Origin of the sequence: Lysobacter sp. CFH 32150 (assembly GCF_022758295.1) — a bacterium.
Classification (GTDB): domain Bacteria; phylum Pseudomonadota; class Gammaproteobacteria; order Xanthomonadales; family Xanthomonadaceae; genus CFH-32150.
This window is the reverse complement of record NZ_JALDWJ010000001.1, coordinates 512,369-570,039: the sequence shown is the minus strand read 5'-3', so window position 1 is coordinate 570,039 and position 57,671 is coordinate 512,369. Positions and strand designations below refer to the sequence as shown.

The window sequence follows — 57,671 nt, the reverse complement described above, 5'->3', positions numbered from 1 at the left end:
GCGCCGTCGGTCCCGACTTCGTGAAGCCGACCGTGTCCACGCCCGAGCGCTTCGCGCAGGCCGGGCCCAGCGCCGACACCGCGACAGCCGCTCCGGACGTGGAGTTCTGGCGCAGCTTCAACGACCCGATGCTGACGCAACTGGTCGATGAGGCGCTGAACGCGAACCACGACCTGCGCATCGCGCTGGCGCGTTACGACCGCTCGAATGCGCTGCTGCGCGGCGCGAAGTTCGATTACCTGCCCACCATCACGGCCAGCGGTGAAGCCGCCGACACACGCGCCAGCGCCGACCAGGCGCCGGGCGTGGCCCGTGCCGATCGCGACGGCGAAAGTTACAGCGCCGGAATCAATGCGAGCTGGGAACTCGACCTGTTCGGTCGTGTCCGCCGCGGTGTCGAAGCACAGCGCGCCGACACCGCAGCCAGTGCCGCCGACCTCGCGGCGCTGCAGGTGGCGATCGTTGGCGAGGTGGCGCGCAGCTACGTCGAGCTGCGCGGCCTGCAGGAGCGTCTGCGCGTCGCGCAGGAAAACGCCGACAACCAGCGCGAAACCCTGCGCCTGGTCGACGCGCGTTTCGACGCCGGCCGCGGCACCGAATTCGACACGTCGCGGGCCCGCGCACAACACGAAGCGACTTTGTCGCGTGTTCCGGCACTGGAAGCGCAGGTCGCAGTCACCATGCATCGCCTCGCGGTGCTCACCGGACGCACGCCGGAAGCCCTGATCGCCGAACTGCAAACGCCGGCACCGCTTCCCGCATTACCGGCTCGTCTCGATGCCGGCACGCCTGGTGAGTTGCTACGTCGTCGGCCGGATGTCGCGGCGGCTGAGCATCGCCTGCATTCGGCCACCGCTCGCATCGGCGTCGCGACCGCGGACCTGTTCCCACGCTTCACCCTTGGCGGGTTGATCGGCAGCCAGGCGATCGACAGCAGCGCCTTGTTCGAACGCGACAGCGAAACCCGCCTGGTCGCACTCGGCATCGACTGGTCGTTCCTCGACATCGGCCGCGTGCGCGCGCGCATCGCCGCGTCCGATGCCGATGCCGAGGGTGAGCTCGCGCGTTACCAGCAATCGGTCCTGCTGGCGCTGGAAGACACCGAGAACGCCCTGGTGCGCTATGCCCGGGCACGTACGGAAGACCAGCATTTGGAGCGGGCTGCAATCGACAGCGCGAAGGCGGCACAACTTGCGCGTCTGCGTTTCGAAGCCGGCGCCGCCGACCTGTTCGAGGTGCTCGATGCCGAGCGCACGCGACTGCAGGCACAGGATGCCTTCGCCGACGTCCGCACGCGCAGCGCGACCAGCATGATCGCGCTCTACAAGGCGATGGCCGGCGGTTGGCCCACGCGCCTGCCGCTGCGCGAACGCATCAGCAAGCGCTGAAGCATCTTGGCGCGCGTCACTCCCGCAAGCGTACGGACACGCTTGCGGGGCGGCGACCTTCGACGAACATGCCGATGCGTTCGCCGAAGCGCCGGAACAGGAGATCGACGTGATCGCCACCGATTCCGATGTCATGTAGACGGACTTCGTCGATCCCAGGCGGAAGTCGCGGATGATCGACGATGATTTCGCGGCGCCATCCGTCGATGTCGACGCCAAGTGAGGCCTGCAGCAGCATGAAGGATGAACCAGCCGCCCAGGCTTGTGGCAGGCAGGCGACTGGATAGGCAATCGGCGGCGCGCCTTGTACGCGGGCGAAGCCGCAGAACAGTTCGGGCAGACGCATGTCGAAGTTCACTGCCGCTTCGAATGCGCTCCGCAGCAGGCGCACGGCCGCTTCGCGATGGCCGTAACGCGCGATGCCGGCAGCGCACAGCGCGGTGTCGTGCGGCCATACCGAACCGTTGTGGTAGGACATCGGGTTGTAGTGCGGTTCGCCTTTCGACAGCGTGCGCAGCCCCCAGCCAGTATGGAAGAGGGGTGTCAGCAACTGTGTCGCCACGGCATGCGCGCGCGAGTCCTGCGGCAGGCCGACGTAGAGGAGGTGGCCGGGATTGCTGGCGCAGACTTCGCACAGCGCGCCTTCGCCGTCGATCGCGATGCCGTAGTAGCCGCGTTCGTGCATCCAGAATTTTTCTTCGACCGCACTGCGCAGTTTCTCGGCGCGTTGTTGCCAGTGGTCGGCGGCAGCTTCGTCGCCGCGGAGTGCTGCCAGTCCGGACATCGCTCGGAGCGCGGCGAACGCGTAGCCCTGGACCTCGACCAGCGCGATCGGTCCGGTCGGGAAGCGGCCATCGGCGTGGAAGACCGAGTCCTCGCTGTCTTTCCAGCCCTGATTCGCGAGTCCCGATGCGGCGCCGCGCGCGTAGTCCAGGAACCCGAGCGGGTTGGCGTCGCATACCCGCTCGATCCATGACGTGGCGGCGAACAACGCCGGCCATAGCGTGTCGACGAACGCCAGGTCCCCGGTGCGTCGAGCGTAAGCGCCGGCCAACATGACGAACAAAGGCGTGGTATCGACGCCGCCGTAGTACAGGCCAAAAGGAAGTTCGCGCAGCGACGCCATCTCGCCTTTGCGCGTCTCGTGCATGATCTTGCCGGGCGCGGCGTCGAGAAACGCCGACTCTTCCTGTGCCTGGTGACGCGCGAGGAAACTGAGTACGCCGCGGGCGATGCCGGGATCGAGCCACAGCGTCTGCAACGCGGTCACCACCGCATCGCGTCCGAAGGGTGTCGAAAACCATGGGATACCGGCAAAAGGATACGGTCCGGTTTCCAGCTCGCTGGTCAGCAGCGCGAGGTCTGCGCGCGAACGCTGCATCCACGCGTCGAACAACGGCCCGTTGCTGCGCACGCGTGCACCGCGCCGCTGCCTTGCACGCATGCGCAGACGTGCCTGCGCGGCTGCGGTGCGATAGCGCTCGCGCGAAGGAGTCTGGCCTGCTTCGGTGCCCGCTTCGACATACAACTCGTCGCTTCCGCCTGGCGGCAGTTCCAGCAGGAATTCGACTGTATTTCCGTCGATGCGCGTCGGCGCGCGTGAGAACGTGATCGCCGAAGCGCGCGTCACGTGGTCCAGGCCGCGATAGCGGAACATCACGCCGGTTGCCAGTGTTTCCTCGGTGAGCAATTCGCCGCGCGCGGCACGTACGCTGCCCCGCACTTCGAACATGTCGCGGAAGTCAGCGGCGAGTTCGATGCGCAGCGGCGAGACGATCGCGCGATCGCCGTAGTTCATGCAGGCGATGCGCTCGAACAGGCGTTCCTGGTGGATGAAGCGGGAGCGGCAAAGATGCAGTAGCCCCTGCGGCGCTGCTGGCCCGCCGAGCGGCGGCAACTGGCGATTGGTGAGGTGGGCGACGAAGAACACGTTGTCCTCGGTCACCGCTGCGCTCAGCAATGCAGGTTGGGTTTCGCCCAGGCGCAGCCGATAGACCGACAACAGGCGTGTGTCGTCCCGAAACAGTCCATTGCTGCCACCGTCGACGTCGCCGTAGCCGTTGGCGACCAGGAACGTGTCGCCATCCTTGAGCACGTGGCTGGCATAGAGCGCGGCGGTGGCCGCCGGATCCATGCTCATGACAACGGACTCATGCGTGTACGGCGCGGACGCCGCTCAGGGGCGTTTCGCATAGGCGACGGTAAAGCTCGATATAGGAACGCGCCATCGTCTGTGCAGTGAAGCGGCGTTCGAACACGTCGCGGACTGCGCGCCGGTCGAGCGCGATGACGTCCACCACGGCGGCGACTGCCGCATCCATGGATTCGACGATGCGACCGGCCGCCGGATCGTCGAGCACTTCCGGCACTGAACCGCAGCGCCAGCCGACGACGGGCGTGCCGCAGGACATCGCTTCGATCATCACCAGACCAAAAGGCTCGGGCCAATCGATCGGGAACAGCAACGCCAGTGCGTTGCCGAGGAACGCTCCTTTGTCGGCATCCCCGATTTCGCCGATGTACTCGATCCCGGGCGCGGCGAGCAGCGGCTCGATGACGTCGTGGAAATAGGCGCGATCTACCGGATCGACTTTCGCGGCGATCCTCAATGGCAAGCCGGCGCGCTGCGCGATTTCGATGGCGCGGTCCACCCGCTTCTCCGGCGAAATGCGGCCAAGGAAAGCAAGATAACCGCCGCGTCCCTCCGGTGAAAACGGGCACAGCGACGATGGCAAGCCGTGGTGGACGGTCCCGATCCAGCTCGCATTGCGCAGCGGTTCGCGCTGGCGGTCTGAAATCGAAACCAGCGGGAATCGGGGCCAACGCCGGTACGCGCCGGCGAGATCCTTCAGATCGAGCCTGCCATGCAACGTGGTGAGCGTCTGTGCGGCGCGATCGGCGAACAGCGGGAAATGCACCATATCGACATGGAAGTGGACCACGTCGAAGTCATCGATGCGTTGGCGCACCTCGTGCAGCATGCTCAGGTGCGCGGCGAGATCGGACTTCAGTTCAGCCGGATCGAGACGGATGGCCTGGTCACGTACGGGCACGAGGCGCGCGCGCGTGCACGCCTCGGCCGATGCGAACAGAGTCACGTCGTGTCCCGCCTCGACCAGCGCGTCGGTGAGATAGGCCACCACGCGTTCGGTGCCGCCGTAAAACTGCGGAGGAACGGACTCGTATAGTGGTGAGACCTGCGCGATCCTCATCCCGCCAACGTAGGCGCAACGCCGTGTAGGCCGCGTGGTCAGAGCAGGGAAGGCTTGACGCGTCGACTCCACACTAACGTACGCCCCGCCAGAATGGTTCGATGGAGCTGCCCAGCGAAGCCCCGCGCCCGCGTCCGCCTGCCTTGGCCGACGATTGGGCGCTATTTCTCGATGTCGATGGATGTCTGCTGGATTTTGCGGCCACGCCCGAAGGGGTGGTGGTGCCAGTGGGTCTGACGGAGACAGTCGAGGCCATGGCGGAGAAATTGCACGGCGCGGTGGCGCTGGTGAGCGGTCGCGCGCTCTCTATGCTCGATCGACTGTTCCCGACATTGCGGCAGATGCCGGCTGCGGGGTTGCATGGGTTGGAGTTGCGCGGCCCGGGAGGCTTCACCAGGGCTGCGCCACATGCACCGCCGGCATTGGAACGCATACGCGCCGAGGCAGAAGCCCTCGCTCAGGCCTGGCCCGGCGCACTGGTCGAATCGAAGGGGCCGAACCTGGCATTGCATTGGCGCAGCGCGCCGGCGGCGGCCCGGGCCTTCCATGCGTTCGTGTCGGCGGCGCTGCCGCGCTTGCCGGGATACCGCGTGCAAGCTGGAGACCACGTGCTTGAATTCCGGCCTGGCGTAAATATCGACAAGGGCACAGCGATCCTCGCGTTGATGACGGTGTTGCCGTTCCGCGACCGCGTACCGGTGTTTGTCGGCGATGATCAAACCGACGAACACGGCTTCGCTGTCGTCAATGCGCACGGTGGTCACAGCGTGCTGGTCGGGGAGCGTGACAGCGCGGCGCGTTATGCGTTGCCAGACCCGGCATCGGTGCGCGAATGGCTGCGTGCGATGGTGGCCGAAACGACGGTGCAGGCCTGATGCGCACGGCCGATCTCAACCTGGGTCTGGTCGGCAATGGCACCTTCGGTGCGCTGGTCGATGCCCGTGGCAGCGTGGTGTGGAGCTGTTTCCCCGCCTTCGACGGCGATCCTGCGTTTTGCGCATTGCTCTCGCCGCGACAGGGTGGCGGCGAATGGGCGGTAGAGGTCGAAGACCTGGTGTCATCGCAACAGCACTATCTGCCCAACACCGCAGTGCTGCGCACGCGGTTGCAGGATAGCCGCGGCGGCATCGTGGAAATTACCGATTTCGCCCCGCGCTGGCGCCATTTCGGCCGGTTCTACAAGCCCGTGACCCTGGTGCGACGGATCCGTCCCGTTGCGGGCACACCCCGCATCCGCGTGCGACTGCGTCCGCTGATGGAGTGGGGCGCGCGCGAGCCCGAACGGACCTGGGGCAGCAACCACATGCGCTGGTTGTTGACGGGCCATGTCATGCGCCTCACCACCGATGCGCCGTTGCGGTTGCTGCGCGATGAGCTGCCGTTCGTGCTGGATCGCGAACTCCGTTTCGTACTCGGCCCGGATGAAACCCTCACCCAGCCCATCTTCAACTTCGTCAACGATGCCGAGGAACGGACCATCGACTACTGGCGCGAATGGGCGCGGTACCTGTCGATTCCACTGGAGTGGCAGGAAGCGGTGATCCGCAGCGCGATCACGCTGAAGCTGTGCCAGTACGAAGACACCGGCGGCATCGTTGCCGCGCTGACGACCTCCATTCCGGAAGCCCCGCATAGCACGCGTAACTGGGACTACCGCTACTGCTGGTTGCGTGACGCGGCGTTCGTTGTACGTGCGCTCAACCGCCTCGGCGCTACGCGCACCATGGAGGAGTACATCCGCTATATCTTCAACCTCGCCGTCAGCGAGGACACGGAACTGCAACCTGTGTACGGCATCGACTACGACACGGCGCTGCACGAAGAAGAGGTGCCTGCACTCGCCGGATACCGCGGCATGGGCCCGGTGCGCCGCGGCAACCTGGCCTGGAAGCAGCGGCAGCACGATGTGTACGGCAGCGTCGTCCTCGCGTCGACGCAACTCTTCTTCGACCAGCGCCTGGAACGGCCTGGCGACGTTGCGATGTTCATGCGCCTCGAGCCGCTGGGCGAGCGCGCCTATGCACTCCATAACCAGCCCGATGCAGGCTTGTGGGAATTCCGCGGCCGCAGCGCGGTGCATACGTATTCGGCCGTGATGTGCTGGGCGGCCTGCGATCGGTTGTCGAAGATCGCTTCGAGTTTCGCGCTCCACGATCGCGCCCAGTACTGGCGTCTGCGCGCCGATGAAATCCGCGAACGTGTGCTCGAAGAAGCATGGAATCCGCAACTCGGCCATTTCGTCGACGCATTCGGCGGCGAACGCCTGGATGCGAGCCTCTTGTTGCTGGCCGATCTCGGCTTCCTGTCTCCGCAAGACCCGCGTTACATCGCGACCGTGGAAGCTGCCGGGCGCGACCTGCGGCGCGGGAGCGGTTTGTTCCGCTACGTCGCACCCGACGATTTCGGTGCGCCGGAAACCAGCTTCACCATCTGCACCTTCTGGTACGTGGAGGCGCTGGCGGCGATCGGACGCCGCGACGAGGCCCGCGAATTGTTCGAGTCCGTACTCGCACGCCGCAACCCACTGGGCTTGTTGTCGGAGGACCTGGCCTTCGACGACGGCGAGGCCTGGGGCAATTTCCCGCAAACCTACTCGCATGTAGGTTTGATCAGCGCCGCGATGCAGTTGTCTCGCCCGTGGCAGGACGCCACGTGAGTGTTGTTCCGGGGCCCGCATGAGCCGCCTCGTCGTCGTTTCCAATCGCGTCGCGCTCCCGAGCACGCCGCGCGCCGGCGGCCTGGCCGTCGCGATGCGCGCCGCACTCAAGGAGGGCGGTGGCATGTGGTTCGGCTGGAGTGGCAAGCGAAGCGATGAGCCATCGGGTCGGTTGAATGTGCAGCAGGATGGCAATGTCACTTACTGCACGGTCGACCTGTCGCACGACGACTTCGACGCGTACTACAACGGCTTCGCAAACCGCACCTTGTGGCCGTTGCTGCATTTCCGGCTCGACCTGGTCGACTACAGCCGCGAAACGTATGCCAGTTATCGGCAGGTCAATGCCATGTTCGCCGACACGCTGGTGCAGCAGTTGCGCGACGACGATGTGATCTGGGTGCACGACTACCACATGATTCCGCTGGGCGAACGCCTGCGCGAACTGGGCGTGGCCAACCGGATTGGGTTTTTCCTGCACGTGCCGATGCCGTCGGCGGACCTGCTCTCGGCGTTGCCCAGCCATGAGGTGTTGTTTGCGGCGCTGTCGTCGTATGACCTCGTCGGCTTCCAGACCTCGCGCGACCTCGAGCGCTTCCAGAGCTACGTGCGTCTGTACGGGGGAGGGCGCATCGTCGCCAGCGGTTTGATGGAAACCGCGGCCGGTCGCCAGTTCCGCGCCGGTGCTTTCCCGATCAGCATCGATACTGCGACCATCGCGAAGCAGGCAGCGTCCGCAGCCTCCAGACAATCGGTACAACGACTCAAGGCCAGCCTCGGCGCACGCGCTTTGATGATCGGCGTCGATCGTCTCGATTATTCGAAAGGCCTGCCGGATCGCTTCCGGGCATTCGAGCGTTATCTGGAGCGCCACGAAGAACAACGTGGCCAGATGACATTCCTGCAGATCGCACCACCTTCGCGCAGCGAAGTGCCCGAATACCAGGCGCTGCGACGCGAGTTGGAAGGACTGGCCGGCCACATCAATGGCCGGCATGCGGCGCCGGAATGGACGCCGGTGCGCTACGTCAATCGCGACTTCTCGCACGGCGTACTGACCGGGTTCTATCGTCTCGCCAACATCGGCCTGGTCACGCCGCTGCGCGATGGCATGAACCTGGTGGCGAAGGAGTACGTCGCTTCGCAGGATGCCGAGGACCCCGGCGTTCTGCTCCTGTCGCGTTTCGCCGGTGCGGCCATGGAGTTGGGCGAAGCCCTGATCGTGAACCCTTACGACCTGGATGGTGTCGCCGACGCGATCGCTGCCGCACATGCCATGCCGCTATCCGAGCGTCGCGAACGCTGGCACGCGATGATGAAGCGGCTGCGGCACGACGACATCACTGCGTGGCGGCGCAAATATCTCGATGTGCTGGAATCGCTGTAGTTGCAGCCAACAAAAAACCCGCGATCGCTCGCGGGTTTTTCGTGGTTGCGCTTGAGCAGACGATCAGACCTGCATCGCCTTCGCAACTTCGGCAGCGTAATCTTCCTTCACCTTCTCGATGCCTTCGCCGACGGCGAGGCGCTGGAAGCCGATCACGTCGGCGCCAGCGGTCTTCAGCGTGGCTTCGACGGTCTGGTCGGTGTTCAGCACGTAGGGCTGGCCGTAGAGGGTGACTTCGTTGACGATCTTGGCGATCTTGCCGCTGATGATCTTCTCGAGGATCTCGGCCGGCTTGGCCTTGTCCTTGTCGGACATCTTGGCCAGCTCGATTTCCTTTTCCTTGGCGACGAAGTCGGCCGGCACGTTGGCGGCCTTGTTGTACGGCGGGTTCATCGCAGCGACGTGCATCGCGATGCCGCGGACGAGGTCGGCGTCGCCGCCCTTGACCTCGGCCAGCACGCCGATGCGGCCGCCGTGCACGTAGGCGGCAACGTTGTTGGCGCTGTCGATGCGCGCGAGGCGACGCACCTGCACGTTCTCGCCGACCTTGGCGATGACGGCAGCGCGGGCTTCCTCGACGGTTTCGCCGGAAGGCAGCTTGGCAGTTTTCAGCGCTTCGGCATCCGCGGCGCCGGAAGCCAGCGCGGCCTGGGCAACGGCGTTGGCGAAGGCGAGGAAGTTTTCGTCCTTGGCGACGAAGTCGGTCTCGGAGTTGATCTCGACCAGCACGGCCTTGCCGCCGTCCTGCGCGACCGCAATGCGGCCTTCGGCAGCGACGCGACCGGCCTTCTTGTCGGCCTTGGCCAGGCCCTGCTTGCGCAGCCACTCAGCGGAGGCGTCGATGTCGCCGTTGTTCTCGGTGAGCGCCTTCTTGCACTCCATCATGCCGGCGCCGGTGCGCTCGCGCAGTTCCTTGACGAGGGAAGCGGTGATTTCAGCCATGGGGGTTACCTCAAAATTCAAATGATCTGTAGGAGCGGCTTATAGCCGCGAGCTCTTCACGAACTGCCGCATGAGGCAAGAAGCTCGCGGCTATAAGCCGCCCCTACAACGGGAATAGGAGCGGCCGCGCAGCATGGCGCGGCCGCATGACGCAGGTTTTACTCGGCGGCCGGCGCGTCGGTCTTGGCGGCAGGCTTGCGGGCCGGGGCGGGCGGGCCCTTCTTGGCCGGGGCGCGACCACGCGGGGCGGCCTTGCGGTCTTCCTTGGCGACCGGGTTGCCTTCGGCGTCGAGCTCGACGAACTCGTCTTCGCGCACGCTAGCGACGGACGGCGCGGCGGCCTTGCCTTCCAGCACGGCGTCGGCGGCGGCACTGGCGTACAGCTGCACGGCGCGGATGGCGTCGTCGTTGCCGGGGATGGCGTAGTCGACCAGGTTGGGGTCGTAGTTGGTGTCGACGACCGCGATCACCGGGATGCCGAGCTTCTTGGCTTCCTTGACCGCGATGTCTTCATGGCCGATGTCGATGACGAACAGCGCATCGGGCAGACGGTTCATTTCCTTGATGCCGCCGAGCGAAGCGTCGAGCTTGTCGCGCTCGCGGCGCAGGCGGAGCACTTCGTGCTTGACCAGCTTCTGGAAGGTGCCATCGGTTTCGCCGGCTTCCAGTTCCTTCAGGCGCGAGACCGAAGCCTTGACGGTGCGGAAGTTGGTCAGCGTGCCGCCCAGCCAGCGCTGGGTCATATACGGCATGTTGCAGCGGGTGGCTTCTTCCTTGATCGCTTCGCGCGCCGAACGCTTGGTGCCGACGAACAGGATCGTGCCGCGCTTCTGCGCGATCGCGGAGATGAAGTTCATCGCGTCCGAGAAGAGCGGCATCGTCTTCTCGAGATTGATGATGTGGATCTTGCCGCGGGCGCCGAAGATGTACGGACCCATCTTCGGGTTCCAGTAACGGGTCTGGTGGCCGAAATGCACGCCGGCTTCCAGCATCTGGCGCATGGTGATCTGGGGCATTGCTTGTACTCCAATGACATGGAACCAGCCGCCGGTCGTTGAGGCGGGCATCGGTTCCGGGGTTAGGCGTCCCTGCTGCTTCTGTATCCAGATCCCTCGCCTGAAACTACTGGAGCCTTGGCTCCAGACTGGCAAGCAGACACCCCGGTACAGGCTGTGGCAGCAGGTGTGAATTTGCCGGTGACGCCCGGCATGGGCGGATCTGGAAGGCGGAGGCCCTACAGAGCCGCGGAATTGTAGCCGGGCGGCTGGTTACGGGCAACTCACGGGCGAGCGGGCCGTGAAGGCGCGGCGACTTACTCGCCGGCGAGGACGATGTCCCAGTTGAACAGGCGCACGCCCTCGCGCTCGCCATTGACGCGGGCGGTCACAGCGGACTGCAACTTCGCGCTTTGCAGCGTGGGGTATAGGGTGTCGCGCTCGTTGGGCTCGCCGGGGAAGAACATTTGCGTCATCAGGCGTCGCCGCTTGCCGCGCACGTCGAAATGGATGTGGCGCTGCCGCCGCCCGTAGGGCATGGGGATGACGGTGCGAATCCAGTAGCCGCCCTCGGCATCCGTGTGGATCACGGCCGCGCCCTGGAAATTGGGGTCGAGCGGCAGCCCAGACTCGTCGCCGGGGTGGTGGTAGCGCCCGAGCCCGTTGGTCTGCCAGATGTCGAGCAGGGCGCCGGCCACCGGCGCGCCTGCCTCGGTGAGCACGCGGCCAGTCAGTTCCATGATCGTGCCCTGCGCTTGTCCTGGGCGGCCGGCAATGTGGGTCAGGTCTGCGTCCTCCTCCGGGCGATCCAAGGGGTAGAACGGGCCCAGTGTCAGTTGCGGCGTACCGCGGCGGATCAGGGACTCCTTCTGGGCGAGGGCAAACCCCGGAAGCAGCAGGCCCACGCCCGCCGCGAGGCCACCCAGCACTTGCCTTCGCGAGGTGCGGAACGGCGAGGCTTCATTCCCGAGCGAAGGCGTTGCGCAAGTCATGGCCCTGTCTCCAGGCGAATTCGGAAACACTCATTGCCCTACGCAAGACGCATGGATGTCCGGTCAAGCAGCGTTGGGAGTCGGTCTGCGACGAGATGGGCGATAATCCCTGAATGTCCATCACCATCAAAACCCCAGACGAGATCGAGAAGATGCGCGTCGCCGGCCGCCTGGCCGCCGAAGTCCTGCAGGTGGTCGCCCCATACGTGAAGCCCGGGGTGACCACGGAGGAGCTGGATCGCATCTGTCACGACCATATCGTCAACGTACAGCAGGCAATTCCGGCTAACGTCGGCTATCGTGGCTTTCCTGCCACCGTCTGCACTTCGGTCAACAACGTGATCTGCCACGGCATCCCCAGCGCGGCCAAGGTGTTGAAGGAAGGGGACATCGTGAATATCGATGTCACTGTCATCAAGGACGGTTGGCACGGCGACACCAGCCGCATGTACTACGTCGGTACGCCGTCGGTCATGGCCAAGCGGCTGGTAGACGTGACCCGTGAGGCGATGTTCCGTGGCATCCGCATGGTCAAGCCCGGCGCGACCCTGGGCGACATCGGCCATGCCATCCAGACCCTGGCTGAAGGCGAACGCTTCAGCGTGGTGCGCGAGTACTGCGGCCACGGCATCGGCCGCATCTACCACGAGGACCCGCAGGTGCTGCATTACGGTCGTCCGGGCGAGGGCACGGTGCTGAAGACCGGCATGACCTTCACCATCGAGCCGATGATCAACGAAGGCGCGCGTCACACCAAGCTGCTGCCCGACGGCTGGACCGTGGTCACCAAGGACCGCAAGTTGTCCGCGCAGTGGGAGCACACCGTCGCTGTGACCGAGGACGGCGTGGAGATCCTGACGCGGCTTCCTGGCGACGATAACGACCTATGAGCGAATCGGCCGCCGCCGTGACTGTGCCGGCGGCATCCAACGACGCCGCCTGGGCCGCCACGGCCCGGGCAGCGCTGGCCGAAGCCGATGTCGCATTGGCGGCACGCTTCGACAAGAACGAAGACATCAGCAGGCTGTTGAGCGCCCGCGCGCAAAAGGTGGATGCGCTTGTGGGCGAGGCATGGGCGCGTTGCCTCCCTGCCGATGCCCCCTTGGCGTTGTTCGCGGTCGGCGGTTATGGCCGCGGCGAGTTGTATCCGCAATCCGACATCGACCTGCTGGTCCTGGCCGAAGCCGACGCACAGCAGACCAGCCACGATGCGCTCGCACGGTTCTTCGCGTTGCTGTGGGACGCCGGTCTGCCGGTCGGCCATGCGGTCCGATCGGCAGCCGAATGCACGCAGGCCGCTGCCGACGACATCACGGTGTTGACCGCGTTGTCAGAGGCGCGACCATTGCGGGCGGATGCTGCGGCGATCGCGCGATTGGCGGATGCGATCTCCCCACAACGCGTGTGGCCGCCGCGCGACTACTTCATTGCCAAGCGCGAGGAGCAACGCGCGCGCCACGAACGTTTCGGCGACACCGCCAACAACCTCGAGCCCAACCTCAAGGAAGGACCCGGCGGCCTGCGCGACGTGCAGACATTGCGCTGGATGGCACTGCGCGTGCTCGGTGCGCGCGACCTGCAGCCGCTGATTGCGCTCGGCCAACTCGGCGCCGACGAATACGCCACGCTCAAGCGCGAGCACGACGCGCTGGCGCGGTTGCGCTGGGGCCTGCACCTGGTCGCGCGCCGGCGCGAAGAACGCCTGCGTTTCGACCATCAGAAAACACTGGCGGCCCGGCTCGGCCACGTCGACACCGCCGACAACCTTGCCGTCGAGCAGATGATGCAGGGCCTGTACCGCAGTGCGGCGCTGGTATGGCGCATCAACGACCGCCTGCTGCAGCGCTTCGAGGAACAACTCGAAGGCGAAGCGGTGCCGCAGCCGCTGGATGCCGAGTTCGAACTCCGTCGCGGCTACCTCGCCGCGCGCGATCCGGCATGGCCGCATGGCGATGCCGCGCACGTGTTCGCGCTGTTCGCGGCGTGGGCCGCGCGTGCCGACATCCGCGGGCTGCATTCGCATACCGCGCGTGCATTGGCCGAAGCCTTGTCGAAAATCCCGGCGTACACCGACGTCGATGCTCCGTTGCGCGCAGCGTTCATGGCACTGCTGCGCGGACCGCAACCGGTCAGGACCCTTGCGCGCATGGCGCGCCTGGGCGTGCTCGGACGCTGGCTGCCGGCATTCGCGCAGGTGTCCGGGCGCATGCAGTTCGATCTGTTCCACGTCTATACGGTCGATCAACACACGCTCGCGGTACTGAAGAACATTGCCGGCTTTGCTTCTGGCGTGGCCGACGAGCGTTTCGCCATCGCGCATGAAGTGTGGCCGCGCCTGCGCAAGCCGGAGTTGCTGCTGCTGGCCGGCCTGTTCCACGACATCGGCAAAGGCCGCGGCGGCGATCATTCCGAGCTCGGCGCCGTCGACGCACGCGATTTCTGCACCGCCCACGGTTTGTCGGAAAGCGACACGGAGCTGGTCGCGTGGCTCGTGCAGAAGCACCTGCTGATGTCGGTCACGTCGCAGAAGCAGGACATCAGCGATCCCGACGTCATCCATCGTTTCGCCACGCTGGTCGCCGATCGCGAGCGCCTCGACCTGCTGTACCTACTGACATGCGCCGACATCGCCGGCACATCGCCAAAACTTTGGAATGCATGGAAGGATCGTCTGCTCGCCGACCTCTACACCGCGACGCGGCTGGCGTTGCGGCGCGGCCTCGAACATCCGGTGGCCGCTGCCGAGCGCATCGAGGAAACACGCACCGCGGCCCGCGCGCTGCTGGTGGGTTTCAGCGTGGACGCACCGGACACCGACCGCTTGTTCGCCGCCATGCCGGATGAAAGCTTCCTGCGCGGCCGTCCGGATCAAGTGGCGTGGCAGGCGGCCGTGCTGCGCAGTACGCAACCCGGTGGAACCCGGGTCAGTGCACGTACGCTCGGCGCGCAGGCCGGCGCGCTGGAAGTGTTCGTGTATTCGCCCGATCGCGATGGCCTGTTCGCTGCGATCGTCGCCACGCTCGACCGTGCCGGCCTGGCGATCCAGCAGGCGCGCCTGCTCGACGGTCCCGATGGCAATGTGTTCGACACCTTCGAAGTGCTGCCCGTCGACGGCCAGCGCTTCGTGACTGCCGAGGACATCGAACGACGCGTCGCTGCTGCGTTGTCGGCGACGGACCTCGACACGATCAAGCCCTCGCGACGCGCCCAACCACGGCACCTGCGGCACTTCCGCATCGCACCGCAGATCGAGTTCACCACGACGGACGATGGCCGCCGCACCATGCTCAGCCTGGTCTGCAACGACCGGCCGGGCTTGCTGACCGACGTCACCCAATCGTTGCGCGCGCACCGGTTGCGCGTGCATGACGCGCGCATCGCCACCTTTGGCGAACGCGCAGAAGACGTCTTCCAGATCACCGATGAGCGCGACACCGCGCTCGACGAAACGCAACAGCAGGCGCTGCGTGCAGCGCTGCTGGCCCAACTCGATGGAGAGAGTCGATGACCCCACGCAAGACCACCGCGAAGAAGAGCAAGGCACCAGAAGGACCGGGCGTCGACGAGCTCAAGTTCCATATCGAGAGCGCCTGGGAACGACGCACCATGCTCACGCCGGAGGAAATCGAGTGGGCGACGAAGCCGTCGGTCCAGCGCGTGATCGAAGGCCTGGAGAGCGGCGAATTCCGTGTCGCCGAGCCGGACGGCAAGGGCGGCTGGAAGGTCAACGAGTGGTTGAAGAAGGCGGTGCTGCTGTATTTCCGCACGCAGGAGATGCAGTTGATCGAGGCCGATCCGGCGCCGTACTGGGACAAGATCCCGCTGCGCTTCGCGGACTTCGATGAATCGAAGTTCCGCAAACTCGGCGTGCGCGTGCTGCCGGGGACTGTGGTGCGACGCGGTACTTATCTCGGCAAGGACGTCGTGCTGACGCCGAGCTTCATCAACATCGGTGCCTACGTCGGCGCCGGCACCATGGTCGACACCTGGGCGACGGTCGGTTCCTGCGCGCAGGTCGGCAAGCACTGCCATATCTCCGGTGGCGCCGGCATCGGTGGCGTACTGGAACCACTGCAGGCTTCGCCGACGATCATCGAAGACCATTGCTTCATCGGCGCGCGTTCCGAAGTCGTTGAAGGCGTCATCGTCGGCCACCACAGCGTGATCGGCATGGGTGTGTTCATCGGACAGAGCACGCGCATCTACAACCGCATGACCGGCGAGATCAGTTATGGCGTCGTGCCGCCTGGCAGCGTCGTGGTGTCCGGCTCGCTGCCGGCGAAGGATGGCAGTCATTCGCTGTACTGTGCGGTGATCGTCAAGCAGGTGGATGCCAAGACCCGTGCGAAGACTTCGATCAACGACCTGTTGCGGGGACACGCGGAATAATCTTTGGTTGCTTTGATCAGCATGGATTCCAGCTTCGCTGGATGACGCATCGGGGAAGCTTGCGGCATGACCACGCTCTACGGATTGAACAACTGCGATACCTGCAAGAAAGCGCGCAAGTGGCTCGAACGCTTCGGCGTCGCCCACACTTTCGTCGACTACCGCGACCAGCGGCAATCGCCAGAGACGCTTGCCGGCTGGGCGAAGCAGGTGGGCGACTGGGACGCGCTGATCAACAAGTCATCGACCACCTGGCGCACGCTGCCCCCCAATCGCAAGGCGCCGGGTTCGGACGCCGAATGGAAGTTGCTGCTGAAGGAATATCCACAGCTGATTCGTCGCCCAGTAGTGGTCACGGACGACGGTGTGGTCACGCAAGGTTTCAGCGACAACAGCTTCAAGCTGCGCTTCGCCATACGCGCCCAGGACGAGCGGGGATCGAAATGAGCGACGTGCTTGTACTCACGCAGCAGTTGATTGCCCGCGCGTCGGTGACGCCCGACGACGCCGGTTGCCAGGAAATGATCGCGGAACGTTTGGAGCGCGCAGGTTTCCGTTGCGAGCATCTGCGCTTTGACGATGTCGATAACCTGTGGGCCACCCACGGCAGTGATGGTCCGGTGCTGGTGCTGCTCGGCCATACCGACGTGGTACCGCCCGGTCCGCGCGAGGCTTGGGCCAGCGAGCCATTCGCGCCGGAGATACGCAGCGGCAAGCTGTATGGACGTGGTGCGGCGGATATGAAGGGCAGTGTTGCCGCCTTTGTGGTCGCCCTTGAACAATTTGTTGCGTCACATCCGGAACATCACGGCACGATCGCCTTGCTGCTGACCTCGGATGAGGAGGGCGACGGGATCGATGGCGTGCGCCGGGTTGCCGAACTGTTCCGCGAGCGCGGCCAGCACATCGACTGGTGCATCACCGGCGAGCCGTCGTCGAAGGAAACGCTGGGTGACCTGTTGCGAATCGGTCGCCGCGGCACCTTGTCGGCGACGCTGACAGTCCAGGGCGTGCAAGGCCACGTCGCCTATCCCGAGAAAGCGCGCAATCCGATCCACCTGGCCATGCCGGCGCTGTCCGAACTCGCCGCTCGGCAATGGGACGACGGTTACGAATCGTTCCCACCGACCAGCCTGCAGATCAGCAACGTACACGCCGGCACCGGGGCCAACAATGTGATTCCGGGCGAACTGGAGGTCTTGTTCAACCTGCGCTACAACCCGAACTGGCGCCCTGAACAGCTCAAGCAGGAATGCGAAGCCGTGCTCCGTGCGCATGGGCTCGACTATGCAATCCATTGGCACCGCGGCGGCGAACCGTTCTATACGCCGGAAGGCCCACTGCGCGCCGCCGCGCGCGAGGTGTTGGCGCAGTTCGCCGGCAGTCCGCCGGAAGAAAGTACTGGCGGCGGTACATCGGATGCGCGCTTCATCGCCCCGCTGGGCGCGCATTGCATCGAGGTCGGCCCGGTCAACGCCAGCATCCACAAGGTCAACGAACATGTCGCCGTGGCCGATCTGGAAGCACTGCCGGGGCTGTACCTGGCCCTGATCGAACGGCTACTGGCCTGATCCGGCCGGGCAGTTCGTTGCAAATGAAAACAATGCTTGCAGAAGCACGAACCCTCCAGCACTATCGACCCATGTCCTTCACTCCCGCCCGCCGCCGCATCGCCAACGCCGCTATCAGCGGCCGTGGCCGCGCGTCCGTGGTCGTGAATAACAATCGCAATAACGCCAGCCTTCCGCAGGCCGGCGATTAGCGCGCAAGACAAACGCTCATCGCTCACCAAGGCCTGCACTGCGAAGTGCGGGCCTTTTTGTTTTCAGGGTTTTTTCATTCAATCGGAGTCCCCGTCATGTGTTCGATCCTCGGCATCTACGACCTGCGCCCCGGCGCCGACCTCACGCCGCTCAGGCCGCTGGCCTTGTCCTTGTCGGCGCGCCAGCGCCATCGCGGCCCCGACTGGTCCGGCGTGCATGCCGAGCCGCGCGCGCTGCTGGTGCATGAGCGCCTCGCCATCGTCGATCCCGCCGGCGGCGCGCAGCCGCTGCGCTCGTCCGATGGCGATCTGGTGCTGGCAGTGAATGGCGAGATCTACAACCACCGTGAACTCGAGCGCGAACTACAGCAGCCCTACGAGTTCCTGACCGGCTCGGATTGCGAAGTGATCAACGCGCTGTATCGCGAGCACGGCCCCGCCGGCGTGGCGAAACTCAACGGCATCTTCGCTTTCGCGTTGTGGGATGCCGCGAAGGGTCGCTACCTGATCGCGCGCGACCCCATTGGCGTCTGTCCGCTGTACTGGGGCCATGACGCGGATGGCCGGTTGTGGGTCGCATCGGAGATGAAGGCGCTGGTGCGCGTTTGCGACGACATCGCGCCGTTCCCACCGGGGCATTACTTCGACAGCGAGATCGGCGAACCGGTGCGCTATTACGAAAAACCTTGGCGCGATTACGCGGCGACACAGGGCGTCACCATCGCACCGGAACAGCTGCGTGACGCGCTCGAAAGCGCCGTGCACCGGCAACTGATGAGCGACGTACCCTATGGCGTCCTGTTATCGGGCGGACTCGATTCCTCGCTGGTCGCCGCCTGCGCCGCGCGCTTCGCCCGTCGCCGGGTGGAAGACGACGACCATTCCGAAGCCTGGTGGCCACGCCTGCACTCGTTCGCGATTGGGCTGCATGGTTCGCCCGATCTCGCCGCCGCGGAAATCGCTGCAAAAGCGCTCGGCACCGTGCACCACGGTTTCCACTACACCTTCGAGGAAGGCCTCGATGCATTGCCGGAGGTAATTCGCCACATCGAAACGTACGACGTGACGACGATCCGCGCATCGACGCCGATGTTCCTGCTGGCGCGGCGGATCAAGGCCATGGGCGTGAAGATGGTGTTGTCGGGCGAGGGCGCCGACGAGATCTTCGGTGGCTACCTGTACTTCCACAAGGCACCGAACGCGCGTGAGTTCCACGACGAGACCATCCGCAAGATCGATGCGCTGCACAGCTACGACTGCCTGCGCGCGAACAAGGCGATGATGGCTTGGGGCGTGGAGCCGCGTGTCCCGTTCCTCGACGTCGAATTCCTCGACGTGGCGATGGCGATGGACGCGCAGGCGAAGATGGCGGGTACTGCCCCTGATGGATCGCGTCGCATTGAAAAAGCGGTATTGCGCGAGGCGTTCGTCGGCTATCTGCCGGACTCGATCCTATGGCGACAGAAGGAGCAATTCAGCGATGGCGTCGGCTACGGGTGGATCGACGGGCTGAAGGCGCACGCCGAAGCGCACGTCAGCGACCACGATTTCGCCGCCGCGGCCGAACGCTTCCCGATCAACCCGCCGCAGACCAAGGAGGCGTACTACTACCGCCGCATCTTCGAACAGTTCTTCCCGGGCGATGCCTGCGCGCACACGGTGCCGGGCGGCAAGTCGATCGCGTGTTCGACGCCCGCGGCGATCGCGTGGGATGCGGCGTTTGCGAATGCGGCCGATCCTTCGGGGCGCGCGGTGGCGGGTGTGCACAACGCGGCGTTGGCGTGACCTGCTTTCCCTTCTTCCTCCGGGAGAAGGTGCCCGAAGGGCGGATGAGGGGCGGTAAAGCGAGGAGTTGGAGTTCCGTCGCTCCGTCGCCCCTCACCCCAACCCCTCTCCCGGTGGGAGAGGGGCTAAGGCGCAAGCGGCGTAATCCGCAATGTGTGTTCGGCCTTCCCTGGTAGAAACGGTGTCGGCCGACCATGCACCCAGTCGTCATGCCCTGCACCCCAGAACGGCGACAACGGATGCCCGCTCTGGCCGCCAGGCATATGGATGATGCCGTCGGCTTCGTGTCCAGGCGAAACCACCATGCGTTCGGACGCGCCCATGTCCGGCGCCTGCACGCGCGGCATGGCGACATCACCCGGCAGGGGCTCGAATGGCATGCACAACGCGCGTTTGGCGAATGCCGGCAATGCGCCGGCGAGTGGGTGACAGATGCGGGCGGTGTTCTGTTCACCCCAGGTGCGCTCGGAGAGCGGGCCTTTTTCTGCGAGTTCGCCGCGGACTTCGCGTGCGGCATCCTCGAACAGCGCATTCCACGAGTCGTAGTGACGCGATAGCAGATGCATGGGTCGCTGCGTTACCAGCGGCCATGCGACGCCTTCCAGTTGCGGCAACGCCGGCATCAGGAAGTCCTTGCCGAGCGCGACCTGCGCTGGTGCGGTGAGACCGTCGCCGATGCGCTTGTGCACGGCAAGCCGCCAGTTGCGCACGATGCGGTAACTAACCGAATCGATGCTGGCGCGGCCTTGCCAGGTCTCTGCTGCCGCGGCCAATTCGCTCAGTGCAGGTGTCTTCGCACGTACCGCCTCATCGCGTAGTAATTGCCACCATCGCGTCTGGAATAGTGTGCGATCGTCTAGCTGGATCGCGAGAAGATCGCGCTCGGTGAACTGCTGCTTCGCGAACAGGTCGTCGCGGATCTGCTTGGCGCGTGCGCCGAGGACGTAGCCGCCGTCGCCGATTTGCTTCAGCGCATCGCCGTCGACGACACGGCTGTTGGCGGTCCAGAATCGATGCGAAGGTAGATCGATCAGTTGCGGCGATGGGCCGGGTCCGAGTTTCCATGGCGTACAGAAGCGCCCATCGTCGTATGGTGTTCCAGAAGGCGCATGTTCGGGGCCGAATCTTTGAATGCCGGTTGCGACTATGCGATCACAGCCTGCGTCCCGTCGTGGAATTGCGCCAAGCAGTTTCCATGCGCTGCGGCCATCGCTGTCAGTGACGACGAGGTTCTGGGCAGGAATGCTGGCGAGGTCGGCGGTGTTGAGCGCCTGCGTGAGATCTTTCGCGTAGGCGAGATCGGAGACGACGAACTGCATGCTGCCCGGCAGATGGGCGGTCCAGCGTAGCGACAACGTGCTGCCGTCTGCTTCCTCATGGAGGACGGGCCCCCAAAGCGTTTCGCGAACCACCAGCTTGGCGGGAGCGTTGCCTGAAACCTTGATGTATTCGACATGCTCGCGGTTGCCGATGCAGTTCGTGAACGGGCGGCAGGGCGGCAATTTCGCCCAGTCGAGCCAATCGCCATAGCTGTTGGTAAAGCCCCAGGCCACATGACCGTTGCTGCCGACCACGATGGCCGGAATGCCGGACAACGTGAAACCGCCGACATTCACCATGCCGCCAGGTGCACGCGGATCCCGATAAAGCAACTGCGTACGGAACCAGATGTTCGGCGCGCGTAGCGTGAGGTGCATGTCGTTGGCAACGATGGTGCGACCATCCTTCGTCAACGCACCGGACACAGCGAAGTTGTTGCTACCGAGTTCGCGCGGCACGGGCAGATCCCCCGCATCGGCTCGCTTCGGCGCCGGCAGCTTGCGCAGATCGAGTTGGTCGGGCGTCGGCAACACCGCATCGCCACGCGGCGCTCCCATCAGCGGCGCATCCCAGCTGGTGCCGTCGTGGCTCAACAGCGTGAACAGCGCCGGCGGCACGACTTGCCTGATCTTCCACATCGCCAGCTCGCGCGCGTTGGTCGAATCCTGCAGGTCGAAGTACATCGCATAGCCGACCAGCGGCGAATCCGCGAGTTGCCACGGTTTGGGCTCGGTGCGCAGCAGCAGGTAAGGCCACGGCCGCACCTTCAGATCTGCAAGGCCTGCGTTGACGCCATCGACGTACGCTTTCAGCACCGGCAGTTTGTCGCCGGCAATGGCGCCGAGGTTCTGCATCACCCGGGCACGGAAGCGGTGCACGCGGTGTTCCTTGTCGGTATCGACGGCGATCGGGCCAAAAAGTTCGGCCAGCTCACCGGCGGCGGTGCGCCGCATCAGATCCATTTCGAAGAAGCGTTCCTGCGCGTGCACGTAGCCGAGGGCGCGCATCGCGTCGGTCTCGTTGGCCGCCTCGATGGTGACCACGCCGAGTTTGTCGCGTTGGATCGACACCGACGCCGACAGGCCGGATAGCGACAATTCGCCATCGAGTTGCGGAAGGCTGCCGCGCAATAGCCACCAGGCGGTGATGGCAGCCAGCACTAGCAGGACGAGCAACGCAAGAGCGAGACGCTTCAGCCACTTTGCCATCCGTTGGATCTCCAGCGTCCTCGTCATCGCCCGGCGAAGGCCGGGTGCCATTATTTGATTGGGGTCAGACCGCGGCCCAGTCACCTAAAGCAGCGTAACCCTGCTTTCGACCGTTGACCATAAGCGTACTGCACGCGTTATTCGCGGAACCAAAGGGCTCTCTTCAACGGCAGGTTTCGACCCTTGGCAATCAACACTAACAGCAACTTCTTACGCTACATTCCAGGCACTGCACTTCAATACAGGACCGATCAGTCACCCATGCCAGCCATGTCCGTCCGCCTGGGGCTTCGCGAAAACGCTGCACAGTTCTGGTTGCTGGTACTGGTCAATGCGTTCGTCGGCGCGATGGTTGGGCTGGAGCGCAGCATCTTGCCGGCCATCGCCGAGCAGGAATTCCTGCTCGCGGCACGATCGGCCGTCTTGTCGTTCATCGTGGCCTTCGGCATTGCCAAGGCGCTTACCAACTATTTCGCCGGCCGGCTCTCTGATCGCTTCGGTCGCAAGCACGTCCTGATCGCCGGCTGGATTGCGGCAGCACCAGTCCCCTTCGCGCTCATGTGGGCGCCGAGCTGGAACTGGATACTGGCGGCGAATGTTTTACTGGGCATCAGCCAAGGGCTTACGTGGTCGACCACGGTCATCATGAAGATCGACCTGGTCGGCCCCAAACAGCGTGGCTTGGCCATGGGGCTGAACGAGTTTGCTGGCTACTTCGCTGTCGCGGTGAGCGCATTGGCGACCGGATGGATCGCGGCACGCTACGGGCTTCGACCTGAGCCGTTCTACCTGGGTGCGGTCTACGTCGTTGCAGGCCTGGCTCTGTCCGTATTTGCGGTTCGCGAAACACGCCACTTCGTGGAGCACGAGGTGCGGACGCGCGATCTCGCCGATATAGGCGCATCCAAACTCACACAGGGAGAGATCTTCCGCCGGACCTCTTTCACGGATCGAAACCTCTCGAGCGTCAGCCAGGCCGGGCTGGTCAACAACCTCAACGACGGTATGGCCTGGGGCCTGTTTCCGCTTGTGTTTGCAGCGGCGGGTGCAAGCCTGAAGCAGATCGGCGTGTTGGCCGCCATCTATCCGGCGGTATGGGGTCTGGCACAGATCGGCACCGGGGCGCTCTCGGACCGGGTCGGACGCAAGTGGCTCATCGTCTGGGGAATGTGGATCCAGGCACTCGGGATAGTGATCACCGCGATGGCTGCATACATGACCGGCTTCATCGTCGGTGCCGTGCTGCTGGGATTGGGCACTGCCATGGTCTACCCGACGCTACTCGCTGCCATTGGCGATGTCGCCAATCCTGGCTGGCGGGCATCGGCCGTAGGCATCTACCGTCTATGGCGGGACCTGGGCTATGCCGTCGGTGCGCTGCTTGCCGGCATCGCAGCCGATGTGTTCGGACTGCACTTCGCGGTCTACCTTGTCGCTGGCGTGACGTTTGCCTCGGGTGTCTTTGCTGCGACGCGCATGACCGAGACGCTCGATACGGCCAGATCTTAACGTCGCAGGTTGTCGACGTCCGCTCTGGTCGATAACGACCAAAGCGGAGGCAATCGCCATTCAAGCGGCTTCATTCCACCGCGAGACCGTCGACCTTCTGCCAGCCTCGTGGCAGCAAGCCGCCGCGCGTGGCGCGACTGCCGACGTATTCGTCGAGATCCTTGAACGACAACGTCATCGTGCGTGCGCCGGACTTCACTGCCAGCGTGCCGCCCGGCGAGATCACCGCAATCGCCACCACGCGTTCGGTACCCAGCTTGGCCTTGGGAATGTCGATCAGCTTGTTGCCCTTGCCTTTGTCGAGTTCCGGCAATTCACTGACCGGGAAGGCGAGCAGATGGCCAGCGCTGGTGACGGCGACGACACGATCGGCCGCGGCATTGGCGACGATGGCTGGTTGCATGACTTTCGCACCGGGTGTCAGCGACAGCATCGCCTTGCCGGCCTTCTGTCGTCCGGTGAGGTTCTCGAAGCGGGTGACGAAGCCGTAACCGTGCGATGAGGCCAGCACGAAGCGCGTGTCGTTGTCGCCGGTGGCCAACGCCTGGAACGATGCGCCCGGTGCCGGCGAGAAGCGGCCGGTCAATGGTTCGCCGTTGCCACGCGCCGACGGCAGCGTGTGCGCGGCACTGGAATAACTGCGTCCCGTCGAATCGAGGAATGCCACCTGCTGCGTGCTGCGACCCTTGGCCGCGGCAAGCAGGCCGTCGCCTTCGCGATAGCTGAGTGTCGATGCATCGATGTCGTGGCCCTTGGCAGCGCGTATCCAGCCCTTTTCGCTGAGGACAATCGTCATCGGTTCGCTGGCGACCAGCTCGGTCTCGTCGAGGGCTTGCGCAGCCCCGCGCGCAACCAGGGGCGAACGCCGCGCGTCGCCGAATTTCTTCGCATCGGCCATCAGCTCATCCTTGATGAGCTTCTTGAGCTTGGCCTTGCTGCCGAGGATAGTGATCAGGCGGTCGCGCTCGCTGTCGAGTTCGTCCTGCTCGCCGCGGATCTTCATTTCCTCGAGTCGTGCCAACTGCTTCAGCTTGGTGTCGAGGATGTAGTCGGTCTGTTCCTCGCTGAGCTGGAAACGCGCGATCAACGCGGCTTTCGGCTCGTCTTCGGTGCGGATGATGCGGATCACTTCATCCAGGTTGAGGAACGCGACCAGCAAACCTTCCAACAGGTGCAGGCGGCGTTCGACCTTGTCGAGGCGGTGCTTGAGTCGCTTGGTGACAGTTTCGGTGCGGAATTCCAGCCATTCCGACAACAGCATCTTGAGGTTCTTGACCTGCGGCCGGCCGTCCATGCCGATCACATTCATGTTGATCCGGTAGCTCTTCTCGAGATCGGTGGTCGCGAACAAATGGCCCATCAGTTGTTCGGCGTCGACGCGGTTCGAGCGCGGGATCAGCACGATGCGGGTTGGATTGGCGTGATCGGATTCGTCGCGGATGTCTTCCAGCCACGGCAGTTTCTTTGCACGCATCTGGGTGGCGATCTGTTCGATCACCTTCGATGGCGACACCTGGTGCGGCAGCGCGGTGATGACGATGTTGGCGCCTTCTTTTTCGAAGGTGCCGCGCGCACGCACACTGCCCAACCCGGTCTCGTACATCGCCAACAGGTCGGCCGCCGGGGTGATGATCTCGGCGGTAGTCGGATAGTCCGGGCCGCGCACGTGCTCGCACAGGTCGCGCACGGTCGCATCGGGATCGTCGAGCAGGCGCAGGCAGGCGCTGACGATCTCGTTCAAGTTGTGCGGCGGCACGTCGGTGGCCATGCCGACCGCGATGCCGGTGGTGCCGTTGAGCAGCAGGTGCGGCAGGCGCGCGGGCATCCACGAAGGCTCTTCCAGCGTGCCGTCGAAATTCGGCACCCAGTCGACGGTGCCCTGTTCGAGCTCGCCGAGCAGCACTTCGGCGATCGGCGTGAGCTTCGATTCGGTATAACGCATCGCCGCGAACGATTTCGGATCGTCGGAGGAACCGAAGTTGCCTTGGCCCTCGATCAGCGGATAGCGGTACGAGAACGGCTGCGCCATCAGCACCAGCGCTTCGTAACAGGCGCTATCGCCGTGCGGATGATATTTACCGATGACATCGCCGACGGTGCGCGCGGATTTCTTCGGCTTGGCCCCGGCGTTGAGGCCGAGTTCGCTCATCGCATAGATGATGCGGCGTTGCACGGGCTTGAGCCCGTCGCCAAGGAAGGGCAGGGCACGGTCGAGCACCACGTACATCGAGTAGTCGAGATAAGCGCGCTCGGCGTACTCGCGCAGCGGGATCTGCTCGAAGCCGTGGAAGACGGGGCGGACGGGGTCGGTCATCTAGGTGCTGCTATGCAAACTGGACGCATGATTCTAGCGGCGGTATCGGGTGCGGCCAGCTGTCCCGATAAAAAAACCCGCCTCGCGGCGGGTTTTTCTACTCGATGAAGATACTTGGCATCCGAATCAGGGCACGATCTTCCATGCCAGGTTGGTCACACCGGTGACGGGTTGCTGGGTAGCGTTATTGGCAGCCTTCCAGATGACATTGGCGCCCGTGCTGGTGTTGCGCCACAGGATGTCGGACTTGCCGTCGCCGTCGTAGTCGCCGGTACCCACTACTTTCCAGGCCAGGTTCGTCACGCCTGTCACCGATTGTTGGGTGGTGGAGTTTGCCGACCGCCAGATCACGTTTGCCCCGGTCTTGCCGTTGCGCCAGAAGATGTCGGACTTGCCATCGCCGTTGAAGTCGCCGACGCCGGCGATCTTCCAGTCGAGGTTGACGACGGTGGCGACATTGATCGGCGTAGACAATGCCGAGTACTGCCAGGTTCGGTTTTCACCGGTAGAGCTGTTGCGCCAGAGGATGTCGGACTTGCCGTCACCATTGAAATCGGCGATGCCGGCCACTTGCCAGGCTTGGCCCGTGATCGAGCCAATGCCTCTCGGTGTAGCCGAGTCGGCTGATTTCCAGATTACGTTGTTGCCGGTGCTCGTATCGCGCCAGAGGATGTCGGAATAGCCGTCGCCGTCGAAGTCGCCCACGCCGGCGACTGCGTACACCTGATTCAGCGGCGCGACCGTCTGCGGGATGGCCGAGTTAGCCGATCGCCAGATGTCATTGGCGCCGGTGGCGGTGTTGCGCCAAAGGAGATCTGACTCGCCGTCGCGGTTGAAATCACCGATGCCCGCAGCAATCCAGGCGTTATCAGCAATCCCCGAAATCTGTTGCTGTGTCGCATTGCTTGCAGATCGCCAGATCACGTTGGCGCCAGTGCTGCCGTTACGCCAAAGCAGGTCGGACTTGCGGTCAAGGTTGAGATCCCCAACCGCCGCGCGGTTCGAACATCCTCGGAACAGCGTCAATTCTCCGAGGACGGCTGCGGCATCCGGGCAGCCATCATGGTTGACGTCGCCGACTGCAAGGCCTTGGCTGTTGCTGGGGCCGCTTGTCGCATACGGAGTCTGGCTCAGTACTTCTGTCCCCCAGCCGCCAGCTGTCTGAAGGTAATATCCGAACGAACCGTTGTGTGTCGCCAGCAAGTCCTGACGGCCGTTACGGTCGAGATCCACGGTCGCCAGCGCCCCGGTGTTCGAAGCGCTGGCGATCTGTTCAGGAGTCGCCCACTGGCCACTTGCCGTCTGGTAGTGCATCCAGAGCTGGGAGTACGGCGTGGCCGTTGCGATGTCATTGCGGCCATCATGGTTGAAGTCACCGATCGCAACGGTGCGGATCCAAGCAGCGGGCGCTGGAATAACACGGACGGGGCCAAAGCCGTTCGTTCCGTTATGTGGAAAGATAAAGAAGTTCGGTGAACTGTTTGGGGAAGCCAGGACGAGGTCAGGGAGATTGTCACCAGTGACATCGCCGATTTTCAGGTCGCTGTCTGAACTTGCATATGTTTGCAGCGTAGCGGTCGACCTGATTCCACCCTGGCCATCGCCATAGAATAGTGTTGCATCCCAGGACTGCCCCACGATATCGATGTTGCCATCGAGATCGATATCCAACGCGCCGAGGTCGTCGCAGCTGCAATTGGCGATTATCGGTCGACTCACAAAGCCACCTGCGCCATTCGCGATCAGCAACGTGATGCCGTTGTAGTGTCCCACCGCGATATCTAGGACATGGTCCTTGTTCAGGTCCGCGAGTGTTATCGCAGGCGTAGCGACGGTTTGCGACAGGGCGAAACTGATTGGAGGCTTGAGACCGCCGTTGGGGTGCTGCGCGTAGATGAAGACCTTGTTGTCATTCGGGCCAGCTGGATTGGAGTTCATTCCGGTCGCAACGATGACATCGCCGCGCCCGTCCCCAGTGACATCCCCGATAGCGACGGCGTTGGTCGTGGTACCGGCGATCGGATAGGACGCATATTGTTCGAAGCGGAAGCTTCCTGCCCAGGCGCTTCCGGTAAAGGAAACCGCAATCGTGGCTGCAAAAAGCATTCTTCGCACCGCGCGTCCCCTGAGCTTCCCGGCGCGATGATAGCCCTGAAGCGAGGGCCAAAAACGAAAAACCCCCGCAAGCGGGGGCTTTCTCTGACCTGGTGCCCGGGAGAGGACTCGAACCTCCACGAAGTTGCCCCCGCTAGCACCTGAAGCTAGTGCGTCTACCAATTCCGCCACCCGGGCAGGGTGCAGGGCGCGTATGTTGCAGTGCCGCGCAGGCGATGTCAACGCATACCAGCTCACAAGTACGCCGCCCGCGGCGCAAGACACCCGGTGCGGCCCCTCGCGTGCTGCTCGCTAACTCGCAGGGACTCAGGAAGATGCCGCGTCGCTGCGACGGCGGCCCCCCGTGAATACTGGCTGACGACAAAAAAGAACCCTTGCCGGCGGGTACCGGCAAGGGTCGGGGGTGCTGCATTTTGGTGTTTCTTCTTAGAACTTATAGCTGACACCGAGCATGTAGGTGCGGCCCCACTCGATGTTCTCGAGGGGACGGTCCTTGGTGGTGGCGTAGGTGCGGTAGCCAGAATTCGTCAGGTTGCTGGCCTGGAGGAGCATGGTCACGCCCTTCATCCAGTTGCCTTCGCCGAACGAGTAGCTGATCTGCGCATCGGTGATGTCCTCGCCCTCAACGTAACGGAGTGTGCGGTTGCCGGCGAAGTTGCCGATCTCACCGATGAAGTCCGAACGCCAGCGCTGGTTGATGCGCGCTTCGAAGCCGCCGCGTGAGTAATACGCGGTGAGGTTGTACACCTCGTCCGACAGACCCGGCAGCGAGATGTTGTCGCTGCCCACGCTCGACGAACTCTCGGGATCCTTGATCTCGATGTTGCTGTCGAAGAAGCTGGCGCTGGCCACGATGCCGAAGCCTTCCAGCGGTTGCCAGAACAGCTCCAACGGCAGCGACGCGGTCAGTTCCAGGCCCTGCAGCTTGCCGCCCTGGCCGTTGTACGGCGCGGTGAACTGGCCGATGTTGGTGGTGACGAGTGCCTGCTGGGCGGGAGGCATCTGCGCGATGAACTGCGAGAAGTCGAATGTGCGCGACTGCGTATAGATGTAGCTGCGCAGATCCTTGTAGAACGCCGCCGCCGACACGTAGCCCTTGGTGCCGTTGAAGTACTTCTCGTACGACACGTCGAAGGCGTTGGCGATCCACGGATCGAGCAGCGGGTTGCCGCCAGAACCGCCGGGCGTGCCGGGGTTTGGGCCGCCCGTGGAGATGCCGAACTCGAACGAGGCACGCAGCTGGTCCAGGCGCGCGCGCGCGATCTGTCGGGCCGCCGCAAAGCGCAGCGTCTGGTCGTGCGGCAAGGAGAACGCAAGGTTCAGGCTCGGCAGCCAGTCGGTGTAGGTCTTGCCGTTCTCGTACGGACGCACGTTCTGGCCGGCGGCCTGCGAGGAATCCCAGTAGTTGGAGCTCGACGACTGGTCGGTGTGCTGGACCTGCACGCCGATGTTGCCGCGCACCGGGATCGAACCCCACGTGGTGTCGATGTTCCCGCGGAGCCAGCCGGTGGTGATGCCCTCGTATACCGTCCAGGCCTTCGAAACGAGGTAAGAAGCATCCTCGTTCGGCGCGAAGGTCATGTAGCGCCCGACCGCGCCCGGCACGTTCCAGGACGGGATGAAGCCGACGCCCGCGAAGGTCAGGTCGACCAGGCCGTATTGCAGGTCCGGCGCGATCGTCGTGACGCCCTGCGCGCCGAGGTTGATGCTGCCTTCCGGCTGGTGCTTGGTCTTCTCGCGGTCGCCGTAGTGCGCGCCGATGTCGAAGTCGGAGAAGAACCCGTCGATCGCGTCCGGGGCGGGCAGGTTGGCGTTGACCTTGAAGCCGATCAGCTCGTCCACGACGTTCGGCGTCTTGCCATAGCCCGAACCGTAGATCGTGTTGGCCAGGAACAGCGCGCCCGGGTCCGAGTAATCGCGGCCTGGATCGATCGTCGCGAAGCCCGATTCCGGGAAGTTCAGTTGCAGCGTGTCGTACTGTGGATTCGGCAGCAGCTGCAGGTTGTTTTCGAGGTTGAGCTCGTCGCGGTGGGACTTCGACCAGCTCAGATCGGCCGTGACTTTCGCATGGCCGATCTTGATCTCGTTGTTCCAACCCACCGCGTCGATGCTGTCCTCGCGCTTGTTGTACATGCCGCGGACGAGCGGATAGGCGTTGGTCAGCGTGCCCCCGGTCAGGGTGCCGTTGCCGTTGACGGTCGGCGTCCAGACCTGCGTGACGGGGTTGCCGTTGTAGTTGAAGTTCGCTTCGAACTGGTTGGCGGTGTCTTCCTGCACGGCCGAGGTGTGGAAGATGTCCAGCGTGCTGGTCCACTCGGCGATCGGCCTGAATTCCACGGTCGCCATCGCGGCGTTGCGGCGGATGTAGCCAGTGCGGCGCAGAGCTTTCCCGCCGTCGGTGACGTACGTGCCTGCGGGCACGCCGGCGCGCGGCTGTACCTGCCAAGGCTCGTACAGGCCGGTCTGCTCTTCCTGGATCGGGATGTCCGAGTGCGAGAAGCCGATCGCCAGCCCCAGCGTTCCGCCCGCGAACTGGTCGATATAGCTGGCATTGATGCGTTTGCCATCGCCGTCTGCGTTCGCCGCCGAACCGAGCGAGTTCTCCTGGTAGCGCGCGCTGATGGCGAACACAGGCTTGTCGAAGTCGAGCGGGCGCACGGTGCGCATGTCGAGCGTGCCCGACAGGCCCTGGCCCACTAGCGCGGCGTCCGGCGTCTTGTAAACGGTCACGCCGCTCATCAGCTCGGATGGGTACTGGTCGAACTCGACGCTGCGGTTGTCGCCCGTACTGACCATCTCGCGGCCGTTGAGCAGTGTGGTCGAGAAGTCCGGCGACAGGCCGCGAACGCTGATCACCTGGGCGCGGCCGCCGACGCGCTGCGCGGCCAAGCCGGGCAGGCGCGAGATGGATTCGGCGATGCTGATGTCGGGAAGTTTGCCGATGTCCTCCGCCGAGATCGACTCCACGATGGACGTAGACTCTTTCTTGGTCTCGATCGCGTTCTCGATGCCGAGGCGGATGCCGGTCACCGTGACCGTGTCCAAACTGACCTTGGGTTCTTCGGCCTCGTTCTTGGCGGCATCGGTCTGATCCTGCTGCGGCGCCGGATCGGTGGACTGCGCGTGTACGCCTGTCGCGATAAGCATCGTCGCAGAAGCTAGCGCCACGCTGAGCAAATTGCGTTTCAGTTGCATCTCCCCTCCACTCCTCAAAGTTCTGTTTCGTCAGCCGCGCCGTTTATGTCGTCGATCGGCGCTCCAGCCCCCGTGCGCCCGATGCTTACCCATGCCCCGTGGCGTAGGTGGATGGTATTCGCAGCCATCCCCGCACAAATTTTCTTGCATACGTATTCATTGCATCGCGACGAAGCAGGGGGGCAACCGCCGTCACGCAACCATGGAATAGTGGGCCGCCCCCCACGCGCGTTCGCGCGATCGCTGATGGGAAAGGCCTCCAGATCTGAATGGCGGTTGCGAAAGTCGAGGTGGATCGATGCATCCGAGGGGATTGGGGTCGTTGTGCCTGGCATTGGCGGCGGCAGTGCTGGCAGGGGGTGTTCCCCCGACGCTACGAGCGGCGCAACCCGCCGCGGCTCCGTTGCTGCATGTGCCGTCGCCAGATTGGCGCGACCAGGTCATTTACTTCGTGATGACCGATCGGTTCGACGATGGTGATCCCGCCAACAACGACCAGGGCGCCAGCGAGTTCGATCCAGCCAGCAATGCGAAGTACAGCGGTGGCGATCTGGTGGGCATCGAGCGCCACCTGGATTACATCCGCGGCCTCGGCGCCACGGCAATCTGGATTACGCCGCCCGTGGCGCACCAGTGGTGGAACGTGCGGGCGCAGTACGGCGGCTACCACGGCTACTGGGGCGAGGATTTTTCCGCGGTCGATCCGCACTACGGCACGCTCGCGGACTACAAGCGCCTGTCCGGCAGCATCCACGCAGCAGGGATGTATCTGGTGCAGGACATCGTGGTGAACCACGTTGCGAATTTCATCGCCTATGACGGCCAGTGGAGTGCCGCGGATCCGGCTGCGAACTTCCGGTTGATTCCCGATGCGAACGGCCGCACCGCGCCGACGCAATGGCCATTCACGCTGAATGATGTGCGCAATCCAGAACATCGCAAGACTGGCGTCTATCACTGGACGCCGGACATCACCGACTTCACGAACCCGGTCCAGGAGCGCACTTATCAACTTGCGGGTCTCGACGATCTGAATACGGAAAACCCGGTGGTGCGCGATGTGCTGCGGGAATCCTATGGGTACTGGATCCGCGAAGTCGGCGTCGACGCTTTCCGCGTGGACACCGCATTCTACGTACCATCGGAGTACTTCACCGATTTCCTGCATTCGAACGATGCGAAACACCCGGGCATCCTCCAGGTAGCGGAGAACACCGGGCGCAAGGCCTTCCATGTCTTCGGCGAAGGTTTCGGCATCGACAAACCCTACGACGATGCGCAAGCCAGGAAGATCGATGACTACATGCGCGGCCGCGGCGGTGAAGCACTGCTGCCGGGCATGCTCAATTTCCCGCTGTACGGCACGGCGGTTGATGTCTTTGCACGCGGCAGACCGACGGCCGAACTCGCGCATCGCATCCGCAGCATGATGGCGGTGCATGCGCAGCCGCACCTGATGCCGAGCTTCATCGATAACCACGACGTCGATCGCTTCCTGGCCAGCGGCAACGTCGCCGGGCTGAAGCAAGGGTTGTTGCTGCTGATGACGCTGCCGGGGATTCCGGTCGTCTACTACGGCACGGAGCAAGGTTTCACCGAACAGCGCGGCGCGATGTTCAAGGACGGCTACGGCGCTGCCGGACGCGATCATTTCGATACGGACGCGCCGCTTTACCAGTTCATCAAGCGCGCCATCGCACTGCGTCGTGCCCATCTGCTGTTTTCGCGGGGAACGCCGACCATCCTGCGCGACAACGCCGCCAGTGCCGGCGTGCTGGCGTATCGGATGCGGACACAGGTGCATGGCCGCGACGAGTCCGCACTCGTGGTCTTCAACACCTCGGATCACGCTGCGTTGCTCGACAACCTCGACACCGGACTCGCGGCGGGCACGAAGTTGCAGGGTCTGTTCGCGATCGACGGCGTGCCGGAAGATCTCGTCGCGGGCGCCGATGGCCTGGTCAGCCTGCGACTACCCGCACGCAGCGGCATGGTGTGGAAGCCCACGTCGAAGACCGCAGCGATTCCGGCGCGATCCGCATCGCTCGCCATCGAACCGCTGACGGCGGCGCGCGTCGGCGGCGACTTCCGCGTGCGGGGCAACGCGAAGGACACATTCGAATTCCTGCTGGTCGTCGATGGAAATCTCGACGCAGCACAGCGCGTCCGGCCCGACGCCGACGACCGCTGGGAAGCCACGGTGGATACAGGGGCGATGGCCGATGCCGTGGTCGAACACAACCTGGTCGCGTGGGATGAATCCTCGGGAGTCGCCTCGGCGCGATGCAGCTTCCGTGTCGAACGCGACTGGAAGGTGCTCGCGGAAATCGACGACCCCGCAGGCGACGACGCGGGCCCGGATGGACGTTATCGCTATCCCAGCGATGCGGGTTGGGGTGCGAACCGGCAGGCCGACATCCGTGGCGTGCGCGTGTCCGGGGCAGGCGGTGCGTTGAAGATCGACCTGCGAATGCATGAGGTCACTGCATCGTGGAATCCGTCCAACGGCTTCGACCATGTCGCATTCACGATCTTCGTGCAGGTGCCCGGCCAGGCGGACGGTGCGACGGTGATGCCGCTGCAGAATGCGACGCTGCCCCACGACATGCGCTGGCATTACCGGTTGCGCGCACATGGCTGGTCAAACGCGTTGTTCTCGGCGAACGGTGCATCCGCGACGAATGAAGGCACGGCGACAATGCCCGCCGCCACGATCGCAGCCGATCGCGATAACGACGTGGTCAGCTTCCTCCTGTCCGGCGCATCGCTCGGCAACCCGAAGTCGTTGGCTGGCGCGAAGGTGTATGTCACGACCTGGGATTACGACGGCGGCTACCGCCCGCTCGTGCCGACGGCGCAGTCGCATGGTTTCGGCGGCGGTGACGGCAACGTCGACCCATTGGTGATGGATGCCGCCGTCATCGCTTTGCCCTGATCGACCACCACGCTGCCCCGGTCCTGGGGCTGCCGCTGTTCGTCGTGTCTGCGGTGCGCGAAACCAAGGACACGGAACTGGAAGGACAGTCGCCTGTCGTTGCAACTAGCGTTTGGAATACGCCCACGTGAAGAACGTGGGCAGCATGCGTGCCCAGCTGACCTGGTTGTGTCCGCCGCCTTGCAGCGACAGCAGCACCGCATCGTCGGTGCTGGCGTGCTGGCCGTAATCGAGGTTGACCGAGTAACCGAGTTGGCGCAGGCCCTGGGCATGCAAGGTGCCGCCGTTGTGCCAGCCATCCATCAGGTCGCGGGTGTCGTCTAGCGCGTCGTTGATACCGTCGCCATCGCGGTCGTCGGTTTCTTCGGTCGTTCCGACGGCAAAGAACAGCTTGAGGTCCGCGCGCACGTGACTGCCGTCGACCATGCGCTGCGCCAGGCGGCTCCGCTGCACCGCGTCCGCGTCGTTGCGGTCCGCGGACAGCCAGAACGAAGGCGAGAACGCGCCGACGTGTCCGAACAGTTCCGGGTATTGCCACGCGAGATTGAAAGCGTTCGCGGCACCTAGCGACCAGCCGAGCACGGCGCGCGCATCGGGTGAGCGGCGCGTGCGGTAGCGCGCATCGATCGCCGGCACCAGCGCCTTCGCGACCCATTCCGAATATGCGTGCGCGTGAGTGCCTACGGCTCCGTAGCGGGTCCCCGCCACCAGACTGCGTGCATTGGGGCGATCGGAGAAGCCATAGGCGCCCATCCGATCCGGTGGCATGTCGATCGCGACCACAATGACAGGCTGGATGGCCTTGCCCGCATACAGCCGTTCCAGCGTGGCCTGCAGGCCGACGGCCTCCATGTCCTGGCCGTCGTTGATGTAGAGAGTCGGATAACGTCGCGTAGCGACGGCATAACCCGGCGGCAGCCAGATCCGGACACGGATCGGCTGCGGCGAAACGGTGGGAGCCTCCAGCATCGATGTTTCGACGGTGATTGCGTCGATCACCGGATTCGCTGCATGTGGCGACCGGTCCATGCCCGGCGGCACGCAGGCGGAAAGAAGCGCCGATACAGCCACCAGCAACCCGACTGTACGTTTCGGTCCAGAATGCGACACGCGGTTCATTGCGCCTTGGGCGTGAACCGGATCGCCGCGCCACCGCCCGAGGCCAGTTTCAGCGTCAGCGTGTCGCCGCGCGAGACTTCGCGGGTCTCGCGCGCGAACGCGAAGGGATTCGTCTTCCAGTCCGCGCCGTCGCCATCGCGGTAGATCTGCGCGACGTAGATGCGCTTCGCATCGAGGAAGTCCAGCGGTATCGCCAGCGTGCGCGCGTTCTCGTCAGTCACGCTGCCCAGGAACCAGTCCTCGCTGTTGCGGTCCTTGCGCACGATGGTCGCGTAGTCGCCGACCTCGCCATTGAGCACGCGCGTGTCCTGCCAGTCGGTGGGCACGTCGCGGATGAACTGGAACGCATCCATGTGCTGCTCGTAGTGTTCCGGCAGATCCGCGGCCATGTGGATCGGGCTGTACAGCACCACGTAGTCGGCAAGCTGGCGCGCGACCGTGTTCTGGATCGCCTGGCCACCGCGGCCCTTCAGGCTCACCACGCCGGGCGTGAAGTCCATCGGCCCGGCGAGCATGCGGGTGAAGATCAGATTGGGTTCGTGCTCCGGCGGATTGGGCGGATTGCCCCAGGCGTTGAACTCCTGACCGCGCGCGCCTTCGCGCGAAATCCAGTTGGGGTACGTGCGACGCAGGCCGGTGTCCTTGATCGGCTCATGCGCATTGATGGCGACGTGGTGTTTCGCCGCCGCCTCCAGCACGCGCAGGTGGTGGTTGCTCATGAACTGGCCTTCGTGCCATTCGCGCAGCACCGGGCCGTTCGGTTTGTCCTGCCGCTCGATCTGGCCGGCATCACAGACGTAGCCAGTCTTCACCGCATCGATGCCCAGGCGTTGGAACAGGGCGAACGCCTCGCTCATCTGCCGTTCGTAGTGACTGATCGCGCACGCGGTCTCGTGGTGGCCGATCAGGTGCACGCCCTTGGACTTCGCGTAGGCGGCCAACTCCTCCAGGTCGTAATCCGGCGTGGGCTTGCTGAAGTCGAAGTTCCAGCCGTTGGCGAACCAGTCGCCATCCCAGCCCACGTTCCAGCCTTCCACCAGCACGCCGCGGAAACCGTACTTCGCGGCGAAATCGATGTAGCGCTTGGTGTTCTCCGTGGTTGCTCCGTGCTTTGGCCCGGTGCCCCAGATCTGTGTGTCGAGGTGCAGCGACCACCACACGCCGACGTACTTGGACGGCTTGAACCAGCTCACGTCGCCGAGCTTGTTGGGTTCGTTGAGGTTGAGGATCAGGTTGGATTCGACCAGGCCGCCGGCGCGTTCGGCGATCTGGATCGTGCGCCAGGGCGTGGTGAAGGGCGTGCGCCGCACCACTTTGGCCGGGCTGCCGGGCGTCAGCGTTGCACGCAGGCGACCGTCGCCGCCCTTGGCCAGGTTCATGCCCGCGTAGTCGACCAGTGCGGCTTCATGGATGGAGAGATGCGTGCCATTCGCCGTGCGCAGCGTGATCGGGGTCTGTGCCATGCCGACTTCGGCCAACGGCGTGCGGTTGTAGAGGTATTCCTCGCGATTCCATTCGAAGGCCGGGATCCACCACGCGGTCGCCGGCTGCGCGATTGCGAACTCGGTGAGTTCTTCCTCGATCTGGACTTTGTCGAGCTTCGGCTGTTTGGGCAGTTCGTAGCGGAAGCCGATGCCGTCATCGAACACGCGGAACACGACGTCAACACGGCGGTGGTCGCGATCGCCCTCGACAAAGCTCGCCCGGAGTTCGTTGTAGTGATTGCGGACGAAGCGGCGCTCGCCCCAGGGTTGCTCCCAGGTTTCGTCGAAACTGCGTGCCGCCTGTTTCTCCAGCTTCAGGCCGCGCAGCAACTGGCGGTCATTGCGCAGGATGAAGCCGAGCCGGGAATCGTCGATCAGCGGCTGGCCTTTGCGTGCCACCCGATAGGCCAGCCGGCCTTCGCCATTGAGGTCCAGTTCCACTTTCAGCGTGCCATCGGGCGAAGACACCTCGGCGACGGTCTCGGCATGCGCGGGGGCAGCCTGCGCAAGAACAGCAAACGCCAGGAGCAGGAGAGCAGCGAACGAAAAACGCATCTCGGAATCCTTCAGCAATGATGTGAACCGGATTGCGCGTAGCAAGCGCAGCATCGACTCAGCCAAGCCTGGCGAAGAGCACGCCCCGTGCCGGCAGGTGTACGCGATCGCCATCGATGCGGGCCGACGCGAGGTCGTGGTCCTCGAGCAGGTGTGCAGTCGTACCGGAGGGCAGCGTCCATTCGACAGGCGTCGCCGACAGGTTGAACGCGACCAGCAACGACTGCCCCTCGCTGCTGCGGACGAAGGCGAGCACGGGTTCCGGCGCATCGATGAAGCGGATGTCGCCGCGTACCAACGCCGGCTTGGTCCTGCGCCAGCGGAGGAACGTGCGCACTGCGTTGAGCACCGAATCGGGATCGGCGTCCTGCACCGACACGCTGCTGCTGCGGTGCGCTTCCGGAATCGGCAACCAGGGCGGATTCGCGGTGAAGCCGGCGTGGGCGTCGCCGCTCCACGGCATCGGTGTCCGGCAGCCATCGCGGCCCTTGAAGTTCGGCCAGAAGGCGATGCCATAGGGATCCTGCAACGACTCGTACGGCACATCCGCTTCGCTGAGGCCAAGCTCCTCGCCCTGGTACAGGCAGACCGAACCGCGCAGCGAGCACACCAGCGCCACCAGTTGCTTGGCCAGGGCGCCTGTCGGCGACGTGCCGCCCCAGCGCGTCACGGCACGGCGCACGTCGTGGTTCGAGATCGCCCAGCAGGGCCAGCCGTGCGGCATCTTCGATTCGAGGTTCTCTACCGTGCCGCGGATATAGGCGGCGCTGCAGTCGTCGGTCAGCAGTTCGAAGCTGTAGCCCATGTGCAGGCGGCCGTCGCCGACGTATTCGGCCATCGTCGCGAGGGAATCCTCGGACGAGATCTCGCCGAGCGTAGTCGCGCCCGGATACCGATCCAGCAGCGCGCGCAACTCTTCGAGGAACCCGAGATTCTCGGGTTGCGTGTTGTTGTGGAGGTGGTACTGGAAGGCGTACGGGTTGTCGGCACTGAACCCGCGACCGGTGCGCAGCTCCGATGGCTTGGGCGGGTTGTCGCGCAGTTGCGCGTCGTGGAAGCAGAAGTTGATCGCATCCAGGCGCAGGCCATCCACGCCGCGATCGAGCCAGAACTTCACGTTGTCCAGCGTGGCGGCGCGCACCGCCGGGTTGTGGAAGTTCAGGTCCGGCTGCGAGGCCAGGAAATTGTGGAGGAAGTACTGGCCGCGACGCGGTTCCCACTGCCAAGCGACGCCGCCGAAGATCGAAAGCCAGTTGTTGGGTGGTGTGCCATCCGGTTTGGCATCCGCCCAGACGTACCAGTCGGACTTGTCGTTGTGCTGCGATTCGCGGCTTTGCCTGAACCATTCGTGCTCGACCGAGGTGTGGCTGAGCACCTGGTCGATCATCACCTTGATCCCAAGACCGTGGGCCTTGGCGAGCAGGCGGTCGAAATCGTCGAGGGTGCCGAACAAGGGGTCGACCTCGCGGTAATCGGCGATGTCGTATCCGAAGTCGGCCATCGGCGACTTGAAGAAGGGCGAAACCCAGATCGCGTCGACGCCGAGGCTGGCGACGTAATCGAGTTTCTCGATGATCCCCTGCAGATCGCCGACGCCATCGCCATCGGTATCCAGGAAGCTGCGCGGATAGATCTGGTAGATCACCGCGCCACGCCACCATTGACTTGTCGTCATTCCTTTCCCCAACAAGCGAATTCCCCAGAGATGAGTCGTGGGCGCAAGAACAGGCACACGCTGAAGGCGCCACTATTCCACGCAGCGCATGGGCTGTGATGACGGTGAGCCGAAGGGAGGCATGAATACGTTTGCAACAATCATTGTGCAAGTGCACCGCTGACTAACATGGGTCCGGCTCGCCTCAGCAGTGTGCATGGCACCTTCACCGCATACGCCGGCGTACCATCCCATGTGCTCTTGACGGGGTTCGACATGCGCGTGTCAGAGCCCCGTACGTGAACGCGCTCATCAAAGGCAGCACCCAATGACACCAGCAGTGCAGGCGTCCGCAAAACCCCAGCTGTCGTTCTGGCAGATCTGGAACATGTGCTTCGGCTTCCTCGGCATCCAGTTCGGCTTCGCATTGCAGAACGCAAACGTCAGCCGGATCTTCCAGACGCTCGGGGCGAGCATGGAAGACATCCCGATCCTGTGGATCGCGGCGCCGTTGACGGGCCTGATCGTGCAGCCGATCGTCGGTTACCTATCCGATCGCACCTGGACGGGGTTGGGGCGACGGCGGCCGTATTTCCTCGCCGGTGCGGTGCTGACCTCGCTGGCATTGTTCTTCATGCCGAACTCGCCGTCGCTGTGGATCGCGGCCGGCCTGCTGTGGATCCTGGATGCCTCGATCAACATCTCGATGGAGCCGTTCCGTGCCTTCGTCGGCGACCAGCTGCCGGTCAAGCAGCGCGCCAGCGGTTACGCGATGCAAAGCTTCTTCATCGGCGTGGGTGCGGTGGTCGCCAGCCTGCTACCGTGGTTGCTGGCCAAGTTCGGCGTGGCCAACACCGCCGCGCCCGGCGAGGTCCCCGACACGGTGCGGTACGCGTTTTATGCCGGCGGCGCGGTGCTGTTGCTGGCGATCGGCTGGACGGTGTTGCGCACGCGCGAATACCCGCCGGAAACACTCAAGGCCTGGGACGAGGCGCCGCCGTTGTCGCGCCGTCCACGTGAACCCGCGCGGGTGCGGCGCAACGCGCTGGCGTGGCTGTTGACCGGTGTTATCGGCATCTCAGTCGTGGCATGGCAGGGTTGGGACAAGCAGCTGTACATCTTTGCCGGCTTGATCACTGCTTACGGCGCCGCCCTGCTGCTCCGCTCGAACCTGCGCGGCGATGGTGCGTTCACCCACATCATGGACGACCTCTACGACATGCCGCCGACCATGCGGCAGCTAGCCGTCGTGCAGTTCTTCTCCTGGTTTGCGTTGTTCGCGATGTGGATCTACACCACCGCCGCGGTGACCGGCGTGCATTACGGCAGCAGCGACACGACTTCCGCGGCGTACAACGAAGGCGCCAACTGGGTTGGCGTGCTGTTCGCCGCCTACAACGGCTTCGCCGCGCTGGCCGCCATGGTGATTCCATGGATGGTGAAACGCTGGGGGCTGCGCATCAGCCATCTGATCAACGCCACGCTGGGTGGCTTGGGCCTGCTGTCCTTCGTGGTGATCCGCGATCCGCAATGGCTGCTGTTGTCGATGGTCGGCGTCGGTTTCGCCTGGGCCTCGATCCTGTCGTTGCCTTACGCGTTGCTGTCGGACAGCGTGCCCGCCGGGAAGATGGGCGTGTACATGGGCATCTTCAATTTTTTCATCGTGATCCCGCAGCTGGTCGCCGCCAGCCTGCTCGGCGTACTGCTCAAGCTGTTCTTCGGCAGCGAGCCGATCTATGCGTTGGTGATCGGCGGCGTCAGCCTGGTAGTCGCGGGCCTGTGCGTGCTGCGCGTGCGCGAGCCGCTGCGCCACGTCGCCGCGGCGACGGCCAACCCATAAGGAATGTGCATGGATCGTCGACTTCTCGCAATTTCCTGCGCATTGCTCGTTGCTGGTTGCACGGATCGCGCGCCGGTCGCGACGCCTGCGCCCGTCGTTGCCGCGCCTGAGTACTACGGCACGCAGGAACCGTTCGCCGAGCACGCGGTGTACTTCGTGCTCACCGATCGTTTCGTCAACGGCGACCCGGCCAACGATCAGCGCGACCAGGGCGGAGTCAACCGCAGTTTCGACCGTCCAGTTCCGGGCGCGCCGAAGGGCAGGAGCGACAACGTCGGCTATCTCGGAGGAGACTTCAAAGGCCTGCTCGACAACGCCGACTACATCCACGACATGGGCTTCGGCGCGGTATGGCTTACACCCATCGTCGACAATCCCGACGAAGCCTTCACCGGCGGCGACCTGGTGAAGTGGGGCGGCATGTTCACCGACCGTGGCAAGACCGGCTTCCACGGCTACTGGGGCGTGAACTTCTACCAGCTCGATGAGCACCTGCCGAGCCCCGACCTGGACTTCGCCGGCCTGACCGCGGGTCTCAAGCAGCACGGCCTGCTGACAGTGCTCGACATTGTCGGCAACCACGGCTCGCCGTCCTACACCATGCCCAAGGACCAGCCGAAGTACGGCGAGATCTACGATCGCGACGGCACGCTCATCGCCGATCACCAGAACCTACCGCCCGAGAAGCTCGATCCGCAACACAACCCGTTGCACGCTTTCTACAACACCAAGCCGGGCCTGGCGCAGCTCTCGGACATCAACGAGAACGATCCGCGCGTGCTGGAGTATTTCGTCGGTGCGTACTCGCAATGGATCGACCAGGGTGCGGCCGCGTTCCGCATCGACACGATTCCGTGGATGCCGCATTCGTACTGGCATGCGTTCGTCGGGAAGATCCGCGAGAAGCATCCAGGCTTCTTCATGTTCGGCGAAGCCTTCGACTACGACGCCAGCAAGATCGCAGAGCACACATGGCCGCAGAACGCTGGCGTGAGCGTGCTCGACTTTCCATTGAAGGAGCGCGTTGCCGAAGTCTTCGGCAGCAAGGGCGGCGGCTTCGAACGCATCGCCGAGCACCTGTACCTGCAAGACGGCCCGTACCAGAATCCGTACGACCTGATGACCTTCTACGACAACCACGACATGGCGCGGCTCGACGCCACGGACGAAGGCTTCATCGACGCCAACAATTTCCTGTTCACGGCGCGTGGCATCCCGGTGATCTACTACGGGTCGGAAATCGGCTTCGAACGCGGTACCGCGGAACACGCCGGTAACCGTAACTACTTCGGCGTCGAACGCATCGCCGCGGCGCGGACGCATCCCATTCGCCAGCAGTTGCGGACGATCGCGCGACTGCGCCAGCAATCGCCCGCGTTGCAGAAAGGCCTGCAACTCAACGTCCGGTTCAAGGGCGACGAGGCGGTGTTCTATCGCGTCTACCAGCACGAAGGCGTGAGCCAGATCGCGCTGGTCCTGCTCAACAAGGGCGATGCGCCGGCACAGATCGCGGTGCGCGACTATCTGCAAGCGGGACAATGGCGGGCCGCGATCGGCGGTGGCGTGCGGGACGTAACGCAGGGCGGCGAGTTGTCGGCGACGGTGCCCGCGCACGGGGTGGAAGTGTTCCTGCTTGACGCGGCAGTGACCGATGCGGGCCTGCGCGCTGCGCTCACGCCTGCGATGGCCGGCGCGCGGCGCACTCGCTGACGGATAGCGTTAACAGCCCTAAGCCGATCGCTTCAACCGGCCCTGGTCGGCACCGCAGGAGCGACGTACCACGAGCGTTGCCGGCAACATGATGTTCTCGACCGGTTCCTCGCGCACGAGCTTCAGCAGCGTTTCGACCAGCAGTTCACCGGCGCGGGTGGTGTTCTGGAAGACCGTCGTCAGCGGCGGACTGGCGAAACGCGCCGTCGGGATGTCGTCGAATCCGACGATCGCGACGTCCTCCGGCACCCGCAGGCCTTGTTCGGTCAGCGCCCGCATCGCGCCAAGCGCAATCAGGTCGCTGGCGGCGAACACCGCGTCGAACGGTTGCCTGCGCCGTAACAGCTGGCGTGCCGCGGCGTAGCCGGCATCTTCCGAGCTTTCGGCGTCGATCTGCAGATCGGGATCCATGGCGGCGCCGACCCCGTGCAGCGCTGCGTCGCAACCGCGGTAACGCTCCAGGAACTCCGGGCAGTGACTCGATGCGCCACCGAGGAACGCGATGCGCCTGTGCCCGAGGCCGATCAGGTGTTCCCCGGCCAACCGGCCGCCCTGGAAATTGTCGCAACCGATCGATACGCCCGGCTGTCCCGGCAGGATCGCACCCCAGCGCACGAACCGCGTGCCCTGTTCGACCAGGGTCTTGAGCTTGTGCTGGTAGACCTCGTAGTCGCCGTAACCGAGCAGGATCAGGCCATCGGCCTTCATGCTGTCCTCGTAATCGGCGTGCCAGTCGTCCGAGAGTTGCTGGAACGACACCAGCAGGTCGTGCCCGTTGCGCGCGCAGGCACGGGTGATGGAACCGAGCATCGACAGGAAGAACGGATTGATATGCGACTCGTCCGGCGTCGGATCCTCGAACAGCAGCAGCGCCAGCGTGCCCGAACGCTGGGTCCGCAGGCTGGAGGCGTGCCGGTCGACCTTGTAGTTGAGTTCGCGCGCCACGGCCTCGACGCGCTTGCGCGTTTCGGCATTGACCAGCGGACTGCCGCACAGCACGCGCGATACCGTGGCCTGCGAAACGCCGGCCCGGTAGGCGATGTCGACCGAAGTCGCTTTGGCCCGTTTGCGCATGGGAGTCATGGAAATGGTGCGATGCAAAGTAGTGTAGTGACTGCCGCCGGAACCCGATGCTGCACTGCGTCACGGCTGTAAAACGCAGGGCACAGCAACGGGCCGTTGACGGGAGCGCGGTACCATGCCGCGATGCCCAAGACCCCCAGCAAGCGCGGCTCAGGCCGCAGCGATAAGCCATCCGGTAAGGCCGGCCCCTCACGAACACAGGGTGCGCCGCACAAATCGGGCCCGAAGAAAGCCGCCAGCAAGCGTCCGGGCTGGATGCCTGAACCACCGCCATCGCGAGCCGCAGCCGGCCCCGCACGCGGCCCGCGTTCAGATCACAACATCCGCGATCCACATGCCGCACGCGAAGCGGCGAAATACGAGCAGCCGATCGCCAGCCGCGAAATGATCCTGCAGATCCTCGCCGCCGACGACGGCCCGATGGATATCGATGCCCTGGCGCGCAAACTGGCGCTCGCCGAACCCGACCGCTTCGATGCGCTGAGCAAACGCCTTGGGGCGATGGTCCGCGACGGCCAGCTGCTGCAGAACCGCAGGGGCGCATTCGCCCCGGCCGAGCGGATGGACCTGATCCCGGGCGTCGTGATTGCCAATCCGGACGGATTCGGTTTCCTGCGTCCGGACGCGGGCGGTGGCGACGACCTGTTCCTGCCGCCGTTCGAGATGCGCAAGGCGATGCACGGCGATCGCGTGCTGGCCAGTGTCACCGGCATGGACCGGCGCGGGCGGCGCGAGGGCGCGATCGTCGAGGTGCTGGAACGCCGGCTCAATCGTTTGATCGGCCGCTATTCGGTCGAGGCGGGCATCGGTTACGTGATTCCCGACGATCGCCGCATCCAGCGCAACCTCCTGATCGCGCCGGACGCCGCCGGCGATGCACGCCACGGGCAATTGGTGGTTGCCGAAATTACCCAGGCAGCGGATACGCAACGGCCGCCGATCGGTCGCGTGCTGGCGGTGCTCGGCGACAAGCTCACTGCGTCCCTCGCGGTGCAGGCGGCGATCCACGGGCACGAGATCCCGCACGAATTCCCGCAAGCGGTGATCGATGAAGCCACGGCGGTGCCGTTGACCGTGGATGCCGCGACCGTCGCGACGCGCGTCGACCTGCGTGCGCTGCCGCTGGTCACGATCGATGGCGAGGACGCGAAGGATTTCGACGACGCGGTCTATTGCGAACCGACCCGCGACGGTTTCCGCCTCGTGGTCGCGATCGCCGATGTTTCGCATTACGTGCGGCCGGGGATGCCGCTGGACGATGAGGCGACCAAGCGCGCGACTTCGGTGTATTTCCCCGGTTTCGTCGTGCCGATGCTGCCGGAGACGTTGTCGAACGGCATTTGTTCGCTGAATCCGAAAGTGGAGCGCCTGTGCTTCGTCTGCGACATGCATGTCGGCCGCGATGGCGAAGTCACCAAATCGAAGTTCTACGAAGCGGTGATGAACTCGCACGCGCGCCTGACCTACACGCAGGTCTGGAACGCAGTCGGCGAGGGCATCCCGGAAGAAGACCGGGCGCAGGCGCTGGCCTTCATCGGCCCGCTATTGCCGCAGGTGCAGCGCCTGCACCAGCTCTACCGGATCCTCGACAAGGCGCGCCAGCATCGCGGTGCGATCGAATTCGAATCGAGCGAGGTGCGCTTCGTGCTGGGCCCGCAGGGCGAAGTCACCCAGGCCGGGATGCTCCAGCGCAACGATGCGCACAAGCTGATCGAGGAATGCATGATCGCGGCCAACGTCGAGGCCGCGAAGTACCTGCTCGCCAAGCGGATTCCCGCGCCTTATCGCGACCACGACAAGCCACCGGAAGCGAAGTACGCCGACCTCGAGGAATTCCTCAAGGAGTTCAAGCTGCGCATGCCGCCGTATGCCAAGGTGCAGCCGAAGGATTTCCGTGCGTTGCTGGAAAAAATCCGCGAACGTCCGGACGCGGCATTGCTGGAGTCGGTGATCCTACGCAGCCAGTCGCTGGCCGTGTACGCGCCGGACAACATCGGTCACTTCGGCCTGGCGCTCGAGGCTTATGCGCATTTCACCTCGCCGATCCGCCGTTATCCCGATCTGCTCGTGCACCGGGCGATCAAGCATGGACTGGTTGGAGGCAAGCCGGATCAGTTCGCCTATTCGCCGCATGCGATGGCGGCGTTGTCGCTGCAATGCTCCGAGCGTTCGCGCCGCGCCGACGAGGCCCAGCGCGAGGTCGACGAACGTTACCGAGCGGCATGGATGGAACAGCACGTCGGTGGCGAGTTCGATGGCACCATCAGCGGCGTCACCAGCTTCGGCCTGTTCGTCGAGCTGGACGAATCCAAGGTCAACGGCCTGGTGCATGTCACCCAGCTTGCCAACGACTACTACCACTTCGATCCGGTGCGGAAGACGCTGGTCGGTGAACGTCGTGGTCGCGAGTACCGCCTGGGCGACCGGGTGCGGATCGTGGTGCTCAAGGCCAGTGTCGAGGACCGTCGCATCGATTTCCGCCTGGTCGAGGCGGGTGCGGAACCGGCATTGCCGCCGCGCGGGCAGCCGGCCAAGCGCAAGAAGCAGCCGTACCGGTAAAATTCGCTCATGAGCAAACAAAGCCAGTGGATCGTCGGCATCAATGCGGTGTCGGCGGCGGTGGAGCACGACGCCGACAACGTGCGTGAAATCCTGCTTGAGGCCGGCGGGAAGAATCCGCGGATCACCGAGATCGAGGGCAATGCACGCCGCGTCGGCATCGAAGTGCGCCGGGTTGCGCAACAGGCGCTCGACGGCGTTGCCGGCGGCCTGCGCCACCAGGGCGCAGTGGCGCGTTACGCCGCGGCCAAGACCTGGGACGAACACGAACTCGAAGGCCTGATCGAAGCTGCAGCGGGCAAGGCTTTGGTATTGGTGCTGGACGGCGTGCAGGACCCGCACAACCTCGGCGCTTGTCTGCGCAGTGCGGCTGCGGCCGGCGTGACCGCCGTGGTGATCCCGAAAGACAAGGCCGTGCAGGTCAACGCCACCGTGCGCAAGACTTCGGCCGGTGCCGCCGACAGCATCCCGGTGATCCGCGCGACCAACCTCGCGCGTTGCCTGCGCGACCTGCAGCAGCTGGGCGTGTGGATCTACGGCCTTGCCGGCGATGCCGAAGCGTCGTTGTACAAGCTCGATCTCAAAGGCAACGTCGCCCTGGTTCTAGGCGGCGAAGCCGATGGCTTGCGTCGACTCACCCGGGAACATTGCGACCAGTTGGTGAAGATCCCGATGCCAGGCGAGTTCGAAAGCTTGAACGTGTCGGTGGCGACCGGCGTGGCGCTGTTTGAGGCCGTCCGGCAACGGCAGGCTTGATCCAGGCAGGGGCAGGCGATGGCACTGAATCTCGAGTGGTACGACTGGATCGGCATGCTCGGCACGCTGATGGTGCTGGGTGCGTTCTTCCTGCTGCAGGCCGGCCGATTGTCAGGCACCGGTATCGTCTATCAATTATTGAATCTGTTTGGTGCCGGCGGCGTGCTGGTGTCGCTGCTCGGCAAGTTCAATGTGTCGGTGTTCCTGCTGGAAGCGACGTGGGTGGCTATCAGCGCCTACGGCATCGCGCGCACCTTCAAGGCACGACAGGCGCGGCCACCGCTCTGATCAAGGGGCGGGCGGCGGCACCCAGGCGTTGGCGATCCTGCAGAACAACTGCGCGGTGCGCTCAGCGTCGTACACCGCCGAATGCGCGTCTGCGCTATTCCAGTCCAGGCCCGCGGCCTGCACCGCACGAGCGAGTACGGTCTGACCGTAGGCGACGCCAGCAAGCGTTACCGTGTCGAACACACTGAAGGGGTGAAACGGATTGCGCTTGTGCGCGACCCGAGCGACTGCGGCATTCAAGAAATTGAGATCGAAGTGGGCGTTGTGCCCGACCAGGATCGCGCGCTGGCACCCGTGCTTGCGCACCGCTGCGCGTACCGCCGTGAATACGTGGTCAAGCGCTTCCTTTTCCGGCTTGGCCAGGCGAAACGGATGATCGATGTCGATGCCGGTGATCTCCAGCGACTTCGGATCGATCTCGGTACCAGGGGCGGGGATGAGGTGTGCGCTCGCCACTTCGCCGACGATGTAATGGCCGGCTTCGTCGAGGTCGATCGGAACCGCGGCGATTTCCAGCAGTGCGTGCCGGTTCCAGTCGAAGCCGCCGGTTTCGACGTCGACGACGACCGGCAAATAACCACGGAAGCGGTCGCACATCTTGCGGAAGGGCGGCGTGGTTGCTTCGGTGGTTTCGGCTTGCGTCATCGCGCAAGCCTAACAGAGCGGCGTAATCAGGCGGCGCGGGTACCGAGGATCACGCCTTCGTCGCGCAGCCGTTGCAACATCGCCGCGCCTTCCAGCGTGAAGTGGGTGAGATCGGTGGCGTGCGCTTCCGCGGCGAGGGCCTGCAATGCTTGGCGACCGCTGGGCGTGGGCTCATGGCGCATCAGCTCCAGCAGGCGATACAGCAGCGGCGAGAGCTCCGAAAAATGCACATCGCCAGTGCGGTCGCGTCGCACCATGAGCAGGGTCGGCGCGTCGGGTGGCGCACTCGGTTGATAACCAGGACCGATCCGCTGCACGGGCCAGCGATAAGCCAGCGCCCAGGCCAACGGCGACAACACCGCGATGCCGTCGATCGGGTCTCCGTTCGGATCATGCGCCGGCAATTCGTCTTCGGCGATCTGCAGTGCGAGTTCGACCCATTCGTAATGTGCGAGTTCGAGCAGCCACGGTGGATCGCCGGCCTGTGCTTCGCGTTCTTCCAGTTCACGTTGCTCTAAAAACCGGATGAATTCGCGGCCGATCTCGGTGAACAGCGGGGTACGACAGCGGAAGTCGGCATAAAACGTGCGTACCAGTGCATGCCAGTCGGCATCGGCGAGCGTCTTGCGGATCACCGGGAAATTGCCGGCCAGCAGACCTTCGATGCTGTTGTAGAACAACTCGCGATACACCTTGAGGCGGCGGTCCTCGATGCCGGGTGGTGGCGCGTGCGTGCCCGGATCGCGTACGTGGCGCGCCAACGCGTACTGCTGTGCGCCGAGCTCACCCATGAGCGCTCGCCGCGTGGGGAATCGCGGTGTGCTGCAACTGTCGGATCGCATCGACTTCGTCCAGCAATACCTGCAGCGGAGGGAAGTTGAAGTCGCGTTCGAGCAAGGTCGGGTGCACGCCGTGCAGGCGATAGGCCTCGCCAAGCAGATCCCAGACGGCATCCTTCACCGCAGCGCCGTGGGTGTCGACCTTGAGGTCGTCGGCTTCATCAAAATGACCGGCGACGTGGTAACTAGCGATGCGTCGCGTCGGCATGCGTGCGATGTAGTCGCGCGCGTCGTAGCCGTGGTTGATGCTGTTGACGTAGACGTTGTTGACGTCGAGCAGCAGGTCGCAGTCGGATTCCGCCAATACTGCGTTGACGAAATCGACTTCGGCCAATGCCTGGTACGGCGCCGCGTAGTAGCTGACGTTCTCCACCGCGATGCGACGGCCAAGTACATCCTGCACCCGGCGAATACGCGCAGCGACGTGGTGCACGGCCTCATCGGTGAACGGGATCGGCAGCAGGTCGTAGAGCTGGCCGTCGTCGCTGCAGTAGCTCAGGTGCTCGCTGTAGAGATCGACGCGATGTTGCTCGAGGAAACGGCGCACGCGGACGAGGAAGGTTTCATCCAGCGGCTCGGGGCCGCCCAGCGACAGGGACAGGCCGTGGCAGGTGATGGGATGGCGGGCGCTGAGTTCTTCCAGCGCCGCGCCGAGTTTGCCGCCGACGCCGATCCAGTTTTCCGGCGCGCACTCAAGGAAATCGAATGCTCCAGCCGGTGCCGCCTGCAGCGCGCCCAAAAGGGCGCGCCGCAAGCCGAGGCCGGCCGTGTCCGGTCTGAGCGGACGCACGGCATTCATGCCGGATCAGCCTTCCTTCTGCTCGCCGCCGCACTTGCCTTCGCCGCACTTGCCTTCGGTCTTGGCCTTGTCGCCGCCGCACTTGCCTTCGTGGGCCTTCATCATGGCGTCCGCTTCGGCCTTGCTGATATTGCCGTCCTTGTTGGTATCGGCCTTGTCGAACTCGGCGTCGTGATGGGCGCGGCACTCGGCGCGCGACACCATGCCGTCCTTGTTGGTGTCCATCATGGTGAACATCTCGCCACCACACTTGCCTTCACCGCACTTGCCTTCGGCTTTGGCTTTGTCGCCGCCGCAGGAGCCTTCAGCTGCAGCTTTGTCGCCTGCGATGCTGGTGCCGGCGAGCATGTAGCCCGATGCCATCGGCTGCATGGCGAACGCGGAACCGGACAGGATCAGGCCGCCGACGAGAGCGGCGCCGATGGCGACGGGTTTCTTGTTGCTGTGTGACATGGGATTGCCTCCGATAGCGCGGGTACTAGCCCGCATGTGGAAAGGGATAGCGAACAGGAATGCTAACGCCTGGGGCGGCGCCCGGCAGAGCCATTCGTCATGTGGCCCACCTGATTCCTGCGTACAGATACGCGGCTGGACGATTCCCGGATGCAGTGGCGGCGAAAACGACCGCGGCCGCAGGCTGTGACCAGCACTGCGGCCGCGATGGGGGATCCGATGGGGAGGGGATCAGACGGCGGTATTGGTCTCGTCGCGCTTTTCACGCGGCGGTAACAAGTCTTCGCCGTGGACCAGGAACCAGATGTTCTCGGCGATATTGGTCGCGTGGTCGCCGATGCGTTCCAGGTTCTTGGCCATGAACAACAGGTGCGTGCACGGGGTGATCGCGCGCGCATCCTCCATCATGTAGGTCAGCAACTCGCGGAACAGGCCGGTATAGAGGGTGTCGAGTTCGGCGTCTCTGGCGCGGATGCGCTGCGCGGCGTCGGCATCCTTGGCGTGGTAGGCGGCAATCACGTCGCGCACTTGCTGCACGGCCAGCCGGCCGAGGGCGCCGAGGCCGCGGGTGTGCGGCAGCGGCGGTGCCAGGTTCAGCGCCATCGAACGCTTGGCGACGTTGGCCGCGTAGTCGCCGATCCGCTCGATGTCGGAAGCGACCTTCAAGGCGGCCAGGATCACACGCAAGTCGCGTGCCATCGGTCCGCGCAGTGCAAGGCGCATGACGTCGTGGCTGACTTCCTGTTCGAGCGCGTCGATCGCGTCGTCGTTGGCGATGATGCGTTCGGCGGCCTTGTCGTCCCGGCGTTCGACTACGTCCAGCGCGGCTTCCAGTTGCGCGGCGGCCATTTCGCCCATGCGCAGGATCTCACCGAGCAGGCGGCCCTGTTCTTCGTCGTAGCTTTTGACGATGTGGTCGTGGGTGTTGTTCATGTCGTCGATCCTTCGCTCAGCCGAACCGGCCGGTAATGTAGTCCTCGGTCTGCTGCTTCGAGGGATTGGAGAAGATCGTCTCGGTCGTGGCGTGTTCGATCATGTCGCCGAGGTACATGAAGGCGGTGAAGTCGGACACGCGCGCGGCCTGTTGCATGTTGTGGGTCACGATCATGATCGTGTAGTTGTGCTTCAGTTCTTCGATCAGCTGTTCGATGCGGCTGGTGGAGATCGGGTCGAGCGCCGAAGTCGGCTCGTCCAGCAGCAATACGTCCGGACGCAGCGCGATCGCACGGGCGATGCACAAGCGCTGCTGCTGGCCACCGGACAGGCCCAGCGCGCTCTGCTTCATCTTGTCCTTGACCTCGTCCCACAACGCGGACTGGCGCAGGGCTTCCTCGACCCGCGCGTCCATGTCGGCCTTGGACAAGCGCTCGTGGTGGCGGATGCCGTAGGCGACGTTTTCGTAGATCGTCATCGGGAACGGCACCGGCTTCTGGAACACCATGCCGACCTTGCTGCGCAGGCGGTTCATCGGGTACTTCGGGTCGAGGATGTTCTCGCCGTCGAGCAGCACTTCACCGCGGGCTTCCTGCTTCGGGTACAGCGCATAGATGCGGTTGAAGATGCGCAGCAGCGTCGATTTTCCGCAGCCAGACGGCCCGATCAGCGCCGTCACGCGCTTCTCCGGGATCACCAGGTTGATGTTCTTAACCGCGTGGAACTTGTCGTAGTAGAAATCGAGGTTGCGCGCGGCCAGTTTCACCGGCGCATCGACCGGCAAAGTCGTGTCGCGCGAAGGTGTGGCGACGGTGAGGCGGGCGTCATTCATGGCCTGCGTTCCAGGGAAATTAGTCATGGGTCATTTTGTTGCGCAGTACGATCGCACGAGCGACCAAGCTGACCAGCAACACGAATAAGGTGAGGATGAAGGCGCCGGCCCAGGCCAGCGTGTGCCAGCTTTCGTAGGGGCTCATGGCGTACTGGAAGATCACCACCGGCACGTTCGCCATTGGCTGGTTGATGTCGGTGGTCCAGTACTGGTTGTTGAGCGCGGTGAACAGCAGCGGCGCGGTTTCGCCGGAGATGCGGGCCAGCGCCAGCAGTATGCCGGTGACAATGCCCGGCAGCGACGAGCGATACAGCACCTGCATGATCACTTTCCATTGCGGCACGCCCAGCGACAGCGCCGCTTCGCGCATCTGCGACGGCACCAACTGCAGCATCTCGTCGGTGGTGCGCACGACGACAGGCAGCACGATGAAAGCCAGCGCAATGCCGCCTGCCAGCGCCGAGAAGTGGCCCATCTGCGCGACAACGAGCGTGTAGACGAACAGGCCGAGCACGATCGACGGTGCCGACAGCAGGATGTCATTGACGAAGCGCACGGTCTCGCCGATCCAGCTCTTCTGCGAGTATTCCGCGAGGTAGGTGCCGGCCAGCACGCCGATCGGCGCGCCGATGACGATGCCGAGCAAGCTCATGATCGCGCTGCCGAAGAACGCGTTGAGCAAGCCGCCTTCATCGCCGGGTGGCGGCGTCATCTCTGTGAACAACGCGAGGTTGATCGAGGAGATGCCCTTGGTCAGCGTTGTCCACATGATCCACACCAGCCAGAACAGGCCGAAGATGGCCGCCAGGATCGCCAGCGTTTGCGCGATCAGGTTCTTGGCGCGGCGTGCGCCATAGAGGGACGCGCTCATCAGTTGCCCTCCTTCTTCGCCAGCTGGCGCAGCATCAGGCGCGCCACCGACAGCACCACAAAAGTGACCAGGAACAGCACGAAGCCGAGTGCGATCAGCGCCGAGCGATAAGCTTCGGAGTCGGCTTCGGAGAATTCATTGGCGATGGTCGCGGCGATCGAGTTGCCGGGCATCAGCAGCGAGGCGGTCAGTTCATGCGCGTTGCCGAGCACGAAGGTCACTGCCATGGTTTCGCCGAGCGCACGGCCGAGGCCGAGGAAGATGCCGCCGATCACCGCGGAGCGGGTGTAGGGCAGGACTACATCCCACACCACCTCCCACCTGGTCGAGCCGAGTGCGTAAGCCGACTCCTTCAAACGTCCCGGCACGGTGAGGAACACTTCGCGCATCACCGAAGAGATGAACGGAATCACCATGATCGCCAGCACCAGGCCAGCGGTGAGCATGCCAAGGCCGAGTGGCGGGCCGGAAAAAATAAAGCCGATCAGCGGGAGGTGGCCGAGATGGGCGTCGACCCATGGATATACGTGCTCGCTCAGCACCGGCACGAGCACGAACAGACCCCACATGCCGTAGATGATCGAAGGAATACCGGCGAGCAATTCGATCGCGGAACCGATCGGACCGCGCAGCCACTTGGGCGCGATCTCGGTGAGGAACATGGCGATGCCGAAGCTCACCGGCACCGCGATGATCATCGCGATCAATGCAGTAACCAGGGTGCCGTAGATCGGCACCAGCGCCCCGAAGTTCTGTCCGACCGGATCCCACGCGTCCGACCATAGGAAACCGAGGCCGAACTTCTGGAACGTTTCGCGACCACCCCACAACATCGAAAACGCGGCTGCGGCCAGCGACACCAGCACGAGCGCACCGGCGGCAGTGACCAGCCAACGAAAGCCGCGGTCGGCACGGGCATCGCGGATGTCACGGGTCTCGCTGGCAGGAGCGGGAAGAGTGGTGGCGTTCATTGGATCCCGTAATGTTTTTTCGCGCGCTCCCGGACATGGGATGCGACAGCGGACGTCCAGAACAGCCAGGGTGCCCGCGGAACCCCGCCATGAAATGATGTTTTTGTTACAGGGGGATGACAGGGCTCAAGCAGGCTTCATATTTCGAGGTCGCAACCACCAAAAAACACGGGCCCGAAGGCCCGTGTTTTGGACAACCGTTGAGCCGGGGCTCAGAACTTCATGTTTGCCGCCCAGTAGGCCTCGACCTGTTTGACCAGCGCATCCGGCAGCGGCACGTAGTCCAGGGCCTTGGCCTGGGCATCGCCGTTGGCATAGGCCCACGCGAAGAATTCCTTGGCGTTCTTGGCGCCGGCGGCGTTCTTCGGCTGCTTGTACATCAGGATGAAGTTGGTGGCGGTGATCGGCCACGACTTCTCGCCCGGGGCATTGGTCATCACCAGGTAGAAATCCTTGGCGCTCGCCCAGTCGGCGCTGGCGGCGGCGGCCTGGAAGGTCTCGTCGCTCGGGTTGACGTAGTTGCCGGCAGCGTTCTTCAGGCGCGAGTAGGCCATCTTGTTCTGCAGCGCGTACGACAGCTCGACGTAGCCGATGCCGCCGGCGATCTGCTTGACGTAGGCGGCTACGCCCTCGTTGCCCTTGCCGCCGATGCCGGTCGGCCATTTCACGGCGGTGCCTTCACCGACGCTCGACTTCCACTCCGGGCTCACCTTCGACAGATAGTTGACGAAGTTGAAGGTGGTACCCGAACCGTCCGAACGGTGCACGACGGTGATCTTCTTGCCGGCCGGCAGCTTGACGCCGCTGTTGAGGGCGACGATGCGGGGGTCGTCCCACTTGGTGATCTTGCCGAGGAAGATGTCGGCGAGGGTCTCGCCGTCCAGCTTCAGCGCGCCGGAGGCTACGCCAGGCACATTGATGACCGGTACCACGCCACCGATCACCGACGGGAATTGGGCCAGGCCGTACTTGGCCAGCTCTTCCGGCTTGAGCGGGGCGTCGGACGAACCGAAGTCCACGGTCGCCGCCTTGATCTGGGCGATACCGCCGCCGGAACCGATCGACTGGTAGTTGACCTTCTTGCTGGTCGCCTTGGCATAGTCGGCCGACCACTTCGACATGATCGGATAGACGAACGAAGCGCCGGCGCCGGTGACATCGGCAGCCTGTGCGTTGGCGGCGAAGGCCGTTGCCAGCGCGAGGGCGGCGATGCGGAATTTGATCGTGTTGAACACGGAGGGACTCCTCAGATGGGGATGCGACACGGGGATGGCCCGGTTGCCGGGCATTTCATAACGGTCAGATGACAACTCTGCGTTGTTCTTGTGACAGCCAAGTGACAAGCGGCAATTGGTTCAGGGATAAAAAAGGGCGCGGCTTTGAGGCCGCGCCCTGGCTCCGTCCCTGATCGGAGTATTCGGTTTACCAGTAGAACTGCATGCGGGCTTCGAGGATGTTCGGGTTGTCGTCGACGATGCCGTTGAAGGTGCGGTTGTTGAAGGCCGGATCCAGCGAGTAGGTGGAGCTGGTCTTGCCGATGTACTTGCTGCTGTCGACCGCGACGTAGTTCAGCATGAACTTGAAGTTCGAACGCCAGTACCAGTTGACGCCGACGGTCCAGGTGTCCATTTCGCCGCCGAGCACGCCGACGGCCTTGCCGGCCGCGTCGACGTAACCGTCATTCAGGTCCATCGTGTCGTAGCGCGCGGTCAGCTGCCACATGCCCAGGCCGGGGTTGCTCGGCAGCGAGGTGACCGAGGTGCCGTCCTTGTAGGTCCAGGTTTCACCGGTCACGTTCCAGACGGCGCTGATGTAGCCCGCGCTGCCCTTGAAGTCATCGCCCGGCTGCGCGGAGAAACCCGTGGCGTAGCGGTCGGTCGTGCTCTGCATGTACTCGGCCTGGAGCTTGAACGGGCCGGTCACCCAGAACGACTCGAAGCCGGTGGTCGCGACGCGGTCGGCGTTGCGGATGCCACTCGAACCCGTGTCGATGATGCGCTGGGACAGGTCGGCGTTGGGGCGCGAACGCCACCGCGCGCTGTCCTGGAAGGTGTCGTAGTCGATGTGCGACAGGGCGAGATGCAGGATGCTGCCGGCGGAGTTGACCGGCGCCCAGTAGGCGCGCACGCCGTAGCCCGGGCCATGCGGCGTCGGAGCCGGGTGCTCGGTCAGTTCGCGGGTGAACACGCTGCCGGTGATCGCCCAGTTGACGTCGCCGTAGCGGTATTGCGCGCCCAGGCGACGAGCCAGGCCGAAGGTGTTGGTGACATTGGCCTTGGCGATGAAGTCGTTGAAGCGGGTCGAGCCCAGCTCTTCCAGGCTGTTCGGCTGCTTGAACTGGCCGATCTGGATGAAGTGGTTCGCGTTGTTGCCGAACTTGTACTTGGCGTTGACGTCAAGCCACTTGTCGCCCTTGGCCTCGTAGCCCATCACCCACTCGATGTTGCCCGGGCCCTTGCCCTTGAGGATGACTTCGGAGCGGCGCATCTCGAAGTCGTGCTCGAGGCCGTCGGCGCCGTCGGCATCCAGGTTCATGATGTCGTTGTCGTACCAGTAGGCGTCAGCCTGGAACAGGCCTTCGAACGAAACTTCGGAATCGGCGATCACGTCGAGCGCGATTTCGGCATGCGCGGCCGGCGCGGCGAGCGCTGCGAGGAGCGCAAGGGAGAGAGTGCGGCGGGACAGTTTCATGGTCGGAGCCCTTCGGGCGTTGTTGGAGAGGACGCCGCGCAGGGTAGTTCGTGAATCTTTCGTTATTGTGACAACGCCGCTCTGCTGTCTTATTTCGTCGGTATGACCGAATGGTGACGCGGCACTCAACCTGTCGAAAGTGTCTTGTCCGGATAACGGCACAGGTCACGGATCACGCACTGCGGGCAATCCGGCTTGCGCGCCTTGCAGACATAACGGCCGTGCAGGATCAGCCAGTGATGGGCGTCCTGCCGGTAATGGGCCGGCACCCGCTTGAGCAGGGCTTCTTCGACTGCACGCACGTCCTTGCCGGGCGCCAGGCCGGTGCGATTGGCGACGCGGAAGATGTGGGTGTCGACGGCGATGGTGGGCTCGCCGAAGGCGGTGTTGAGGATCACGTTGGCGGTCTTGCGGCCGACGCCGGGCAGGGCTTCGAGTTCCGCTCGGGTGCACGGCACTTCGCCGCCATGGCGTTCCAGCAGCTGCCGGCACATCGCGATCACATTCGCCGCCTTGGCGTTGAACAGGCCGATGGTGGCGATGTAGCGCTTCAATCCGTCTTCGCCGAGCGCGAGGATCTTTTCGGGCGTGTTCGCCACCGGGAACAACTTGCGCGTCGCCTTGTTGACGCCGACGTCGGTGGCCTGTGCGGAAAGGATCACTGCCACCAGCAATTCGAATGGCGTCTTGTATTCGAGTTCGGTGGTCGGCTTGGGATTGAGTTCGGACAGGCGTGCGAACAGCGCTGCGATTTCCGCGGCGGTGAGTTGCTTGCCGCGGCGCGTCTTTGCGGTCCCCGTCATCGCGAACCGCGCTCCGCAGCCTTGGCCTTGGCCCGCGCGAGCGCGGCGGCTGCAGCGGATGGCAAGGCCGTTTTTGTCGTACCACCATCGCTGACGGTATCGCGTCCTTCGACAGGCCTCGGATTCGTGGCGCGTTTGTTCGCGCGCTCGTCCGAGCGACGTTGCAGGCGCGCTTCGCGGGCTCGGAAGCGCGCGCGCGCGGCCAATGCGCGCATGCGTGCATCGCGCGCGGCGGTCATCGTTCGCGAACAAAGGTCACTGCAGCCTGCGCAGCCGTCGCTGGCCAGCAGACCGAGTTCGATCGCGCGGTCGAGGTCATCCGCAACCAGCGCTGCCAGGATCGCATGCGCCGAAGCACCTTCGGTGCACGTGCAGGAGCAAAGCGGGCAGGGCGTGCCGTTCACGCGCCCTTGAACGCAGGCTTACGTCGTTCGAGGAACGCCGACGTGCCTTCGCGCATGTCTGCGGTGGAAAACATCAGGCCGAATTGCGCGGATTCGTATTCCAGCCCTTCCTCGATCCCGCACTCACCACCGACATTGATGCAGTCGAGGATGCCGCGCAGGGCCAACGGAGCGGCACTGGCGAGCTGCGCCGCCAGCTTCATGGTTTCGGTTTCGAGTTCCGCGGCAGGTACCACCCGATTGACGATGCCGAGCTGCAACGCGCGCGCCGCGTCGAT

43 protein-coding genes and 1 tRNA gene (2 of these 44 running past the window's edge) are annotated in these 57,671 nt (G+C 64.3%); 17 read left to right on the top strand and 27 right to left on the bottom strand.

From position 1 onward, the window contains the following. Positions 1-1,388 carry the 3' portion of an efflux transporter outer membrane subunit gene (locus MO486_RS02575; protein ID WP_242904307.1) on the top strand. 55 nt of this gene lie to the left of the window's left edge, so the window shows 1,388 of its 1,443 coding nt (coding positions 56-1,443); the start codon falls outside the window, past its left edge; it ends in the stop codon at positions 1,386-1,388. Positions 1,389-1,404: 16 nt separating this feature from the next. Here the strand turns inward: MO486_RS02575 and MO486_RS02570 are convergent, their stop codons facing one another. Continuing rightward, entirely contained in the window at positions 1,405-3,528 is a 2,124-nt protein-coding gene (locus MO486_RS02570; RefSeq protein ID WP_242904306.1) for an amylo-alpha-1,6-glucosidase, read from the bottom strand. Between the two features lie 10 nt (positions 3,529-3,538). Continuing rightward, on the bottom strand, positions 3,539-4,600 hold the full coding sequence (locus MO486_RS02565) for a glycosyltransferase family 4 protein (protein WP_242904305.1): 1,062 nt from the start codon (positions 4,598-4,600) through the stop codon (positions 3,539-3,541). A 101-nt stretch (positions 4,601-4,701) separates the two neighbouring features. On the opposite strand from MO486_RS02565, the gene otsB reads away from it, so the two are divergent. The 3 genes from otsB to otsA are packed head-to-tail and all read left to right on the top strand — an operon-like array spanning position 4,702 to position 8,643. Beyond that, entirely contained in the window at positions 4,702-5,475 is a 774-nt protein-coding gene (gene otsB / locus MO486_RS02560; protein WP_242904304.1) for a trehalose-phosphatase, read from the top strand. Then, the gene (locus MO486_RS02555; protein ID WP_242904303.1) at positions 5,475-7,256 is read left to right on the top strand and encodes a glycoside hydrolase family 15 protein; all 1,782 of its coding nucleotides are present in this window, start codon (positions 5,475-5,477) and stop codon (positions 7,254-7,256) included. The genes otsB and MO486_RS02555 overlap by 1 nt, the downstream gene beginning before the upstream one ends. A gap of 19 nt (positions 7,257-7,275) precedes the next feature. Beyond that, positions 7,276-8,643: an alpha,alpha-trehalose-phosphate synthase (UDP-forming) gene (otsA, locus tag MO486_RS02550; protein WP_242904302.1), complete on the top strand. Its 1,368-nt coding sequence runs from the start codon at positions 7,276-7,278 to the stop codon at positions 8,641-8,643. 63 nt (positions 8,644-8,706) lie between these two features. Here otsA and tsf read toward each other — a convergent pair whose 3' ends face one another. The 3 genes from tsf to MO486_RS02535 all read right to left on the bottom strand — a co-directional run bounded on the left by tsf (position 8,707) and on the right by MO486_RS02535 (position 11,572). Further along, a complete protein-coding gene (tsf, locus tag MO486_RS02545; RefSeq protein WP_242904301.1) occupies positions 8,707-9,585 on the bottom strand; it encodes a translation elongation factor Ts in 879 nt (292 codons plus the stop codon). A gap of 158 nt (positions 9,586-9,743) precedes the next feature. Next, positions 9,744-10,601 carry a 30S ribosomal protein S2 gene (rpsB, locus tag MO486_RS02540; RefSeq protein ID WP_242904299.1) on the bottom strand — a complete coding sequence of 286 codons (858 nt, stop codon included), beginning with the start codon at positions 10,599-10,601 and terminating at the stop codon, positions 9,744-9,746. A 296-nt stretch (positions 10,602-10,897) separates the two neighbouring features. Beyond that, a complete protein-coding gene (locus MO486_RS02535) occupies positions 10,898-11,572 on the bottom strand; it encodes a hypothetical protein (RefSeq protein WP_242904298.1) in 675 nt (224 codons plus the stop codon). 113 nt (positions 11,573-11,685) lie between these two features. Here MO486_RS02535 and map point away from each other — a divergent pair, with 113 nt between their 5' ends. The 6 genes from map (at position 11,686) to asnB (ending at position 19,508) form a co-directional block, all read left to right on the top strand. After that, on the top strand, positions 11,686-12,462 hold the full coding sequence (map, locus tag MO486_RS02530; protein WP_242904297.1) for a type I methionyl aminopeptidase: 777 nt from the start codon (positions 11,686-11,688) through the stop codon (positions 12,460-12,462). Next, positions 12,459-15,080, top strand: a complete 2,622-nt coding sequence (gene glnD, locus MO486_RS02525) for a [protein-PII] uridylyltransferase (protein WP_242904296.1) — start codon at positions 12,459-12,461, stop codon at positions 15,078-15,080. Before map ends, glnD begins: the two co-directional genes overlap by 4 nt. Beyond that, entirely contained in the window at positions 15,077-15,961 is an 885-nt protein-coding gene (dapD, locus tag MO486_RS02520) for a 2,3,4,5-tetrahydropyridine-2,6-dicarboxylate N-succinyltransferase (protein WP_242904295.1), read from the top strand. The genes glnD and dapD overlap by 4 nt, the downstream gene beginning before the upstream one ends. A 66-nt stretch (positions 15,962-16,027) precedes the next feature. Further along, a complete protein-coding gene (locus tag MO486_RS02515) occupies positions 16,028-16,408 on the top strand; it encodes a Spx/MgsR family RNA polymerase-binding regulatory protein (RefSeq protein ID WP_242904294.1) in 381 nt (126 codons plus the stop codon). Next, the gene (dapE, locus tag MO486_RS02510) at positions 16,405-17,532 is read left to right on the top strand and encodes a succinyl-diaminopimelate desuccinylase (protein ID WP_242904292.1); all 1,128 of its coding nucleotides are present in this window, start codon (positions 16,405-16,407) and stop codon (positions 17,530-17,532) included. The genes MO486_RS02515 and dapE overlap by 4 nt, the downstream gene beginning before the upstream one ends. 287 nt (positions 17,533-17,819) lie before the next feature. Then, on the top strand, positions 17,820-19,508 hold the full coding sequence (gene asnB, locus MO486_RS02505; protein ID WP_242904290.1) for an asparagine synthase B: 1,689 nt from the start codon (positions 17,820-17,822) through the stop codon (positions 19,506-19,508). A 125-nt stretch (positions 19,509-19,633) separates the two neighbouring features. Here asnB and MO486_RS02500 read toward each other — a convergent pair whose 3' ends face one another. After that, entirely contained in the window at positions 19,634-22,036 is a 2,403-nt protein-coding gene (locus MO486_RS02500) for a penicillin acylase family protein (RefSeq protein ID WP_242904288.1), read from the bottom strand. A 270-nt stretch (positions 22,037-22,306) separates the two neighbouring features. Here MO486_RS02500 and MO486_RS02495 point away from each other — a divergent pair, with 270 nt between their 5' ends. Further along, positions 22,307-23,545 (top strand): MFS transporter, encoded by a 1,239-nt coding sequence (locus tag MO486_RS02495; protein WP_242904286.1) that lies wholly within the window; start codon positions 22,307-22,309, stop codon positions 23,543-23,545. 70 nt (positions 23,546-23,615) lie between these two features. Here the strand turns inward: MO486_RS02495 and parC are convergent, their stop codons facing one another. From parC to MO486_RS02475, 4 genes are all read right to left on the bottom strand, one after another. After that, complete coding sequence (parC, locus tag MO486_RS02490; RefSeq protein WP_242904284.1) at positions 23,616-25,859, bottom strand: DNA topoisomerase IV subunit A; 2,244 nt, start codon at positions 25,857-25,859, stop codon at positions 23,616-23,618. 126 nt (positions 25,860-25,985) lie between these two features. Continuing rightward, positions 25,986-27,965, bottom strand: a complete 1,980-nt coding sequence (locus MO486_RS02485; protein ID WP_242904282.1) for a VCBS repeat-containing protein — start codon at positions 27,963-27,965, stop codon at positions 25,986-25,988. A 99-nt stretch (positions 27,966-28,064) separates the two neighbouring features. Further along, positions 28,065-28,151 (bottom strand) — tRNA-Leu (locus MO486_RS02480). Between the two features lie 249 nt (positions 28,152-28,400). Then, positions 28,401-31,169, bottom strand: coding sequence for a TonB-dependent receptor (locus MO486_RS02475; RefSeq protein ID WP_242904280.1), 2,769 nt, complete (start codon positions 31,167-31,169; stop codon positions 28,401-28,403). Between the two features lie 298 nt (positions 31,170-31,467). Between MO486_RS02475 and MO486_RS02470 the strand changes: the two genes are divergently transcribed. Next, positions 31,468-34,104 (top strand): alpha-amylase family glycosyl hydrolase, encoded by a 2,637-nt coding sequence (locus MO486_RS02470; RefSeq protein ID WP_242904278.1) that lies wholly within the window; start codon positions 31,468-31,470, stop codon positions 34,102-34,104. 105 nt (positions 34,105-34,209) lie between these two features. On the opposite strand, the gene MO486_RS02465 is transcribed toward MO486_RS02470, so the two are convergent. Genes MO486_RS02465 through MO486_RS02455 form a run of 3 tightly spaced genes read right to left on the bottom strand, consistent with a single transcriptional unit; the run spans position 34,210 to position 38,937 of the window. Continuing rightward, positions 34,210-35,214, bottom strand: a complete 1,005-nt coding sequence (locus MO486_RS02465) for an alpha/beta hydrolase-fold protein (protein ID WP_242904276.1) — start codon at positions 35,212-35,214, stop codon at positions 34,210-34,212. A gap of 5 nt (positions 35,215-35,219) precedes the next feature. After that, positions 35,220-37,262 carry a glycoside hydrolase family 97 protein gene (locus MO486_RS02460; RefSeq protein ID WP_242904274.1) on the bottom strand — a complete coding sequence of 681 codons (2,043 nt, stop codon included), beginning with the start codon at positions 37,260-37,262 and terminating at the stop codon, positions 35,220-35,222. A gap of 58 nt (positions 37,263-37,320) precedes the next feature. After that, complete coding sequence (locus MO486_RS02455) at positions 37,321-38,937, bottom strand: alpha-glucosidase family protein (RefSeq protein WP_242904272.1); 1,617 nt, start codon at positions 38,935-38,937, stop codon at positions 37,321-37,323. A gap of 307 nt (positions 38,938-39,244) precedes the next feature. Here MO486_RS02455 and MO486_RS02450 point away from each other — a divergent pair, with 307 nt between their 5' ends. Together MO486_RS02450 and MO486_RS02445 are read left to right on the top strand one after the other, a co-directional pair. Then, positions 39,245-40,756 carry an MFS transporter gene (locus tag MO486_RS02450; protein WP_242904271.1) on the top strand — a complete coding sequence of 504 codons (1,512 nt, stop codon included), beginning with the start codon at positions 39,245-39,247 and terminating at the stop codon, positions 40,754-40,756. 9 nt (positions 40,757-40,765) lie between these two features. Then, positions 40,766-42,466, top strand: a complete 1,701-nt coding sequence (locus tag MO486_RS02445; RefSeq protein WP_242904270.1) for an alpha-amylase family glycosyl hydrolase — start codon at positions 40,766-40,768, stop codon at positions 42,464-42,466. A gap of 18 nt (positions 42,467-42,484) precedes the next feature. Here MO486_RS02445 and MO486_RS02440 read toward each other — a convergent pair whose 3' ends face one another. Beyond that, entirely contained in the window at positions 42,485-43,540 is a 1,056-nt protein-coding gene (locus MO486_RS02440; RefSeq protein ID WP_242904269.1) for a LacI family DNA-binding transcriptional regulator, read from the bottom strand. Positions 43,541-43,672: 132 nt separating this feature from the next. Here MO486_RS02440 and rnr point away from each other — a divergent pair, with 132 nt between their 5' ends. Genes rnr through MO486_RS02425 form a run of 3 tightly spaced genes read left to right on the top strand, consistent with a single transcriptional unit; the run spans position 43,673 to position 47,152 of the window. After that, entirely contained in the window at positions 43,673-46,108 is a 2,436-nt protein-coding gene (rnr, locus tag MO486_RS02435) for a ribonuclease R (protein WP_242904268.1), read from the top strand. Positions 46,109-46,117: 9 nt separating this feature from the next. After that, on the top strand, positions 46,118-46,864 hold the full coding sequence (gene rlmB, locus MO486_RS02430; RefSeq protein ID WP_242904267.1) for a 23S rRNA (guanosine(2251)-2'-O)-methyltransferase RlmB: 747 nt from the start codon (positions 46,118-46,120) through the stop codon (positions 46,862-46,864). 18 nt (positions 46,865-46,882) lie between these two features. Continuing rightward, on the top strand, positions 46,883-47,152 hold the full coding sequence (locus MO486_RS02425; protein WP_242904265.1) for a hypothetical protein: 270 nt from the start codon (positions 46,883-46,885) through the stop codon (positions 47,150-47,152). Here MO486_RS02425 and rnt read toward each other — a convergent pair whose 3' ends face one another. From rnt to MO486_RS02360, 13 genes are all read right to left on the bottom strand, one after another. Beyond that, positions 47,153-47,797, bottom strand: coding sequence for a ribonuclease T (gene rnt / locus MO486_RS02420; RefSeq protein WP_242904263.1), 645 nt, complete (start codon positions 47,795-47,797; stop codon positions 47,153-47,155). It abuts the gene before it with no gap. A 26-nt stretch (positions 47,798-47,823) separates the two neighbouring features. Beyond that, a complete protein-coding gene (locus MO486_RS02415) occupies positions 47,824-48,588 on the bottom strand; it encodes a putative DNA-binding domain-containing protein (RefSeq protein ID WP_242904261.1) in 765 nt (254 codons plus the stop codon). Further along, entirely contained in the window at positions 48,581-49,435 is an 855-nt protein-coding gene (locus tag MO486_RS02410; protein WP_242904259.1) for a DUF692 domain-containing protein, read from the bottom strand. The genes MO486_RS02415 and MO486_RS02410 overlap by 8 nt, the downstream gene beginning before the upstream one ends. A gap of 6 nt (positions 49,436-49,441) precedes the next feature. Then, positions 49,442-49,888 (bottom strand): EF-hand domain-containing protein, encoded by a 447-nt coding sequence (locus MO486_RS02405; RefSeq protein WP_242904257.1) that lies wholly within the window; start codon positions 49,886-49,888, stop codon positions 49,442-49,444. A 231-nt stretch (positions 49,889-50,119) separates the two neighbouring features. Further along, entirely contained in the window at positions 50,120-50,821 is a 702-nt protein-coding gene (gene phoU / locus MO486_RS02400) for a phosphate signaling complex protein PhoU (protein ID WP_242904256.1), read from the bottom strand. Between the two features lie 16 nt (positions 50,822-50,837). Next, on the bottom strand, positions 50,838-51,653 hold the full coding sequence (gene pstB / locus MO486_RS02395) for a phosphate ABC transporter ATP-binding protein PstB (RefSeq protein WP_242904255.1): 816 nt from the start codon (positions 51,651-51,653) through the stop codon (positions 50,838-50,840). Between the two features lie 19 nt (positions 51,654-51,672). After that, entirely contained in the window at positions 51,673-52,524 is an 852-nt protein-coding gene (pstA, locus tag MO486_RS02390) for a phosphate ABC transporter permease PstA (protein ID WP_242904254.1), read from the bottom strand. After that, positions 52,524-53,495, bottom strand: a complete 972-nt coding sequence (gene pstC, locus MO486_RS02385) for a phosphate ABC transporter permease subunit PstC (protein ID WP_242904253.1) — start codon at positions 53,493-53,495, stop codon at positions 52,524-52,526. The genes pstA and pstC overlap by 1 nt, the downstream gene beginning before the upstream one ends. A 212-nt stretch (positions 53,496-53,707) precedes the next feature. Then, a complete protein-coding gene (pstS, locus tag MO486_RS02380) occupies positions 53,708-54,730 on the bottom strand; it encodes a phosphate ABC transporter substrate-binding protein PstS (RefSeq protein ID WP_242904252.1) in 1,023 nt (340 codons plus the stop codon). Positions 54,731-54,917: 187 nt separating this feature from the next. After that, a complete protein-coding gene (locus tag MO486_RS02375; RefSeq protein ID WP_242904250.1) occupies positions 54,918-56,186 on the bottom strand; it encodes a porin in 1,269 nt (422 codons plus the stop codon). 125 nt (positions 56,187-56,311) lie between these two features. Beyond that, entirely contained in the window at positions 56,312-56,989 is a 678-nt protein-coding gene (gene nth, locus MO486_RS02370) for an endonuclease III (protein WP_242904249.1), read from the bottom strand. Further along, complete coding sequence (locus MO486_RS02365; protein WP_242904248.1) at positions 56,986-57,393, bottom strand: hypothetical protein; 408 nt, start codon at positions 57,391-57,393, stop codon at positions 56,986-56,988. The genes nth and MO486_RS02365 overlap by 4 nt, the downstream gene beginning before the upstream one ends. Further along, a protein-coding gene (locus tag MO486_RS02360; RefSeq protein ID WP_242904247.1) for an enoyl-CoA hydratase-related protein crosses the window boundary here: on the bottom strand, positions 57,390-57,671 show its 3' end. Its footprint extends 501 nt past the window's final position; only the last 282 of its 783 coding nucleotides appear in the window; the start codon falls outside the window, past its right edge; the stop codon is at positions 57,390-57,392. The genes MO486_RS02365 and MO486_RS02360 overlap by 4 nt, the downstream gene beginning before the upstream one ends.

Bases quoted from the DNA above. Each gene is read 5' to 3' on its own strand.
- MO486_RS02535 (WP_242904298.1), bottom strand. From the start codon at position 11,572: ATGACTTGCGCAACGCCTTCGCTCGGGAATGAAGCCTCGCCGTTCCGC.
- rnr (WP_242904268.1), top strand. From the start codon at position 43,673: ATGCCCAAGACCCCCAGCAAGCGCGGCTCAGGCCGCAGCGATAAGCCA.
- MO486_RS02405 (WP_242904257.1), bottom strand. From the start codon at position 49,888: ATGTCACACAGCAACAAGAAACCCGTCGCCATCGGCGCCGCTCTCGTC.
- dapE (WP_242904292.1), top strand. From the start codon at position 16,405: ATGAGCGACGTGCTTGTACTCACGCAGCAGTTGATTGCCCGCGCGTCG.
- map (WP_242904297.1), top strand. From the start codon at position 11,686: ATGTCCATCACCATCAAAACCCCAGACGAGATCGAGAAGATGCGCGTC.
- MO486_RS02500 (WP_242904288.1), bottom strand. From the start codon at position 22,036: ATGGCAAAGTGGCTGAAGCGTCTCGCTCTTGCGTTGCTCGTCCTGCTA.
- MO486_RS02455 (WP_242904272.1), bottom strand. From the start codon at position 38,937: ATGACGACAAGTCAATGGTGGCGTGGCGCGGTGATCTACCAGATCTAT.
- MO486_RS02415 (WP_242904261.1), bottom strand. From the start codon at position 48,588: ATGGGTGAGCTCGGCGCACAGCAGTACGCGTTGGCGCGCCACGTACGC.
- nth (WP_242904249.1), bottom strand. From the start codon at position 56,989: ATGACGGGGACCGCAAAGACGCGCCGCGGCAAGCAACTCACCGCCGCG.
- otsA (WP_242904302.1), top strand. From the start codon at position 7,276: ATGAGCCGCCTCGTCGTCGTTTCCAATCGCGTCGCGCTCCCGAGCACG.
- rpsB (WP_242904299.1), bottom strand. From the start codon at position 10,601: ATGCCCCAGATCACCATGCGCCAGATGCTGGAAGCCGGCGTGCATTTC.
- dapD (WP_242904295.1), top strand. From the start codon at position 15,077: ATGACCCCACGCAAGACCACCGCGAAGAAGAGCAAGGCACCAGAAGGA.
- MO486_RS02440 (WP_242904269.1), bottom strand. From the start codon at position 43,540: ATGCGCAAACGGGCCAAAGCGACTTCGGTCGACATCGCCTACCGGGCC.
- pstA (WP_242904254.1), bottom strand. From the start codon at position 52,524: ATGAGCGCGTCCCTCTATGGCGCACGCCGCGCCAAGAACCTGATCGCG.
- rnt (WP_242904263.1), bottom strand. From the start codon at position 47,797: ATGACGCAAGCCGAAACCACCGAAGCAACCACGCCGCCCTTCCGCAAG.
- MO486_RS02375 (WP_242904250.1), bottom strand. From the start codon at position 56,186: ATGAAACTGTCCCGCCGCACTCTCTCCCTTGCGCTCCTCGCAGCGCTC.
- otsB (WP_242904304.1), top strand. From the start codon at position 4,702: ATGGAGCTGCCCAGCGAAGCCCCGCGCCCGCGTCCGCCTGCCTTGGCC.
- MO486_RS02450 (WP_242904271.1), top strand. From the start codon at position 39,245: ATGACACCAGCAGTGCAGGCGTCCGCAAAACCCCAGCTGTCGTTCTGG.
- MO486_RS02460 (WP_242904274.1), bottom strand. From the start codon at position 37,262: ATGCGTTTTTCGTTCGCTGCTCTCCTGCTCCTGGCGTTTGCTGTTCTT.
- pstC (WP_242904253.1), bottom strand. From the start codon at position 53,495: ATGAACGCCACCACTCTTCCCGCTCCTGCCAGCGAGACCCGTGACATC.
- MO486_RS02570 (WP_242904306.1), bottom strand. From the start codon at position 3,528: ATGAGCATGGATCCGGCGGCCACCGCCGCGCTCTATGCCAGCCACGTG.
- MO486_RS02555 (WP_242904303.1), top strand. From the start codon at position 5,475: ATGCGCACGGCCGATCTCAACCTGGGTCTGGTCGGCAATGGCACCTTC.
- MO486_RS02565 (WP_242904305.1), bottom strand. From the start codon at position 4,600: ATGAGGATCGCGCAGGTCTCACCACTATACGAGTCCGTTCCTCCGCAG.
- tsf (WP_242904301.1), bottom strand. From the start codon at position 9,585: ATGGCTGAAATCACCGCTTCCCTCGTCAAGGAACTGCGCGAGCGCACC.
- asnB (WP_242904290.1), top strand. From the start codon at position 17,820: ATGTGTTCGATCCTCGGCATCTACGACCTGCGCCCCGGCGCCGACCTC.
- parC (WP_242904284.1), bottom strand. From the start codon at position 25,859: ATGACCGACCCCGTCCGCCCCGTCTTCCACGGCTTCGAGCAGATCCCG.
- glnD (WP_242904296.1), top strand. From the start codon at position 12,459: ATGAGCGAATCGGCCGCCGCCGTGACTGTGCCGGCGGCATCCAACGAC.
- MO486_RS02485 (WP_242904282.1), bottom strand. From the start codon at position 27,965: ATGCTTTTTGCAGCCACGATTGCGGTTTCCTTTACCGGAAGCGCCTGG.
- phoU (WP_242904256.1), bottom strand. From the start codon at position 50,821: ATGAACAACACCCACGACCACATCGTCAAAAGCTACGACGAAGAACAG.
- MO486_RS02515 (WP_242904294.1), top strand. From the start codon at position 16,028: ATGACCACGCTCTACGGATTGAACAACTGCGATACCTGCAAGAAAGCG.
- MO486_RS02445 (WP_242904270.1), top strand. From the start codon at position 40,766: ATGGATCGTCGACTTCTCGCAATTTCCTGCGCATTGCTCGTTGCTGGT.
- MO486_RS02410 (WP_242904259.1), bottom strand. From the start codon at position 49,435: ATGAATGCCGTGCGTCCGCTCAGACCGGACACGGCCGGCCTCGGCTTG.
- pstB (WP_242904255.1), bottom strand. From the start codon at position 51,653: ATGAATGACGCCCGCCTCACCGTCGCCACACCTTCGCGCGACACGACT.
- MO486_RS02495 (WP_242904286.1), top strand. From the start codon at position 22,307: ATGTCCGTCCGCCTGGGGCTTCGCGAAAACGCTGCACAGTTCTGGTTG.
- rlmB (WP_242904267.1), top strand. From the start codon at position 46,118: ATGAGCAAACAAAGCCAGTGGATCGTCGGCATCAATGCGGTGTCGGCG.
- MO486_RS02475 (WP_242904280.1), bottom strand. From the start codon at position 31,169: ATGCAACTGAAACGCAATTTGCTCAGCGTGGCGCTAGCTTCTGCGACG.
- MO486_RS02425 (WP_242904265.1), top strand. From the start codon at position 46,883: ATGGCACTGAATCTCGAGTGGTACGACTGGATCGGCATGCTCGGCACG.
- MO486_RS02470 (WP_242904278.1), top strand. From the start codon at position 31,468: ATGCATCCGAGGGGATTGGGGTCGTTGTGCCTGGCATTGGCGGCGGCA.